Raw genomic sequence first — 42653 nt, forward strand, 5'->3', positions numbered from 1 at the left:
CGCTTCTTGGGCATTGTGGTCCTCCTGTGAGCCTCAAGACATACTTCAGGGTGGACCAGTTCAATGGGGGCGGATCAGCCACGACCCTGCTGCTGGCGGGCCTTGCGCTTTCGCTCACCTTCCTCGGCAGCGCCCCCACCGGCACCGTGGGCGTGCGTGCTCTCGACGTGGTGATCGTGAGCCTGTCCAGCCTCACGATCTTCCTGCTGCCGCTGATCGCGCTGCTGATCTCGCACGATGCTATCGTGGGCGAGATGGAGCGCGGCACTATGTTGCTACTTTTGAGCTACCCGGTGGCGCGCTGGCAGGTGCTGCTCGGCAAGTTCGTCGGCCACCTGTCGATCCTGGCCTTCGCGACCCTGCTGGGCTACGGCGCAGCCGCCGGTGCCCTGGCCGCAACGGGCGCGGAGATCGACGCGGAGAGCTGGCGGGCGTTCTCTTCCATGATCGGCTCGTCGATCCTGCTCGGCGCCGCGTTCATCGCCGTCGGGTATCTGGTCAGCGCGCTGGTGCGGGAGCGCGGTACGGCGGGCGGCATCGCCATCGGCGTCTGGCTGCTCTTCGTTCTGATCTACGATATGGCCTTGCTCGGGATGCTCGTGGTCGATCAGGGGCAGATCCTCTCGGGCGGGGTCCTCAATGCCCTCCTCCTGCTCAATCCGGCCGACGCCTATCGCCTGTTCAACCTGACGGGATCCGCCGGCGTCAGCGCCTTCTCCGGCATGGCCGGGGTGGCGCAGACCGCGACCCTGAACCCTTCCACCCTCCTTGCCGCGCTCGCCGCCTGGGCTCTCGTTCCGCTCGGCCTCGCAGCGCTTGCCTTCTCCAGGAGAGAACTATGAGAAAGACAATTCTCCTCGCGGCCTTTTCCGGTGCGCTCGCGCTCACTGGATGCAACGACCAGAAGACCGCCGAGGCCCCACCGCCGCCGGTGGAACTGACGGCAGCAGCCATCGGTCATTACTGCGGCATGAACGTGCTGGAGCACACGGGCCCGAAGGGGCAGATCATCCTGGCCAGCCGCAAGGAGCCGGTGTGGTTCTCGTCGGCGCGGGACGCGATCTCCTTCACCATGCTGCCGGAGGAGCCGAAGGACATCAGCGCGATCTACGTGTCGGACATGGCAAAGGCCCCGGACTGGGACAAGCCCGGCACGGGCAACTGGGTCGATGCGCGCAAGGCCTTCTTCGTGGTCGGCAGCCGGATGAAGGGCGGCATGGGCGCCGACGAGGCGGTGCCTTTCTCCGACAAAGAAGCGGCTGAGAAATTCGCGACCGAGAACGGCGGGCGCGTGATGGCCTTCGCGGACGTCCCCAAGGACTACGTCCTGGGCGCGACGGCCGAGACGACGAGTTCCGTCGAGGAGGGGCATGCCGGTCATGCTGACCACGACACTCCAGCCGCGCCAAAAGGTAGCCACGCCCACCACTAGGGAGGCCCCCATGTCCCCTCACCTCTCCCGCCGACGCCTCATCGGGGTCACGGCTGCCGCAGCAGGTCTCAGCCTTATGCCATTCGCCCTTGGGGCAAGGGCCGAGGCCCACCTCGTGACCTGGCGTGGTCAGGCGATGGGTGCGGTGGCAACCCTGCAAGTGCATCATCATGACCGCACCGTCGCCGAGCGCCTGGTCGAACGCTCGCTTGCGGAGGTTCGCCGCCTTGAGGCCGTGTTCAGCCTCTACCGGGAGGACTCGACGCTCTCCACTCTCAACCGCCAGGGCTTCCTGGTCGCGCCACCTGCGGAGTTCGTGCAACTCCTGTCGGAGTGCCGCCGCTGCTGGGAACTGACCGGCGGCGCGTTCGATCCGACCGTGCAGGCCCTGTGGGCGCTCTATCGGGACCACTTTTCCAGCCCCAACGCTGACCCGCAGGGGCCGCCTGCCTCCGCGGTCGGGGCAGTCCTGGAGCGTGTGGGCTTCGGCCAAGTAAGGTTCGACGCGAACCGGATCGCCCTGCCCCGGCGCGGCATGGGCCTGACCCTGAACGGCATTGCCCAGGGCTACGTCACCGACCGGGTCGTGGACATCCTGCGTGCCGGGGGCATCGAGAGCAGTCTCGTCGACATGGGCGAGCCGCGGGCCATCGGGCCACGCCCGTCGGGCGAGCCATGGCGTATTGGCATGGCAGATCCCGACCACCCGGACCAAGTCCGTGATACGGTCCACGCCATCGACCAGGCGGTCGCCACCTCCGGCAGCTATGGCTTCCGCTTCGATCCCGAAGGCCGCTTCAACCACCTGCTCGACCCGAGCACGGGGACATCAGCCCATCGATACCGAAGCGTCACGACCATCATGCCAACGGCAGCGGCGGCGGACGCGCTGTCGACCGCGTTCAGCCTGCTCCCGCCTGAGGACATCCGGCAGGCGGTCCAGCGGCTTGGAAAGGGGCGGGTCCACCTGCTCACGGCATCGGGAGAAACCATCATGCTCCACGCCTGAGCCCCGCGACGGTGCCAGGAACTGTACCAAGTGCGGATCATTGACCCACCATCCAACGGCAGGAGATTGACGATGACGGCACATCTTGGAGCAACCGCGCTCTGCGCCCTGCTCTTGGCCCTTCCGGCAACGGCCCAGCAGGAACAGCCACGTTCGATGACGCCCTCTCGGGCCGAGCAGAACCCGACGAGCAGCCCGATGGCCGATCCGCACAAAGACGGCGGTCGTCCCGAGAGCCACGGCGGCACGGTGCATGCGCCCCAGGTCAATGCCGCCGCTCCCTTGCCGGCCGAAATGAAGCCAACCGCCGAAAGCCTTGCCAGGAATGCGATCACGGCCCAGCAATACGGCAATCTCGCCTCGAAGCGCCACACGAGCGGTGCGGTGCACGATCTCGGCGACAAGATGATTCTCACCAACAGCCGGATCAACCGGGCCCTGACCGCCGCGGCCCCTGACCTGAGGGACGTCCAAATCCCGGAGAAGGAGCGTGGCACCTTCGACAGCTTGGCCCGCGACGCCGACGAGACGCAGTTCGGCGTCAATGTCGCCCAGTGGGTTGTGCAGTCATATCCGCAGGCGATCAGCGACCTGGAGAAGCTGGGTCAGCAGGGCCAGTTCAGCGAGTTGGCGAACGCAGCTGTGCCCGAGATGAAGTCTCAGCTTTCGGAAGCGCAACGGATACTCCAGTCTGCCAGCGCGGCACCGAATGGGCAGCCCGCCTCTACAGGCACCATTACGGAACCGAAGAAGAAGTCCGACTGATCGGCTAAAGGGGCTAGCGGACCGGCTCGATTACTTGAGTTAGTCCGCTAGGTCCGCACATCTTCTCCCGACTGCCCGACAACCTGCAAGGAGCCCTCCATGCGCAAAACTCTGATCGTATCCGTTTTCCTGGCCTTGGGCCCTACGCTCGCCCAAGCACAAGATGCGGCCAACGGCGAGAAAGTATTCGCCCAGTGTCGTGCCTGTCACCAAGTCGGCCCGACTGCCAAGAACGCGGTCGGCCCCGTGCTCAATGGTCTCTTTGGGCGCAACGCGGGAACGGTCGAGGGCTATAACTACTCCCCTGCCAACAAGAACTCAGGCATCACCTGGGACGAGGCAGTATTTGCCGAATACATCAAGGATCCCAAGGCCAAGGTGCCAGGCACGAAGATGGTCTATGCGGGCCTCAAGGACGAGCAGCGCATCAAGGACCTGATCGCCTACCTCAAGCAGTTCGATGCCGCGGGACAGAAGTCCGCAGGGCTTTCAGGGGTCCAGCAGCTCGCCGCCCGGTAAGATCCCCAACGGCAGGTATGGAGGCTCCAGGCGAACGGGAGCGAGCCATATCCCGTTTCTCGCCCGGCTTCTGCATACTCCCCCGATCACCCCGCCAAGTGCAGCCATCCCGGTTGCGTTCCACAGCATCCAGGAGAGACATCCAATGACCGATTCTTGGCTTTCTTCGCTGGTCACAGCGACACCCCAGGAGGGGTTCGACCTCGCCGTCAAGCTCTCACGGGTGGGCGTCAAGCTAACCCAACCTTCCGATCAGGTCCGGGACAAGCTGCGGGCGGCTTATGAGCAGGACTCCGCTCAACTCATCGCGATCTCTCAGGTAATCGCCATCCACTTTCAGACGATAGCCGCGGCAAACAACCATTGGCGGTCGTGAGGGGCAGCGATGTCCTTGCGGCGCATGCCGACAAGTCTCCTGCGCGGGCGGCGTCAACGGTAGTCTGGCCGGCCTGGGCAAAGAGGTGAAGCTCGCCTGCTGACGGCTGGAGGAGACATGCATACCATCGCCTTGCAGCCGTGCTGAACCTTTCGGGGTTCCGCCCTGTCCTGCCTTGGATGCGCACTAGCGCCGCGCGGCCCGCCGGGGCTTGGACTCCGGCGATGTCTCTTGGTACAGGAACCGGGCCACGGCCTCGACATCGGCGATGACCAACCGGCGCCGGGAGCGCCGGATCTGCCGCTGCGTCTCCCAGGCGCGCAGCGTCCGGCTCACAGTGGGCAGGGTGCTGCCGATGAGGTCCGCTAAGTCCTGGCGGCCAACCGGGAACGGGATCTCGACGCCATCGTCGGTCCGACGGCCGAAGGTGTCGACGAGCTTGAGGATCGCGCGCGCCAGACGGTGCTCGACCGGCTCGTTCGAGAGGTCCCGCAGCCGGTCCTCCATCTCGCGCAGGCGTGTCTCCAGATCGTGGATGACATTGAACGCCACGCGCGGCTGCCGGTCGATGAAGGTCCTGAGCAGCTCCGAGGGCCACTGCAGCTCCACGCCGTCCATGACCGACACGGCATCCACGGGATAGAACTTGTCCAGCAGGGCGGGGCTGCCGAAGACCTCGCCGGGCCTGACATACTTGACGATGATCCGAGCGCCCTTGGGTGTGGTCTGCATCAACTTGGCGGCACCGGAGGCGAGCACGTGTACCGAGCGGGCGGGCTGCCCGGCCGTGAAGAGCACCTCGTCGGCATGCACCGTCCGCCGCTGCGCCTGCCGCAGTAGGTCGGCGGCGACCTCCGGCGCAAGCCCGGCCAGAAGGCCTATGGTCTCCACACCATCACGCATGGGCTCGTCCCGGTCTCCGGCATCTGTTGGTCCATCGCTGGACCAACGCGCGGGTCCGGGCTCGGGTCGTTCGGTCAGGAGCATCGCTCAACCCGCAAAGCCAACGAGGTGAATCCGCCGGCCGGGTACGTCGCCCGCACCGGAGGCCTGTCCGGCATGAGCGCGAACGCACGCGTGCGGGCCAGGAGTTCCTCCATGACCACTCGCAGCTCCAGCCGGGCCAGCTCCGCTCCCGGGCAGACATGGATGCCGGCGCCGTAGAGCAGGTTGAGCGCCGGGTCACGGTCGAGCCGGAACGCGTCCGGATCGCCGAAGACGGCCTCGTCGCGGTTGGCCGAGGCCCAGATCAGGCTGATGCGCGCCCCCGCCTCTAGCCGGCGGCCCCCGATCTCCACCGCCCGGGTCGTCATCCGGCGGTTGGCGATCAGCGGGGCATGGATGCGCAGGATCTCGTCAATCGCAGCAGGCAGCAGCGGCACGTCCTCTCGGAGGCGCCACTGCAGGTCGGGACGGGTGGCCAGGTAGTGCGCCAGGATCCCGACGCTGGCCGCGATGGTGCCCAGCTCGCCCACCGTCCAGTTACGCACGATGCTGACGATCTCTTCGGCGGTCAGCGGCCGATCCCAAATCCGCTCAGCAAGCAGGCGGGTGGTGACGTCATCGGGCGCGGCATCCCCGGCTGTGCGGCGCGCGTCCAGCAGATCCCGGACAAAGCCGTCGAACTCCAGCGCCACGGCCGCGGTGGCGGCCCGGTCGCCGGAGAGCGTCGCCTCATGGTTGCGGCGGATCCATTGCCGCAGCGGTTCATGCAGCTCCGCCGGCCAGCCCATGAAGGCGCATTGGATCCGCAGAGCGAGGTCGTGGGCGAAGTCGCCCATCAGCTCGACCTCGCCGCTGGTCGGCAGGCGGTCCACCAAGTCGGCGGCAATGCCCCGGCAGGCTGGCTCGAATGCCCGCACCCGCTCCGGCGCGAAATACGGCTCGATGAGCGCCCGGTACGCAGTGTGCTCAGGCGGATCCATGCCGTTGGGCACGGAGGGGTGGAGGGAGACGGCGTTGCTGAAGGTGTCGTGGTCCTCCAGCACCCGCAGCACGTCCGCGTGCCCGAACACGGACCAGTGCAGATAATCGCTGCGGGCGACCGGACAGTGGCCGCGCATGCGGTCGTAGGCGGCGATCTGGTCATCAAAAACGGCCGGGGACCGTGGATCCCAGTCAAGCTGTGGGCTGTTGCTCATGAATATATCTGATGCCAGGAAGGGTGTGGGTGCTGTTTGCCGCTGAAGCGGGTGCTTGTCCTGGCCGCGTCACGCCCGGTGCAAAGTACCCGCGATGGGCGGTTCGGACCCGCCCCGAAGGCGCTGCCGCACCGCCATGAGGCCGATAGCAATCGGAAGCCCGATCATGGCCCCGAGGAGCGCCAGGCCCGCGGCAAGGGCCATCAGGGCCATCCCGGCCAGCAGCGCCAGGGCGGCGAGTCCCTGACCGAGAGCGCGCAGAAGGGAACGGTGGAACGAAGCGATCATCGGCAGGCTCCGAAGCGGACAATGCACGCTTGTCGCACCGCCGGTGGCGCGCTGCTTTGCTCCACGACAAACAAGCGTGCGTTTACGTGTGGTGCCGGGCGAGCGGTGGTCACTCGCCGAAATGGCCAGCCACCCGCGGAGCCGCCTTTAGTTCTGGAAGCCCTCGGCCAAGGATGGCCGGCGCAACGGCGGCGAGAGCCAGCAGGAGAAGGATCGCGGCCACGAAGAACGGGGCGCCCCAGGCGAGGGACGGACCGGGGTGGGACGCCCCCATGGCGAAGCTCGTGGTGAACAGAACCGGACCGACAAGGCCGCTCACCCCGCGCAGGCTGTTGAGGGCGCCCTGCAGCCGCCCCTGCTCCGAGGCCGCGATCCGCTGGGTCATCTCGCTTTGGGCCGCGGGGCCGAACAGGCCCCACAGCGCCGTCACGGGGATGGCCAGCCAGATCCAGCCCCCGCTCGGGGCAAGGCCGAAGAGCAGGGAGCCGGCGGCGCCACAGGCGAGGCCCGCCACCATGGTCGGCCGCTCGCCCAGTCGCGGCACGACACGGCGCACGAGCCCGCCCTGCACCACGGCTGAGGCGATGCCGACAGCCGCCAGCGAGAGGCCGATGGTGACCTGGTCCCACCCGTAGCGGTGGCCGGCATAGAGTACGAACACCGCCGGGAAGACCTCGTGCGCCAGGTTGGAAAGGAACAGCACTGCGGAAACCCGGAACACCTCCGTGTTCGAGCGCAGCAGCCGCAGGGCGGCCACGGGATTCGCCTTGCTCCAGGTGAACGGCGTGCGCCGCTCCTGTGGCAGCGACTCCGGCAGGACAAAGACGCCGTACAGCGCGTTAGCCAGACACAGCCCCGCCGCGATCCAGAACGGAAGCCGCAGGTCTACGGCACCGAGCATGCCGCCAAGGGCCGGCCCGGCGATGAAGCCAAAGGCGAAGGCCGCGCCGATCACGCCGAATCCGGCCGCGCGGCGGTCTGCGTCGGTGATGTCGGCGACATAGGCGAAGGCGGCGGTGAAGCTCGACGAGGCCAGGCCGCCAACGGCGCGCCCGACCAGGAGCCAGCCCACGCCGGGAGCGACGGCCATGAGCAGGTAGTCGAAACCGAGCGCCAGGTTGGACAGCAGGATGACGGGACGGCGCCCGACCGCGTCGGACAGCGCCCCCAGGACCGGTGCGCCAAAGAACTGCATCACGGCCCAGGTTAGGCCGAACAGTCCGTACACCTGCGCAGCGCTGACGGCCTCGCCGCCAAGGAAGTCCTGCACCAGGCGCGGCAGGACCGGGATGATGATGCCGAACGCCAACAGGTCGAGGGCGACCGTGATCACCAGAAAAGGCAAGGTTGCGCGGCGGGGACGACGAAATCGCATGGGCAGATGTTTCATCAGGTGTCCGAGGATGGCGGGTTCACAGGGAAATAGCGCGCTAGGGCGATCCGGTCCCGCCCGGATCCTCTCCCTGCCAACGGCCCTGGCTCTTCAAGGCGTCCACCACCTCGCGCGGCATGTAGTTCTCGTCATGCTTGGCGAGCACGGTGTCGGCCTTGAAGGTCCCGGCCGGATCGAGCATGCCCTCGGCGACGACACCCTGCCCCTCGCGGAACAGGTCGGGCAGAAGGCCTCGATACTGCACGCCCACCGCTCCGTTGGCATCCTCGATCCTGAAGGCGATGACCTGATCCCTGCCCCGTTGGACCGAGGCCTCCTGCACCAGGCCGCCGAGGCGGAAGCGGACGCCGGGCGCAACGCCCTTGGCCTGAACCTCTGTCGGCGTGTGGAAGAACACGATGGTGTCGCGCATGGCGAAGGAAACGAGGCCGAGCGCGGCGGCAATCGTGGCCAATCCAGTCCCGATCAGGGTAAGGCGCCTTTGCTTGCGGGTCATGCGTCAGGTCTCCAGGCTTGCAGTCACGCCCTTCTGTAGCACCGGCGCGGCGACCTGAATTTGACCGAGCGCAAGCACCTTGCCCTCAAAGGCTTTGGAGAGGCGGAGAGGCCATGCCATTCAGCCGCAGCCGACGGGCCCGGGCCGCATCCGTCATGCCCGGCTGGGCCGTGGGCGCGTGACCAAGTAGAGCGCGACACCGCCCATGATGAGAGCCAGGATCAGGTGCAGGGGCCTGCTGTCCGTGGACCACAGGATCGTTGCGTAGGAGAGACCAAGCGCGCCGACGGCCGCCGCCTTCGCGGGAAGCGGGATGGCTCCCTCGTCGCGCCAGTTCAGGAGCAGGGATCCGAACCTCGGGTGGCGGCAAAGCCGCTCGGCCCGCTCCGGATCGGAGCGGGCAAAGCACCAGACGGCGAGCAGCAGGAACGGCGTCGTGGGCAGGAGCGGCAGGACCAGGCCGAGCACGGCCAGCGTGATGCTCCCATACCCGAGACAGTGATGAAGCTTGCGCACAGGATCTAAAGCGGCTGCATCAGGAGACGACGTGGCACCGTTCCGCCTGCAGGGCCTTGATGGTTTCGGTGTTGGGGCAGTAGCGCTGCACCACGGGCGCCCACCCGCGGTCGAGATCGCGCCGGCAGCGCCGGGCAACCAAGCAGCCGGCACAGACGATGCTCATGTCGCGCATGACGTCCGGATGCGTGCGCCCGATCCTCTCGGGGACGAGGCCGCCGGCGCGCAGGAGCCGCGGCAATTCCCCGCCACCACCGGCGCCGCGCGCGGTCAGGCGGGTCAATAGGTCCGGGGAAAGCCCGACGTCCCGGGCCAGCGCCCCAAGCTCATCCGCATCAAGAGAGGTCAGTTCGTGGCCAGCCTTTCGGTTGGACCGCCAGCGTATGATCGTGGTCATCAAACCCATGGGAGCCTCCATGCTGTTCGACGATGCTGCCACAGGCTAGCGCCACGACTTTGCTCTGGAACAAACTCGGCAGCATTAGTTTCAGCAGAGCGGCTGAAATCCCGGCACCCTCTGGATCAGCGTCGAACGGTGGAAACGAAGGCGGCGCGGGGAACCGGTTGCCCAGCAATCGTGTGACAATGGGCGTGTGGTGTGACAAGACCAGAGACAACGACATCAACTGGTTTTCGACTCCATCCGTGCAGCCGATCTCTACGGAGTCTGGAACCGCTCTCTCGCGTTCCTCCACTGGCCCCTGCGTGAGCCGACCTCGACAAAGATCGCGCAGCATGAAAACGCACAAATCCAGCCAAGCCGCGCAGCAAGCAGGATCTCTTGGCTGCTCCCGTCCAGCGTGATGGCAAAAAGCCGCAAGACCACTGCTGCTGCAATCCAAGCATAAGCAAGGCTGGCCAGCAGTGCTGGCCGGAACGGTATCTTGGCACGTTTGCGTGTGACGCTGGTCATAACGGCTACTGCCGTCATTCCGAGACCGCCAACAGACCATACGTGGATGACCGCGGCATCAGGCAATGGGTAACCCGTCACCAGGGATACAGCCAGGCCCAGGAACCCGGCATTCAGACAGGCAACTCCCGCAAGAACTGCGATTACCCCTGCCACCGGATGGACCTTCCAGGGTCGGAGCAGGATCAGGCGGATAATCCCTAGTAACCCTGCGATGCACGCCGGAATCGAGGATGGCAAGCCCACCGACCACAGCGTGACCGCAGCGATGGCAGAAAGTCGGTGGCTCAGCAAGAGGCCTGCAACGGTCGACTTTGGAGGCTCCAATCCCTCGCGTTGGAAGGCTGCACCCATGAGGGCTGCCGCAATCCTGCCCCCCACCTCCAGGCAGAGCAGTACAACGGCAGAAAGGCAGATTCTGGTGAACGCAGGGTTCCAGCCCGGTACGCATGCCAGCACGAATCCGGCAACAGCGTGGATGCCGATCAAGGCGGTGATGTACGTGGTGCTGGCGGCTCTCGAACCTCTTGAGTGATGCATAACGATTGCCACTGCCGAGCAGGCGCCAATGGCGTGGAGCAGAAGACTGGCTTCCGGGGCGAAAAACCCAAAGATGAAGGCTGCTGCGTGGCAGGCGAGCAGGACTTCAAGGCTTCCACGAGGTGCAATGGTGCGCTTGGTCCAGCGCGGAAGCGCCACAGACAAGAAGCCGATCAGAAGGATCGGAACGAAGATCACCAACAACTCTCGAAGATGCCAGCTTGGATCACCGGCACCTGCTGCCATGGCCCTGATGGCTGACATGCATGCAAGCACAAAGGCGGCTCGAGACGTTTGGCCGCCCCACACTTCCGGTCCTTCTTTTTCGCTCTCGCGTCCCACAGATCCCTCGCTGGAGATTCTTGTCAACCAACTGCCTCAAATGGTGGCTTCTCAGGACTCGGGCTCAGGGAACGGTGGGTTCACCCGGAGGGTTAATGGATCCGTTCAGGTTTCCAGACCTTCCGCATGTTGATCACGCCCCGTAGCGTTTCGAAGGGGAGGCCATTAAACAGCAGCGGCTGCCGTGTGGTGCGCACCGGCGGTGCCACTGAAGAACCCATTGGAGAAGGATGCTTCTGCGCAGATCAGGTCGAGAGCATGTTGACCCTCCGCAGGATCGAGCATTCCATCGGCGACGCCGCGGAACGCGCCGGCAACAGCGATCATGTCGCAGGTCTGCGGCGAGAGGCGACAGGCAGCGACGCCCATCGCCGCCAGATCCGGAAGACTCCCGATTAGATTGGCGTAGGTCGAGGAGAGCGTCTGAACGCCGTTTACGGACAGGAACGCCTGCCCGTCCAGGGTGTCGGTCGGCAGCCCGTCAGGATCCTTGCCGCAGACGAACTGGCAATTGTCCTTCGTGAGCTTGTGAAGGCGGGCGTGATAGCAGCGGGCGGAGATTGCGAGCGGCACGCGTCCGAATGACCAGACCTCCAGTTGAACATCGGAGCACGCCTTCGCCAGGGCTGCTATGGAGCTTGCAGGCAGTTCGGGAGGCAGGCAGACGCGCCGCGCGCCGTTGCCCGCCAGCCAGGCCAGGGTCGATTCGTTGTAGACGTTGACGTAGGGCCCGACCGCGTGCGGACGGCCGACCAGATGGGCAAGGGCAGTGACGTCATTGGCCTCGACGAGGAGGTCCGCCTCTCGCGCGAGGGAGGCTGTCTGCCGGCGTTCCCGTTCCAGGGTGATCAGAGCCTGCGAGCTCAGCAGCACCTCCTTGCCCGCCGCGGCGAGGCGCTCCACCACCTCCGGCACCAGGTCTTGGAAGAACGGAAGCCGCTTCGAGCACACAACCTCACCGACACAGACGATGTCGACCGGAGCCTCGTCGGCAATGCGGAAATAGAAGTCGCGCCAGACGGAAGGCTCCCAGTTGTACAGGACCGGCCCGAGTGTCAGCTTCATGTCGTTCTCCTTGCCGGGTCATCGCCAGGTCTTGCGATAGGCGCCCAACGTGTTGCTCTGCCCTTCGCTTAGCGGCCGGAGCATGCCGGCCGGGATGGGGCGCCCCTCGTCCAGCGCAGACAAGGCCTCACGGAAGGAGCGCACCACGTTCTCAATGTAGGCGCGGCTGCGCTGCCGCCCCTCGATCTTCAGCGCCGTCACGCCCGCGTCCCGCAGGCCCGGCAGGAGCGTCGCGGCATCGAGGCTGACCGGGTCCTCAAAGATGTAGCCAGTCGACAAATCTGTCCTGAAGCGTCCCTTGCACAGGGTAGGGTACGCCGCCGGCTCGCCACTCCCGAACTTGTTGATGGTGAAGCCGCCGAGACGGGACGTGATCGTGCCGTGCTGCTCCTCATAGGCGACATGGCTGGCCGGCGAGCAGACGCCGTTCATGTTCGGCGACAGGCCGGTCGCGTAGGATGAGAGGGAGCAGCGTCCCTCCGCCATCACGCACAAGCCTCCGAATACGAAGACCTCGACCTCGCAGGCCGTGCCGCGCGTGATCGCAGCAATCTCCGGCACGCTCAGCACGCGCGGCAGCACAACCCGCTTGGCATTGAACCGCTCCACATAGAAGCGGATCGCGTCGACGTTGGCCGCCGCCGCTTGGACAGAGACATGCAGGCGTGTGCCAGGATAGTGCTCCGCCGTGTAAGCCATCAATCCAATGTCACAGAGGATGAGCGCAGCGGCGCCGGCTTTGACGGCATCATCGACAGCCTGATGCCAGAGGCCGATGGCTCCAGCGCGGGGAAACGTATTGATCGCCACTAGCACCTTCGCGCCGCGCCGATGCGCATAGGTCACCCCTTCCGCGAGTTCCTCCGGGCTGAAGTTCAGCCCAGGAAAGTTTCGGGCATTGGTCTCGTTGCGGAAGCCGCAATAGACGGCATCCGCTCCAGCATCGACGGCTGTGCGCAACGAGGACGGCGTGCCGGCCGGGCAAATCAGTTCCATGACGAAGCCTCACCTGATCCCGAAGCCGTGCTGCCAGGACGGTCGGCGGTGCTCCGGTTTCGCTGATGCCGCATCAGGGCTTCGCCGAATTGGCCCAGTGGGCCGAGCACGGCCGCTCCCTCCCTCAGGACGTCGACGCCGGCATCGTCGACGGCATTCCGGAGCGCCAGCACGGCCTCGATGTTTCCCTCAACCGCGATGGTCCGGGAGAAGAACAGCGCGTCGCCGTCAAAGGAGCCGTCGGCCATGCCGATCAGGGCACGAAGCGGGCCGGCGATCCTGGCATCGAGTCGCTCCGGCAGGGAGCGCACAACAACGATCCGCGGGGCGTGCGGCGCCGTGTGCAGTACGAAGGCGAACGGCAGATCGGATGGGGCGAGGCCGTAGCGTTTTCCTGCATGCGCACCGAGGCGGTCAAAGATGCGCGGGTGGTGGCGCACGATCCGGCGCAGCACAGCCGATAGGAACAGCTGGAGTGGCCCTAAGGGAAGAGGCCGCAGGGCAGCGGAAACAAAGGCCGGGAAGGCCGCGGTAGAGGTGTGCGATGGCGTCATGGAAGCATCCTTGAAGCCGCCCTACCACGAGCTGCCAAGCTTGTGTTTGCGCTGGAACAAAGACAGGCGCACTCCCCTGCTTGAATGACGTGGCTCCCGCATTGAGGATATCCATGCCGCGCCGTGACCTGCCCTTCTTCTCCGACCTTTGGGACTTCGTCGCCTTCCTTGAGGCAAGAGGCCAGCTCGTGCGGATTCGGGAACCTGTCTCGGTGGCGCACGAGATCACCGAGATCCACCGGCGGGTGCTTCAGGAAGGTGGTCCGGCCCTTCTGTTTGAGCAGCCGTTGCAGCCGGATGGACAGGTAGCGGACATGCCAATCCTGGTGAACCTGTTTGGAACCGTCGAGCGTGTCGCTTGGGGCCTCGGCGTGCAACCCAATGGCCTGCGGGAGCTTGGCGAAGCGCTGGCCGAACTGCGCGAGCCCCGTCCGCCGCAGAGCCTGACAGATGCCTGGAGCAAGCTCCCCCTGGCACGGGCGGCCCTTTCCATGCGCCCTAAGGCGACCGGCGCCGGAGGGCGGACCGTGCTGTTGGGAGATGCCGTCGATCTGGGACGGCTTCCCGTCCAGATCTGCTGGCCAGGCGAGCCGGCGCCGCTCATCACGTGGCCGCTGGTGGTCACGTGCCCGCCGGATAGCACAAGCGTGGACGACTACAATGTCGGCGTCTACCGCATGCAGGTGCTCGGGCGTGACCGGGCCATCATGCGCTGGCTCGCGCACCGCGGCGGAGCCCGCCATCATCACTGCTGGAAAGCCCTTGGCAAGCCAATGCCAGTGGCGGTCGTGATCGGCGCAGACCCGTCCACCATCCTCTCGGCTGTCCTGCCTCTCCCGGAGACCCTGTCCGAGCTGCGCTTCTCGGGCCTCCTGAGGGGTCAGCGCCCCAAGCTTATGCCGTGCGCAAGCGTGCCCCTCGTCGTGCCTGCGGAGGCGGAGATCGTCATCGAAGGATTCGTGTCCGCCGACGAAACCGCACCCGAAGGCCCCTTCGGCGATCACACCGGCTACTACAACGCCGTCGAGCCCTTTCCGGTCATGCACGTGACGGCGATCACCATGCGCCCGAACCCGATCTATCTTTCGACCTTCACCGGGCGCGCGCCGGACGAGCCGTCGCGCATCGGCGAGGCGCTCAACGAGCTGTTCGTTCCGCTTCTGAAGCGCCAGTTTCCGGAGGTTCGGGATGTCTGGCTGCCGCCGGAGGCCTGCTCGTACCGGATTGCGGTTGTGTCCATCGCAAAGCGCTACGCGGGGCAAGCCCGCCGTGTGATGCTGGGTCTGTGGTCGCTTCTTCCGCAGTTCACCTATACGAAGCTCCTCATCCTGGTGAACGAGGACATCGACGTGCGCTCCTGGGACGACGTGATGTGGGCCGTCGCGACCCGCTCGGACCCTTCCCGCGATCTCGTCACGATCAGCGACACGCCCATCGATTATTTGGACTTTGCGTCGCCTCGCGCTGGTCTGGGCGGCAAGCTCGGCATTGATGCCACAAACAAGATCGGATCCGAGACTGACCGCGAATGGGGGGTGGTTCTCCAGATGGATCCCACCGTCGAGGCCCGGCTCGACACGATCTGGAGCAAACTCGGGCTTGATCGAGCCCCCTTGAGGAGCGTCGCATGAGAACAATGCCCCGGGTCGTGATCGGCATCAGCGGCGCATCGGGCGCCATACTCGGGATCCGGATCGTCGATCTCCTCGCAGCGGCAGGCTGCGAGACCCATCTGGTCGTCTCCCACAGTGGAGAACGCACGATAGGCCATGAAGTCGGCCCTGATGCGCTCCGTCGGGTCGAGGCGCTCGTCTCCTTTCGCCATTCCATCGATGACGTCGGCGCGACCATTGCGAGCGGCTCATTCCGAACAGCGGGCATGATCGTGGCGCCCTGCTCAATGCGGACCCTGTCGGCGATTGCGAGCAGTTCGGCAGACAACCTTCTTGCACGTGCGGCGGACGTTCACCTGAAGGAACGCCGCCAGCTTGTCCTGCTGACGCGCGAGACCCCGCTGCACCTTGGCCACATCCGCATGATGGCTGCGGCAACCGAGATTGGAGCCATCATCGCGCCCCCGGTTCCCGCCTACTACCGCAGGCCCCAGTCGGTCATGGACATCATTGAACATACGGCGCGCCGCGCCATCGACCTGCTCAACCTGAACATCGACGCTCTGGCCGAGCCGTGGGGCGGGCTTGGGTGATATCCCGCTGAGGCGAGCTCAACCTAGTCCGGCGGGAGACCGGCTCGGACCACCACATCCGAACCGCTTCCAGACGTGCCAGGCAGACGTCGATCTCCCCGGCCGGAACGGGCCTGCTGAAGAAATAGCTCTGGGCCTCGTCGCGGCCTCGCGCCTGCAGGCGATTCAACTGCAGGCGATTCAACTGCCGGCGGGTCTCCACGCCCTCTTCGGTAACCGCCATCCTCAAAGACAGACTGAGATCAACTCGGCCCTCTGCCAGCCCGGATCGAGGGCAGGCGTGCTCCGCCGTGGGCCACAGGTCGGGCTTTGTTGTTGTGCTCGCGGACGGGCAATTGTGGCCCGACCTGTGGAAGTGTCTACACCCCTTTTGGCGCAAACATTGGCACACAACCTTCATCGGGTGAGGCAACAAGCTACGGTCTGGAGGATGACGTCTGGCTGTCTGTTCTTGTATGAATCGTATGCGCCCTCATTCCATCCCTTAGGGCAAAACTGGAATTTTCTGATGCCGAGCTTGGATAAATCCCTGGTGGCCGGTCTGCCCATGTTCGCAGGCTTCCCGGCGAGCGATCTCGATGAGATCCTGCGGGAGGCACAGCCCATCCGCTATCCGAAAGGGACGGCCGTGTTCCAGCAGGATGAGGAGGCGCAGTCCTTCTTCATTCTTCTTCATGGGCATCTGCGCGTCATCAAGGTGACCTCCGACGGGCAGCAGGTTGTGGTCCGGTTTGTGACGCCCGGTGAGATCTTCGGGATCGCCATGGCCATGGGCCGCGCAACCTATCCCGCAACGGCCCTGGCCATCGTGGACAGCATCGCGCTGGTCTGGCCGGCGGTTGTCTGGCCACGCCTCGTCGCAAAGCACCCGTCGCTTGCGGTCAACACGCTGCAGACGATGGGGGGCCGGCTGCAGGACGCGCACACACGTGTCGTCGAGATTTCGACGGAGCAGGTCGAAAAACGCGTCGCGCATGCGCTGCTGCGTCTTGCCCGTCAAGCGGGCCGGCAGGTCGAGCAAGGTGTTCAGATCGATTTCCCGATCTCACGGCAAGACATCGCCGAGATGACGGGAACAACGCTCCACACGGTGAGCCGCATCCTGAGCAGTTGGGAGGAGCAGGGTCTCGTCACGGGCGGACGCCAGCGCATCACGGTCCGCGATCCCCACAAGCTCTTCCTGCTGGCGGAGAGCTGACGGTTCGGGAAACACCTCACCCCGTGACGGAATGCGGCGCCCCGTCACGGAACCGCAGGCCAGCGGGCCGTGACAAGCTCAGGCTCCACCGTTGACGCGGAAGCCGACTCCTTGGTGGCAACCGCGCGCAGATCCGCCAGGAACTTCGCACGGTCGACCCCATGCTCCCGGCACGCATCGTCAACCGTGTGGAAGCAGGCAATCGGGCAGCCGACGCAACGCATCTTGTGATTCAGAAAGACCCGGATCGTGGCAGGGCACTGTCGCATGACATCGTCGACGAGCTGGGTGACTTCAACAGGCATGACGGCCTCCAAAGTGATGATGCAATTGAGATGCCTCAACTTACCGAGTTCCCTTCGCCGTTCTTTGCGCGACGACAAGGAGACGAATGATGAGGCCCAACAATCGTTGTTTTGTTTGCTGCAGGGCAAAGATGACGGGGCTTCAATCGGCCAAGGTCCTGCCGTCGATGCGAGCGGAAGAGGAGAGCCGATGAGCGACAATTCCAAGCGGCAGCACGCCCTGGATCCTGATGTCCTGGATTGTCTGACGGATGTTCTGGATCCGGAGATCGGCCTTAGCGTCGTGGATCTTGGCTTGGTCTATCAGACTCGCCGGACGCCCGAGGCCGTCGAGGTCGCGCTCACCCTCACCACCCGCGCCTGTCCCTTGGGCGAAATGATCATGGAGGAGGCGCGCGAGCGTCTGGCGCATCGGTTTCAGGACGCTCCCCGCATTGACGTTCGTCTGGTCTGGGATCCTGTCTGGACTCCCGACTTCATCACCGCCCGCGGCCAGGAGCTTCTCGGCCGCGCACCAAGGACCATAGCCTGATGTGCAGCTGCAACGTCACTGAAACCGTCATCGACGTCCGCCAGATCATGCCGCGGATGCGCCATCCCCTGATCTTCAACACCTTCGATCAGCTTGCCCCCGGCGAGGCCTTCCTGCTGGTCAACGACCACGATCCCCGGCCTCTGTTCTACCAGTTCAATGTCGAGCGGCCGGGCGAGTTCGGCTGGGATTACCAGGAGGAGGGTCCCGAGCTCTGGCGGGTCCGCATCAGCCGCGCCGCCTGAGGGAGCCCGGCGACTGACATAGGCGGGGCCGCGGCGGCTCCGCCCCCATCTTTGCAAGGTGCCGTTGTCGCCAGTTGGCACCTGCACAACCTCCCCTCCGTTGCCCGCGCATCCATCGGACGGCATTCACGATGATTGAGTTCTATGGCGCATTGGCGGTTTTCGTGGCGGCCCACGTCATTCCGGCGAGCCCAGGTTTGCGCGCGCGGTTGATCGACGCGATGGGGCGATCAACCTATCTGATCGCGTACTCAATCCTGTCTCTCGTCCTTCTGGGCTGGCTGATCGTGGCCGCCCAGCGCGCTGACACCGTGTGGCTCTGGGATCCGGCCCCGTGGCAGTGGCACGTCCCGTTCATCGCCATGCCGGTCGCGGCGTTCCTGTTCGTCGCTGGCCTCATGGCAGCCAATCCCCTCTCAATTTCCCTTCGCAGCGGCGCGGAGCCTGGGCCGGTCACGGCCGTCACGCGGCACCCAGTCCTATGGGCCTTCCTGATCTGGGCGGTGGCCCACATCCCACCGAATGGTACCGTGGTCGCGCTCCTGCTGTTCAGTGCGATGGTTCTGTTCTCCCTGCTCGGGTTCGTCCTGCTCGACGTCAAGGCACGCAAGCGCCTTGGTCCGGAGCGCTGGCGGGAGCTGGCGGCCGGAACCTCCATCCTCCCCTTCGCGGCGGTCCTCTCGGGGCGAGCCCGGTGGCACGCGCTGCGCTCTCTAATCCTGCCAGCGCTGATCGCTGCCGCTGTCTATATCTGGTTCGTGCTGCAGGGTCATGCGCTTCTGATCGGCGCGGATCCCCTCGCCGGCCTTGCGGCCATGGGATAGCCCTGCCAGACGGCGGGAGCGGGTCCCGGCTGGCCGCCGCGGGGACTTTACTGCGTGAGGAACAGGACGGCCGCGATCACGACCGACATGGTCACCGCCGTGATCGTCCCGGTCGGGCGCAGCACCCCCATCCGGTACAGCATGACGGCGAAGATGACGATCAGCGGCGTCGCCATCACCAAACCAACCTGGGCATCGCTCATGTGACGGATCTCCTGAATTCGTGTGGCCTCTCTATGGCCGAGAATGCGGGAGAGTTGTTTGTGCCATCGCAACGAAGAATGCGACAGCGAGCGGTAGGAGGCGTCATCGGCCAACTTGTTATCGTGGACAAGCAATGAATCTTGCGCAAGAAGATCGCTCCTGGGGCGCCCTCTCGGACCTGCCCGGACACCCGATGATGTGGGTGCTCATCCTGACCGAAGTCGTGACCTTCGGGCTGCTCTTCCTGACGTTCGCCATCGCAGGAGCCGTTCACCATGATCTCTTCGCGGCGGGCCAGGTGCAACTCGACCCAACTCTTGGTGGCATCAACACCCTTGTCCTGATCACCAGCGGCTGGCTCGCTGCCCTGGCGGTCGAGGCTCGGTCCGTCGGCCGCCGCGGTGCGGCGCGGCTCCTTCTCGGAGGGGCCATGGCGTTGGGCATCGTCTTCATCGCCATTAAAATCACCGAGTACATTACGAAAGCCCAAGCAGGCATCGGCCTGGAGACTGACACCTTCTTCACGCTCTACTTCCTGCTGACCGGCTTCCACCTCCTTCATGTGCTGCTGGGCATCGTCATCCTCGTCGCCGTCACATTTTCGGACAGCCTGGAGAACCTGAAGACCGGCACCGCCTTCTGGCACATGGTCGATCTGGTCTGGGTCGTCATGTACCCGCTTATTTACCTGATTGGATAGCTCGATGACACAGACCGCCGCGCGCCAGGTCACTCGCGCCTGGGGCCTCCTTGTCCTGCTCACCCTTCTCAGCCTCGGCGCAGGCGGTTCCGGCTGGACTGGACTGGCGGCAAACGCGCTGATCCTGACTGCCGCCTTCGCCAAGGGGCGCTGGATGCTGATGGACTTCCTCAAGCTCCGTCGCGTGCCGGCCGGTTGGCAGACCCTGTTTCTCTGCTGGCTTGGGCTGGTCACTGTCATCCCGTGGGCCGCCACCGCTCTGTCCTTGCTGCGCGGATAAACGACCTTTCGTTACGGGGCTTGCTCCAGAGCAAAGAGCGGCGCTGCTGCTCCTGTCATCAGGGACGGGAGCGCACCATCCGGTGCCTGATGCAACCCAAGGCCCATCGGCATGTCCAGCACCGATCACTCGGCCATCCGTTCGCGGAGTCCGCCACCATTGGCATGCGCCTGCGGCGTGAGCCGCACCTGTTCTCCACTGCCACAACAGAAAGGATCGTGTGATGGCTGAAGTCCTCACCAAATCGGCGGCGAGAAACGTGTTCTACGGGGGCTCGTTCTTCTTCTTCGCTATCTTCGTTGGCCTGACCGCCCACAGTCACTATTACATGAACACCACGTCGACCGATGTGTCGACGCTGAATGCCTCCGTCGCCCGCGGCAAGCACGTGTGGGAGAGGAACTCCTGCATCAACTGCCACTCCATCCTCGGCGAGGGAGCCTACTTCGCCCCCGAGCTCGGCAACGTCTGGGTTCGCTACGGCGGCAAGGAAGACCCTGCGGGAGCCCGCGAGACGCTCAAGGCCTGGATGGCCGCACAGCCGACCGGCATCGAAGGACGGCGGCAGATGCCGCAGTTCAACCTGACCGACCAGGAACTCAACGACCTCGCTGATTTCTTGGAATGGACCAGCCGCATCAAGACCCAGAACTGGCCGCCGAACAACGCCGGCTAAGGGGGCCGATATCATGAAATACCAAACGCAAAAGGTGGCCCTGCTCTACTTCTATGGAGCCCTGGCCCTGTTCATCGCCCAGGTCCTGTTCGGCGTTCTCGCCGGCACGATCTATGTCCTGCCCAATACGCTCTCCGAACTGCTGCCGTTCAACGTCGTCAGGATGATCCACACCAACGCGCTGATTGTGTGGCTGCTGATCGGCTTCATGGGAGCAACCTACTACCTGGTTCCGGAAGAAACCGAGACCGAGCTCTTCAGCCCGCTTCTCGCGAAGATCCAGTTCTGGATGTTTTTTGGCGCAGCCGGCGTCGCGGTGGTCGGGTACATGTTCAAGATCCACGAAGGCCGCGAGTTCCTGGAGCAGCCCTTCGTCATCAAGGTCGGCATCGTCGTCGTGTGCCTGATGTTCCTGTTCAACATCACCATGACGGCTCTTAAAGGGCGCAAGACCGTCGTCACCAACATCCTGCTCTTCGGGTTGTGGGGCGTGGCGATCTTCTTCCTGTTCGCCTTTTACAACCCGATCAACCTTGCGGTCGACAAGATGTACTGGTGGTACATCGTGCATCTCTGGGTCGAGGGCGTGTGGGAGCTGATCATGGCCTCCGTGCTCGCCTTCCTGATGATCAAGCTCAACGGCATCGACCGCGAGGTGGTGGAGAAGTGGCTCTATGTCATCGTTGGCATGGCCCTGTTCTCCGGCATCCTTGGCACGGGCCACCACTTCTACTGGATCGGCGCGCCCGGCTACTGGCAGTGGATCGGCTCGCTGTTCTCCACCCTTGAAGTCGCGCCCTTCTTCACCATGGTCGTGTTCACCTTCCAGATGACCTGGAAGGCGGGCCGCAAGCACCCGAACCGCGCGGCCCTGCTGTGGTCGATCGGCTGCTCGGTGATGGCCTTCTTCGGCGCGGGCGTGTGGGGCTTCCTGCACACCCTGTCGTCGGTGAACTACTACACCCATGGCACGCAGGTGACCGCTGCTCACGGGCACCTCGCCTTCTTCGGCGCCTATGTGATGCTCAACCTCGCCGTCATGGCCTACGCCATGCCGCAGATCCTCGGTCGCGCTCCCTACAACCAGATGCTCAGCATCGTCAGCTTCTGGATCATGTGCACGGCCATGTCGGTGATGACCTTCGCGCTCACCTTCGCGGGCGTCATCCAGGTCCACCTGCAACGCGTGCTCGGGCAGTCGTACATGGACGTCCAGGACCAGCTCGCCCTGTTCTACTGGATTCGCCTCGGCTCGGGCGTGTTCGTGCTGATCTCGGCGCTGATGTTCGTCTACGCGGTGTTCGTCCCCGGACGCGAGAAGTCCCCGCGGCTGGTGCAGGGCCTGCAGCCCGCCGAATGAGCATAGACGGGGCGGCCCCGAACGGCCGCCCCGTCCTCCCCATTGCACCCAAAGGATTTGACCGATGAAGCCCCTCCTGCAAGCGGTTCCCGAACCTGTGGTCGAACTGCCCTACTACGTTCCGGCCGGAAATGAGTGCTCCCTGTTCGAGCTCGCCTGGAGCAAGCGCCTGCCGCTGCTCCTGAAGGGTCCGACCGGCTGCGGCAAGACCCGCTTCGTCGCCCACATGGCATCAAAGCTCGGGCTGCCGCTTCATACCGTCTCCTGCCATGACGATCTCACCGCCGCCGACCTTACCGGCCGCTACCTGCTCAAGGGCGGCGACACGGTGTGGGCGGACGGCCCCCTCACCCGCGCCGTGCGCGAGGGCGGCATCTGCTATCTCGATGAGATCGTGGAGGCGCGCAAGGACGTGACCGTGGTGCTGCACCCGCTCACCGACGACCGCCGCATCCTGCCGCTCGACCGTACGGGCGAGGAGCTGCAGGCGCCGGACTCCTTCATGCTGGTCGTGTCCTACAACCCGGGCTACCAGACCCTGCTCAAGTCTCTGAAGCCCTCGACGCGCCAACGCTTCGTGGCCATCGAATTCGACTTCCTGCCCTTCGACCACGAGATCGCCGTCGTCGCCTCGGAAAGCGGCCTGTCCGCGGAGCGGGTGCGTCCCCTTCTGCTGCTGGCCCGCCGCCTGCGCACGCTCAAAGGGCAGGATCTGGAGGAAGGTGTGTCCACACGCCTGTTGGTCTACTGCGGGTCCCTCATTGCGGCGGGTGTCCCGGCGGAAGAAGCCGTGCTCGCCACCATGATCGAGCCGTTGACTGACGACCTCGACGTCAAGCAAGCCCTGACCGAGGTAGCCTGCGCTACGCTCGCCTGATCCGGAGACACGCCATGCTCGACTTCCTGGAACTTGAGGAAACCGTCGGCCAGTTCTGGCACCGGCTTGTCGGCCGCGCGGCGACCTACCCACGCTACCCCGAGCTTGGCGTCTCCCTTGATGAGGTCCGCGGATATCTCGCCGTATTCTTCCGCGGCCTTGGCGGCGAGCCCGGGGTGCAGCTGGCCGGCACCGCCGCGCGCGCCTCGTCCCACCGCCTGAACTTTCTTCAGCGGCTCGGGGTCACCGAGGAGCGGCTGGAGCAGCCCGGACGGGACGCGGCCACCCTGTTCCTGCCGCCGCGGATCGAGCTGTTCCCATCAAGCGTGCTCAACCGCTCGCTCTACCTGTGGCTGGCGGCCTATTTTGCCCATGTGCCGACAAGCGCGATCACCGAAGCCGATCCGCTGCGCCGAGATCTTCTGGTGCTCCGGCGGGTGCAGGCGACGGTCGCCGCGGTCCTGGCGGAGTGCCCCGGGCTGACACAACAGTACAAGGAGCTCTGCACCGCCATGCGCGAGGCGCGGCCGCGGCGCCCCCTGCCGGCCGCGGAAAGCAGGATCGAGCAGATCGTGCTCTCGCTCCTTGGGGATGACGGTGCAACGCCGCCTGCCCTTTTGGACACGGTGGCCGGCGACGCGGCTCTGCCGCGCCAAGCCCCTGCCGGCTATCAGCCCTTCCTGCCTGTCCCGCTCTGGGGCGACACCTGGGCCCGCGAAGCCGGAGCAGCCAGCCGCAACAGCGACGAGCCTGCCGGTCCAAGCGACCTCGCGGCGTCTGATACACGCAAGCGCTTTGCCGCGCGGCGTGAAGCGGATCAGGCCCAGCGCAGCGACCCGTTCATCCTGAACCGCTTCGAGAAGATCCTGGCGATGGCGGAGATGGTCAATGTCAACCGGCCCTCTGACGATGATGAGGACGAGAACGCCGAAAAGGCTCTGGACGGGATGGAGGAGATCCCGCTCTCCAAGCACAAGGGCAAGCCGGCGACCAAGCTCAAGTTCGACCTCGACCTGCCGCCCGAGGCCGTCGATACGACGAGCCTGACGGCCGATCTGGCCTATCCGGAATGGGACTACACCCGCAAAGCCTATCTGCCGAACCACTGCCGCGTGTTGGCAGCCCCTGCCTCCGAACAGGGCGAGGCCTGGGAGGCGGATGACGAGGCCCGCCGGATGATCCGGCGCGTGCGCCGCCAGTTCGAGGCGCTCAGGCCAAAGCACGAGATCCTGCGGGCGCAGCCGGACGGCGAAGAGCTCGACATCGATGCGCTGGTGCGCGCCCGCAGCGATCTGCTGTCCGGCGGCTCTGGCACGGAGCGTGTCCACCTCACCAGCAAGCGCCAGGCTCATGATCTCGCCGTGACGCTGTTGGTCGATGTGTCGCTCTCCACCGATGCCTGGATTGACAACAGGCGCGTGCTCGACGTGGAGAAGGAGGCACTGATGGTGCTGGCGCATGGAATGGCTGCCTGCGGCGACTCGCACTCCATCCTGACCTTCACCTCGCGGCGGCGCTCCTGGGTGCGGGTGGAGACCGTGAAGGACTTCGACGAGCCCATGAGCCAGAATGTGGCACGACGCATCTCGGCGCTGAAGCCCGGCTACTACACCCGCATCGGGGCAGGTATCCGCCACGCCACGGCGAAACTCGCGGAGCGTCCAAACCGGCAGAAGCTGCTGCTGGTGCTCACCGACGGCAAGCCGAACGACATCGATTCTTATGAGGGCCGCTTCGGCATCGAGGACACGCGCAAGGCCGTCATGGAGGCGCGCCGCGCCGGCGTCACCGTGTTCGGCGTGACGGTGGACCGTGAGGCGCAGTCCTATTTCCCGACTCTCTTCGGGCGTGGCGGCTATGCCATTGTCGGCCAGGTGGCGAAGCTCCCCTCCGCCCTGCCGTCGATCTACCGGCACCTGGTCCAGTAGAATGGTCCAGTAGAAAGCGGAAGCACCAGCGAACCTAGCCTCAGCCGCGATCGCCGTCTCCAGCAGCGCGGCTGGGCAGATGCAGGGCTTTCGGGCCAATGTTGAGGCCGATCTGCAGGCTGTCGGCGATGCGGTGTGCGCGGTCGATGAAGAATTGCGCAACATCAGGCTCGCAGACCTCACGAGCCGTTGCCTCGAATAGGGCAAGCCAGCGCTCAAAGTGCCCCTCCAACAGGGCCATGCCCCTGTGGGCCACCTGCGGTTTGCCCTGATACCGCCCTGTCCGCAGGGCGATGGACGACCAGAAGTCGACCATGATCGCCAGATGCTCGCTCCAGCGGTGTGACAGGGCCTGGCGAAAAATCGGCCCTAATTCCTCATCCTGCAGAACCCGGTCGTAGAAGGTCTCGACCAAATGCCGGATCATGTCCTCTGTCACGCCCTTTGCCGGCTCGATCAGGGGAATCGCGGTCGTTGAACTCATGCCAAAAGACCCCTCACGAATTCCCCTTTGCTTAGACGCAAAAAGATGTATTTTCAATGCATGTTTGAGGAGTTCTAATGAGGCTGACGTCGCACACCGACTTTGCGCTGCGCCTGCTGATGAGCCTCGCGGTCGTGGAGGAGCGTCTTGTCACCATCGAGGAGCTTGCCACGCGGCACGGGCTGTCGCGCAACCACCTGATGAAGGTGGCGCAGACCCTGGTCAGCCTCGGCTACGTGACGGGCGTGCGCGGACGGACCGGTGGCCTGAAGCTCGCCCGGCCTGCCGCCAGCATCCGCATGGGAGAGGTCGTTCGCGCCCTGGAGGACGACACCGCCTTGGTGGAGTGCCTGGGCGATGGTCCAACCACCTGCATCCTGAGCGGCGCCTGCTTGCTCACCCACACGATGGGTCGAGCGAGGGAAGCCTTCTTCGCCTCGCTCGACGAGGTGACGCTGGCTGACCTCGTTGCCCCGCGCATCCTGCTGCGCCAGCGCCTTGGGGTGAGTGAAAGAACTCAACACGGCATCGCCGCCATTGCTTGAGATCAACGTTCAAAACGGAAGGAGACAACAGTCATGCCGATGAAAACCCTTTTGACCACTCTGCTCCTTGTCGCGGCCGGGCCCGCCTCCGCCGAGTGCGTCTACAGAAATGCCTATAACCATCTGACCAACGAATACGTCACCGTTCCGGTCTCCTGCCCTCCCGTGAAGGCAAGCCAGACGCCCAAGTACCGCAGCTGGCATGAGTGCCCGGTTCACGAAGAGCGGAATGCCAAGACCGGGGACGTCTATCAGGTGCGGTCCTGCGCATGACGAACCCGTCAGTGGCGGCTTGAGGGTCGTCACCGACAGGAACGAAACAAACGAGCCCACAGGAGCCGGGCCGAGGTTCGGCTCCTGTGGGCTCGTTGCTGCCATCACACCGCGCGGCTGTGGGTTCTGCCCGACTGGCCGAGGTAGGCATCGAATACAGACGCCACGCTCCGCACCAGGAAGCAGGTGTCATCATTCAGCGACAGCACGTTGCCATCGAGCCGGATGACACCGTCGCCCTCCAGCATCTTCAGCCGCGGGATCGCCTGCAGGATGGTCTCAGGCGCCACGCCGTGCCGGCCGCACACCTCCGCCACATCGACCTTGACGTCGCACATCACCCGCTCGATTAGATCGGCCCTCAGGCGGTCGTCTGCCGTGAGGGAATACCCCTTCGCCGTCGCTAGCTCCCCGCGCGCTATGCGCTCGGCATAGCGCCCCAGCACCACCTCGTTCTGGGCATAGCCCTGCGTCAGCCGTCCGATGGCAGAGGCGCCGAAGCCAATCAGAACGTCGCTGGGATCGGTCGTGTAGCCCTGGAAGTTGCGATGCAGGACGCCATCGACTTGCGCCTTCACCATCGTGTCCTCAGGCAAGGCATAGTGGTCGAGCCCGATTCGGCGGTAACCGGCTTCAACGAGCGCCTCGGCGATGACCTCCGCCTGCTCGTAGCGGGCGGCGCCGTCGGGCAATGCGGCCTCGTCGATCCTGCGCTGATGTTTCTTGAACGTCGGGATGTGCGCATAGCCGAAGACGGAAAAGCGCTCGGGGCGCAATTCAATGCTCTTGCGCACGGTCTCGACACAGGATTCCACCGTCTGGTGCGGAAGGCCATAGATCAGGTCGAAGTTGATGCCGCGCACGCCGGCCTCCCGCAAGCCGTTCGTGGCCCGTGCCGTTTGCTCGACGCTCTGGATGCGGTTGATAGCGCGCTGCACCACCGGGTCGAAGCTCTGCACGCCAAGGCTCGCGCGGGTGACGCCCGCCTCACCCAGAGTCTTCGTCATCGTCTTGGTCAGGGTGCGTGGGTCGATCTCCACCGCGACCTCGGTTTCCTCATCAAGGGAGAATTCCTGCCGCATCAAGGCCATGAGGTCGAGCAACTCGGAGGGCTCCATAATGGTTGGGGTTCCGCCACCGAAATGTACGTGCCGCACGGTCAGAGGGCCACTCAGGCGATCCGTCACGAGTTCGATCTCACGCCGCAGGACAGCGAGATAATCCACGATCGGCGCATCGCGCTGGGTAATGGTCGTGTGGCACCCGCAGTACCAGCACATGGAGCGGCAAAACGGCACGTGGAGATAGAGCGAGGTGCTCGTCCCGGCCGGCAGGGACGCCAGCCAGTTCCCATAGGCCTCGTGCCCGATGGTGTCGGAGAACTGCGGTGCCGTCGGATAGCTCGTGTAGCGGGGAAGCCGCTCCTCGCCGTAGCGCGCTCTCAGGTCGTCTTTCATGGTGCAAACCCTCACATCGACGGCCCATCCTCCGGGAGGCTGTCCGCCCTTCATGCAAAGGGGCGTACAGGAAATCTCACCGGGGTTCCTTGCGCTTGCTCAATATGATCCGGCGGCTTTCCCACCGCAGCGCACACATCATTTGATCTGCATCAAATCGTTGGGGATGCTCGCCAAAAATAATGTGCCTTCGAATGTATTCGCCGAAATATTTGCGCTGCAGCAAATAAGGCTGGGAAGCTGAGGAGTACAAAGTCTTCATCCGATGACGGACCAGAACGATCCGCCAGGCGGTCCCATAGAGGAGATGAAGATGAAGGCCCTGAAGATCCCGGGACGCCGGCCGCTGCTTGCGACCGCTGCTGTTTTAGCCCTTGCCACCGCGGCGTGGCTCGGCGCCCCGCTCGCAGCCAACGCAGGCGACAAGGTGGCGGCTGCCACGACGCACGCCCACGTTGCGACCGAGGCAGCCCCGGTGAGCGTGGTGCGCCTGCCTTCCGATCTTCCTGGTCCCATCGGCAAGCGTGGCCCGCAGCGGGTCAAGGTCGACTTCGAGACCACCGAAGTGACAGGTCATCTCGATGACGGCACCACCTACCACTACTGGACCTTCAACAACAAGGTTCCCGGTCCCTTCGTCCGGGTGCGGGTCGGCGACACGGTCGAGGTCAAGCTGAAGAACGCCGAAGACAGTGCCATGATGCACAATGTCGACTTCCATGCGGTCACTGGCCCCGGCGGTGGCGCCAAGGCCACGGAGGCGGCTCCGGGCGAGACCCGCGGCTTCGAGTTCAAGGCGCTCAACCCCGGTCTGTATGTTTATCATTGCGCCACTCCCATGGTGGCCCAGCACATTGCCAACGGCATGTACGGCCTGATCCTGGTGGAGCCGGAGGAAGGTCTGCCGAAGGTCGATCATGAGTTCTACGTGATGCAGGGTGAGCTCTACACCGAGCAAGCCCACGGCACGAAGGGGCACTTAGGGGAAAGCTATGAGAAGCTGATCAGCGAACGTCCCGAGTACTTCATCTTCAACGGCAGCGCGGACGCCCTGAAGAAGAACCCGTTGAAGGCGAAGGTCGGCGAGACCGTCCGTATTTACTTCGGCGTAGGTGGGCCGAACTACACCTCGTCCTTCCACGTGATCGGCGAGATCTTCGACAAGGCTTACCCATTGGCTTCGCTCAGCTCGCCGATGAAGGATGTGCAGACCATTACTACTCCGCCCGGTGGCGCCAGCGTGGTGGACTTCAAGGTTGAGGTTCCCGGCAACTACATCCTCGTCGACCATGCCCTGAGCCGCGTCGAGCGCGGTCTGGCCGGCATCCTGCAGGTTGAGGGGCCCGAGAACCCCACGGTCTTCAAGGACTACAACCCGCAGAAGTCGGCCCAGTCGACCGGCGGTCATTGACCGGAACGGCTTCAAACGACGGAAAGTCCGGGCCCGGCCCGGACTTTTTGCATCTCGGGTTTTTGCGCCAGGGCAACGAAGCCAGGGCCGTCCTCTGTCTTCATGAGGGAACAAGCAAACACCGCCTCCACCGAACCTAACCGAGACTGTTGATGAAACCTGTCCTGCGCGAGATCGCCGGCGCTTCCGGCCCGGCCACCCCATGCGAACCCTCCCCGCTGCTGACGCGCGTGCGCGCTGTCATGGACACCCTTGACCTGGACTGCCGCTGCCGCGGTAAGCTTGACGCAGCCCTGGAGCGGTTCGAGGCCTTGGAGAGCCGGCGCCAGCTCCGCGGCCTGATCCTCGATGCCCGCCACCAGGCGGAACGCATCGGGGCGCTGCTCGAACTCGTCGGCGAGTTGGACACCGTGTCGACCGACGAGGCGGACCTAAGCGTTTTCCACGAAATCGCACTGCTGTTCGAGGACATCAGGGCCGCGGCGATGCGCGGGGCCGAAGACATGGTCCGTGCGGCAGGACTTGACCTGGGTGGCGGCCAAGCGGGCTGACCTGCAACCCATGCGCCGATTGCGCCTGTCAGAGAGAGTTCACCGGCCCGGCCTGCGCAGAGCCTCTGGCAGCGGCTGGTCGCCATAATCGATGCTGGAGCGCTGCAGGATGCACCCGGCCGCGTCGACCACAAGGCGCAGCCGCCGTCCGGCATGGAAGAACGTGAGCCGGAAACGGCCCTCGTCCTCGCCGATGCCGCGCTCGCAGCGACTGGTGATCGCCCCGCTGCGGAGCAGCTCCGGCACGTGCGACGGCTCCAGGCCCAGTCCCTCACCGAGCACCGAGGCATCAACCTGGATCGTGCCGTCCTGGATCTCAATCTCGGGCATGAGAGTTCCCTTCATTGATGCTGCCGGACATGGGCCACCGTCTCGTCAGGTCGCCGACGCGGAGGCTGTGCCCGGTACGGGCGTCAGCAGGACCACATCCGGATCGTCGGCGTGGTCGAGCAGCAGCTGCCGGACGCGGTCCTGCCACAGCCGGCGGAACTCCTGGGCCTCCGCCGGGGAGGCCTCTCCGCCAAGAACCCGTTGGAAGAGCGGTCTGGCATCAGCATGAAGCGGCACGGCGGCGGCGTTCAGGCTCGCGATGACGCGTTCGCTTGTATCACGACGGGTGAACTGAATCTCCCCGCAGATATCGCTCCCGAAGGCGAGCCGGTCACGGCGCTCGAACCGTCCTGCGATCCCCTTGAACCCGCCCTCGCCCGCCGCTCCGGTCAGGAGGGTGGCCGCCGAAGCCATCACGCCGGCTACACCCTCGGAGGCGCCCTGGCTCAGCGTGACGTCGATCTCGCCCCGCACCGGAATCCCGTTCCCGTACAGGCACCTGAGCGCCCGCAACGTCATCAGATAGGCGCCGGCCAGGGTCGGGCAGGAATGCCCGGCCAGTTTGACGGCATCGAGATAGCTGTACTCGACCAGTCCGTCCTCGGTGGCTCCGAGAAAGGCGCTCAACGGATCGTACAGCGTGAGGCGAGGCGCCTCGTCGAAGAAGCTTGGATAATTCATCGGGACCACCTGATCAGTTGAGCCTTGTCGTTACCGCAGTCCTGCGGCCTACTCGTTGCTCTGGCTCAACCAGGCTGACTATTGCCGGCTCCCGAACTTCGCCCACTCACCGGCGTTGGGGAAGATCATCGCAGACGGCTAGCCCGTCGGCGCCTCTCGGAGAACGCGGCCATGGTCGGTTCCGTTCGCTCTCACCTTGTTTGGGTTCTCATCGGGCTTCTCGGCGCATTCGCCCTGGCGCTAATCGCCGTCGAGCGCGGCGAGCACGTCAACGCGCTCTGGATCGTGGTAGCGGCCATCGCCACCTACCTGATCACCTGCCGCTACTACTCGCTCTTCATCGCCAGACGTGTCATGCAGCTCGACCCGGAGTGCGAGACCCCGGCGGTCCGGCACAACGACGGGCTCGATTACGTGCCCACCAACCGCTACGTGCTGTTCGGTCGTCACTTCGCCGCCATCATCGGCGCCGGCCCCCTCGTCAGTCTCGTGCTCGCGGCCCAGATGGGATACCACCGTCAGATCGCCTTTAGATCGAGATTTCCTCGATGCTCCGCGGCTCCTTTGCAGAGCGGCCATTCTCCTTGCGGCGTGCATTGCCCCGGACCTCATATGCCTTCAGCCGGGCACGCATGATGGAACCAAGCGGGCGGTGAGCGGACAGGCTGTGCGAGGGGCAGAAGAGCAGATCTTCATCCAAAGCCCGGCGTGCGGCATCGAAGGCCTCCTGCGGCGGCAGGACTAGGCGGGCGACCGGCCAGTACGGACTCTCGTCCTCGGGCCACTCGGCATTGGCATTTTCCACCGGCATGCGCTCCAGGTTGGTGCAGAGCTGGATGCCAACCTCATACTCCGCCGGATTGTCGCGAAAGTATTCCACGACCGCCGTGCGCAGGCCGTCCTCATCGGCGGGTGTGAAGCCGGCTTGCCGCAACTCATGCAGGCGGGGCATGGTGGGCCTGACCCGCAGCTTGGCGATGTAGTCGCCATAACGGAACGGGCATTGGCTGTAATAGGCCTCCGCCAAGGGATGGTTGAACGGATGGCCGTAGAAATCGAGGTTGGCGCTGTCCAGTCCGACGGCGTTGAGCGCCGCATTGGCCGCGCGTGATGAGGCCGAGACGGCTTGCTTCACCCCTTCCGGCAGCGGCATCGCCATCTCGGTCGCGGTGATCTGGGCCAGGAACACCTTGGCGGTGGGTGCAATGAAGACCTTGCCGGTGTCGAGCACCCAGTCCTGGGTCACCTCACGCTGATGGCCGGGCAGCATCTCGCCTTCGACACCGATGATCTTGAGGGACATGCCACGTGGTGTGGACACCCGGCGGTCGTCCAGGAACTCGCCAGGCACATGGGAAAGGCGCACCACGACCGGGTAGGTCCGCAGCTCGGCAAACAGCCCCTGGCGCAACTCGGGAGGCAGATCCTCCAGAACCCGCAGTTCCCCCTTGAGGATGCCATGCGCTTTTGCATGGGACGTGCGCACGGAGCGTCCATAGCGCTCCCGTGTGATCCGGCCGCCGCCAGCCATCGCCTCGATGATCCTGTCGAAGGTCTCCTGCTCGTCCGGCTCGACATCCTCCACATCGTCGCGGTAGCGGACGAGGGAGGGCTTTGCCTTGGGCTGGCCTGAGGCAAAGCCTCTTCCAGCGGGCAGCCGCGCGTCGCGAATGCCAGAGGGTTCACTGACAATCCGGCAGAGGGCGTCAGTCACAAGCCCATAGGCCAAATGAGCGACAAGTCCGCGGGCATGGGCGGTCCAGGGATAATCCTGCGGACGGCCGGACAGGCCCAGAGCGGCGTTCATCCCCTCGTCCTTGATCAGGAACATGCCCAGCCCGAAGAGGCTGCCCCTGCCTGCATCGAGGTAGGCGACGCGCCCGCGCAGGGCACCATACAGCGCCCCGGGCACCATCCCCAGCCCGTAATGCACGATGAGACCAGCTGTATCGCGCTGGCGCCGGGTCAGGACAAGTCCAGCCTGGTCTGCCGTTTCCGCGGCCAGAACTTGGGCCGGATCCATGCCGCCGGGGCGAGCCTGCTGGGTCTGCTGGCGTGTCCGCCTGTTGTCGAGGCCGCGCCGGAAGTTGAACCAGTCGATGCGGTCCATTACCCAGACAGCCGCCACTCCTGCGGCCGCGCCCGCCAAGGCATCTAGAACGATGTCTGCGGACGAATGCCGCGAATGCCGGCCGGAGCGCCTCCCGGTCCCTGCCGCAGATCCGGTGGAAGTTGCGTTGGTTCTGTCGCGTGCGGGCTGTGGCATGGCAAATCCTTACCGTAACAGTGCGGGTGTTGCCGAGGGCCACCCGTGGGCCTTGCGCTTTAACGTCCAATCGAAAGACGCCTCGACCGTTCCAGCTTCGCTATTCGGAGGGATGGTCACTCGCGTTGCATGTGGTGCCGGAACCTGTGCTGCGGCCGGCAATTGACGATGCAGGCGGCCTCAGGACAGACGGTTCTGGATCAATGCCACATCCGCCACTTTGGAGGAGAGACACCAACGGTCGTTCTCCTGACAAAGAGGCATTCTCTCTGACGGTGAGATTTGCGATGCCGATGCGCGTTCACGAAGTCCATCCCGCCCTTGCCCATTTCCCGGTGGCCCTGCTGCCCACCGCCGTGGCGGCCGATCTGATCGGGCGGCTCACCGACAACGACTCGCTGATGGAGATGGGGCGCCAGCTGATGCCGGTAGCGGCGGCCAGTGTCGCCGCTACCGGCATCGCAGGCTTTGCCGCGCAGGAGGCGGTCAGGACCAACGATGCCTCCCATGATATCTTGGTCACCCATCGCACGCTCAACATCGGCCTGCTGGCACTGTCAGTGGGTTTGGCAGTGATCCGTGCCCGCAGCCGGCGGCCCAGCGCTGGCTACCTGTTGGCAGGCCTCGCCGGGGCCGCCCTTGTGACGTACTCGGGCTATCTTGGCGGCCGAATGGTTTACACGCATGGCGTCGGCGTGACCCCTGCCGATGGGATCGAGCCGGAGCGGACGCCCGAGATGCCTCACGACGGGTTTGGGAGGGCCGCACGCACGTCTGCGTCCAACGTCGGCTATGCGCTCAGACACACCGCCCAGGAGATGGCGCAAGGGGAGATCGTCCCGAGATTTCAGGAGCATGCGCCCGCCTACCGGGAGCCAGCCGTAGGCTAGGCTCTGTCCCAAGTGGCAGCAGGCCGACCAGACCTGGGCCCGAGGTGCCGCCAGTGAAATGATCATGCCCCACGGTTCGATGTGACTGGGGGCAGAACCAAGGTTGCCGAATGGATCTGACCCGACTTGCTGCCGACGCGATCCTTACGGCCGCCGCCGACGCGGTGGTGGCAACCGACCGGGATGGGATCATCCAGGTGTGGAACCCTGGCGCGGAGCGTATCTTCGGCCACCGCGCCGACGAGGCGTTGGGCCAATCACTCGACCTCATCATCCCGGACCGCCTGCGCCCGCGCCATTGGGAGGGCTTCCACCGCGTCATGGCTACCGGCGAGAGCCATTACGGCGCAGGCGATCTGCTGTCGGTGCCGGGCATCCGCAAGGACGGGCAACGCATCTCACTGGAGTTCACCATCGTGCCGCTCAAGGATGAGCAGGGACAAATGCAGGGCCTCGCCGCGGTGATGCGGGACGTGACCAGCCGGTTCGAGGAAATCAGAGCCCTGAAGCAGAAGCTGGCGGAAGCAAGCGTACCACCGAGCCCCCACTGAAATCGCATGGCAAACCCGTTCTACACCATCGGGCACTCCACCCGAACCATTCCGGAGTTCGTGGACCTCCTCCGCGAGGCGAAGGTCGGTCTTGTGGTGGATGTCCGAACGGTTCCGCGCTCCGGACGAATCCGCAGTTCAACCGGGATGCCCTGCCCGACAGCCTTGCCGACTACCAGATCGGGTACGAGCACATTGCCGAGCTCGGCGGATTGCGCGGCAGGCAGCGTCTGGCAGAGCCATCCCCCCAACGGCTTCTAGGAGAACACGAGTTTCCGGAACTATGCCGACAACGCCCTGACGAGCCGGTTCCGCGCGGGGTTCGACCGCCTGACCGGCCTCGGCGGCCGGAGCGTCACGGCGATCATGTGCGCCGAGGCGGTGTTGCGGCGCTGCCACCGCCGGATCATCGCCGACTACCTGCTCGCCTCTGAGCACCTCGTGTTTCACATCCTCGGCCCCGGCAAGATCGGGCCGGCGGCGCTCACGCCCAGGGCCCGGCCGTCCACCGGCCGGATCACCTATCCCGCCTCGGAATGAAACCGGGCAACCTCAGCTGACGCCGGTGTAACGGCCGGGCCTGTGGTTCGTCGCGAGCACAAGGTTGAGCACGGAGGTTCCGAGCAGCGACAACACGAACCTGTCCGGCGCGAGGACAAACAGGGACGAAAGAAGGATCAACGCGTCGAGGGCCAACTGGACGTATCCAGCCCTCAGGTTGTGGCGCTCCTGCAGGTACAGCGCCAGGATGTTGATGCCGCCCAAACTTGCCCGGTGGCGGAAGAGGATTAGAAGTCCGATCCCGGTGAGTGCTCCGCCGGCGACCGCGGCAAAGATCGGGTCGAGATGGCCCATGCTGACCGAAGAGGCCGTCAGCTTTGAGAGCAGGGAAACCAGGAGGACGGCCAGAAAGGTCCTCACTGCGAGCTTCCAGCCCATTCTTTTGACGGCGAGGTAGTAGAACGGAAGATTGACGGTGAAGAAGGCAGCTCCAAACCCGAACCCGGTTGTCTGCCCCAGAAGAAGGGCGAGGCCCGCCGTGCCTCCGGTCAGCAGGCCGGCGGTGCTCAAGAAAGTAACCCCGAGCGCCACCATCAAGGTGCCCGTCAGGATGGCGGCCACATCCTCGTGAGGGCGATGCATGCTCGCCATGACCAGATCCGTCACGGTGTTCCCCTTGTTTCTGACCTCTTGCCCGGTGGGTTTCAGGACGTATCCGGCTTTCCGCCAAGTCTCTTTGACGAGAAGCAAGGACCGACACGATTGTCTGCTCCGTCGGGCGCATTTCAGGTCAGCGGCGCCGGACGCCGGGAACTCGGCACGGGACGGCGGGTTCCCCCTTTAGCCAAGCTTACGCTGCTGGATTGGGCGGGAATATGGAACGTGTGAGCTAACACAAGGAGCAGGATGCGAGTGACGAGCGAACGTTACGCCATAGGCCTGGCGCGCGCCTTCGGCGGGGCGATCATCTTCGGCATCCCGCTGCTGATGACCATGGAGATGTGGTCGCTCGGCTTCTCGATGGGCCGCGGCCGTCTGCTCCTGCTCATGGTCTTCACCCTCGTGCTGCTCATCGGCCTCTCCTACTTCTCCGGCTTCGAGAAGACCTTCAGTCTCAAAGAGGACGCCATGGACGCATTCGCCGCCCTCGGGGTCGGCGTGATCACGTCCGCGGTGCTGCTGGTGGTGCTTGCGGTGATCACCTTCGACATGAGCTGGGGCGACATCGTCGGACGGGTGGCGCTGCAGAGTGTGCCGGCGAGCATCGGCGCAATGCTCGGACGCAAGCAGCTCGGGGATGAGCAGGACATGGATGCGGAGGAGGAGCGCAAGCGCGAGGCGGGCTATGCGGGCGAGCTCTTCCTCATGCTGGCAGGCGCGCTGTTCCTGGCCTTCAACATGGCCCCGACGGAGGAGATGATCCTGATCGCCTTTCAGATGACGCCGTGGCACGCCTTGGCCCTGGGCGTGTTGTCTATGCTGCTCCTGCACGTTTTCGTCTACAGCATCGGGTTCTCCGGTCAGGAGGGCCGGCCCGAGGGCGGGACATTCCTGTCGACCTTCCTGCACTTCACCCTGACCGGCTACGGCGTCGCCCTGCTGGTGAGCCTCTACGTGCTCTGGAGCTTCGGACGGACTGACGGGGTCTCTGTGGCCGAGATGGCGAATATGCTGGTGGTGCTGGGCTTCCCAGCATCGCTCGGCGCCGCAACGGCGCGGCTGGTGGTGTGAGACTGTGGTGAACCGGGAACACAAGGCAGGCGAGATCCAGACAGCGAAGGCAGAGCAACAGGTGCCATGGCTCGAATGGGCCGCCTCCGGCATCGGGCTGTTCCTCGTTCTCGGCATCTTCGGCGTCATTGGATGGCAAGTATTCAACGGTGCCACCACGCCGCCCGAGATCATCGTCGAGGTCGACACAGTGGCGCCGGTGGAGGGTGGCTATCGGGTTCTCTTCCTGGCGCGCAACACCGCCGGCGAGGCCGCCGCGCAGGTGGAGATCGAAGGAACAGTGTCCAAGGCAGGCGCGGATACCGAAACCAGCCGGGTGGTCCTCGACTATATACCCGGGCATTCCGAGCGGCAGGGCGGGCTGTTCTTTACCTATGAACCGCGCTCCGGCTCCCTCGCTGTGCGCGCCACAGGCTTCACCACGCCCTGACCGGACGTCATCAAGGCCGCAATCGGCAGGAGACGCGATGATCAGGTGGGACTACGACATGCATGAGATCCTGGCGGACGGGGTCGTTCACGCGCTGGGGGTTGTTGGCGGTCTCGTCGCCGTGATCGCCCTATTGATCCTCGCCGCGCCCACGGTCGGCGCCTGGGAGCTGACATCAGTGGCGAACTATGGCGTCGGCCTGCTGGCGGTGCTCGTCATCTCCGCTGTCTACAATCTGTGGCCGGTCTCCCCAGTCAAATGGATCCTGCGGCGGTTCGACCCGCGGCCTGCTGGTCCTGGGCGGCATCCTCTACACGGCGGGCGTGGTCTTTCACCTATGGGAGGGACTGCGCTTCCACAAAGCGATCTGGCACGCCTTCGTGCTTGTCGCCGCCGCCTGTCATTACGGGCAGTGCTGGACTGCATGGTGATGGCGCGGGGCTGATTTCCAATGGTGCCTGAGGCGGCGCGACGTGACGCGTACCCGCGCCTCTCAATCGGGGCCGGCACGCCTTGCGCCTCACCAGAGCACATGAGCGGCTGCGGCAGTCATCGAAAGATTGTGCTAGCGCAAGGAAAACCGCCTCGTTCCACGGCACTCTCCGGCGGCATGAAGCGGAGTTCCTCACGATGACACCTGCCACCCAGCACCAGTCCCTGATCCAACCAGCGGCAAGCAATGCCGTCATCGAGAACCTGGCCCGCCGGGCCTATGAGGCTTGCCACCCGGACGACTCCTTTGACGCTCTGAAGCGGCGCGCAGGCTTTATCCGGCCGGATGCCGGACTGCTCCGCGCCTGGATGGCAGCGGCCCGAAGCGGACGGCTTGGCCCTCCCGAAGAGGTCTCCGCCGCCCAGGCTGCGGACAGGCCGGACGCGCTGGCCGCATGACAGGGCACACACATCCCTCGGACTGAGCCCCATCAGGAACCATCAGGCAAGCCGGGGATCCCGGCTCACGCCCGGTGACGCACACCCACCTCGGCATACAGGGCTGCGCATCCTACCGCCTCTCCCACGGTGACATCCCGGAGTGGCCAAGGTGGGCCGGATCAGGCTGAGGCATTGATAGAAGCTGCCATTTAGAAGAAGTCCAAACTGGGGTTTCCCATGATCGTCTGCTCGTGCAATGTCTTCTCGGATGGTGAGGTGCGCTCCTGCCTCAACCCCGGCCCGGCCTGCCCCCGCACGCCTGCCCAGGTATACCGCGATCTCGGCTGCGGCCCTCAATGCGGGCGCTGCGCCACCACGATCCGCTCGATCATGGATCAGGAACTAGCCCAGAACCACGCCTGCACGGCCGACTGCGCAACGGACTGCCCGATGACCCGGCGGGCCAACTCGAACGAACCGCCGAAGCTTGAGAGATGGCGGCGGCGCGCTACCATCATTGGCTCCGCACGGAGGCAGGGCCATGAAGGGTGATCCCAAGGCAATCGGGTATCTCAATCGCGGCCTGCACAGCGAGCTGACGGCGGTCAACCAGTACTGGCTGCATTACCGTCTACTCGACGATTGGGGCTACAAGGAACTTGCGAAGACCTGGCGCAAGGAATCCATCGAGGAGATGCACCACGCGGACCGCTTCATCGAGCGCATCATTTTCCTCGAAGGCTTTGCCAACCTGCAGGTGCTCGACCCCCTGCGCATCGGCCAGAACATCCAGGAGATCCTCGAATCCGACCTCGCGGCGGAATACGAGGCCCGCAACCTCTACGGCGAGGCGGCCGCTTATTGCGACAGCATCGGCGACCGGGTGTCGAAGAACCTCTTTGAGGAGCTGATGACGGACGAGGAGGGCCATATCGACTTCCTCGAAACCCAGCTCAACCTCGTCGAGCAGATCGGCATCGAGCTCTATGCCCAGAAGCATATCGGCGGCCTGGGGAAGGACGAGGCCGATGGCTGAGCCGGCGCCGGACCTCCGCACTGCGGCCCATCCCGGTCTCGGCTGCCCCTTGGCGCAGGTGCGGGTCAGACTCCGCAGGGCGGGGCTGCGCCCGACCCGGCAGCGTATCTGTCTCGGATGGCTCCTCTTCGGCAGAGGCTACCGTCATTTAACGGCCGAGACACTGTTTGCCGAGGCCCAGAAGGCGCGGGTGCCAGTCTCCCTTGCAACGGTCTACAACACTCTGAAGCAGTTCACGGATGCGGGGCTCGTGCGGCAGATCGCGGCCGAGGGCCGCAAGACCTACTTCGACACCGACTTGACGGATCATCACCATTTCCTGATTGAGGGGGACGAGGAGATCATCGACATTCCCTCCGCGACCATGAGCGTGACCGGGTTGCCCCCTGCCCCCGAGGGATATGAGATCGAACGGGTTGACGTGATCGTGCGGCTCCGCAGATGAGCTCGCGGCACCGCTCCGGGCTCAGTGGCCATGGGGCTGACACGCCAGCAGTGCCGCCCCAAGCCTGAGGCGGGAAGACCGCAGACTTCCGGGCTGGAAAGCCTACTTCTACGCTCAATGAACCCTGCCACGGCGCGGGCGCTTTGGAATGACCAGCAGACCGTCTATATAGAGCACTGCCGCAGCCATTTGGAGCACGTCTTGCAGCACACTGCCGGAGACGGCGGGCGTCGTTTGGCGCCCCCGGTGACCGCCGATCTCCTGATCGATGCCATCGGTGACATCGCCCTTGTCGTCCTCGACCTGGACGGCCGCATCATGAGCTTCAACGCCGGCGCCGAACAGATCAGCGGCTGGCGTGAGAACGAAGTTCTGGGGCGCCATTTCTCGATGTTCTTCCTGCCGGAGGAGGTGGCGGACGGCAAGCCTGCACGAGTGCTCGCCATTGCGCAGGAGACCGGCCGGTACTGCGAGGAGGGCATCCGCCTGCGCAGGGATGGCTCGCGCTATGTCGCCCATGTCACGGTGGCCCCGCTGCGGGACGAGGCCGGCACGGTGCAGGGCTATGCCAGGGTCGTCCGGGACATCACCGAGCGGGTTGCCGCCGAGCAAGCGCTGAAAGCTCGTGAGGCGCATCTGCGCTCGATCCTGGAGACCGTGCCGGACGCCATGATAGTCATTGACGAGCAGGCCGGGATCCAATCCTTCAGCGCCGCGGCCGTGCGCCAGTTCGGCTACGAGCCGGGCGAGGTCATCGGGCGGAATGTCAGCATCCTGATGCCGGAGCCCTACCGCACCCAGCACGACGGCTACATGCACCGATACCTCTCGACCGGACAACGCCGCATCATCGGCATCGGCCGTGTGGTCGTGGGCTTGCGCAAGGACGGCTCGACATTCCCCATGGAGCTGGCCGTTGGTGAGATGCGTTCCGAGGGCATTCGGTACTTCACCGGCTTCATCCGGGACCTGACCGAGCGCCAGCAGACAGAATCGCGGCTGCAGGAGCTTCAGTCCGAGCTCGTGCACATGTCACGATTCACAGCTTTGGGCGAGATGGCCTCCACCTTGGCGCACGAGATCAACCAGCCGCTCACAGCCATCACCAACTACCTGAAAGGTTGTCGCCGCATTCTGCAGCGCATGGAAGGGGACCAGGTGCCGATGCTGCGGGACGCCATCAACGAGGCGGCCGACCAAGCCCTGCGCGCCGGTCAGGTGATCCGCCACCTGCGCGAGTTCGTGGCCCGAGGGGAGACCGAGCGCCACATTGAGCACCTGCCGAAGCTTATCGAGGAGGCGAGCGCCCTGGCGCTGATCGGCGCCAAGGAGAAGGGCGTGCGTGTGGATTTCCGGCTCGATCCCAACGCACAGTTTGTGCTGGCCGACCGCATTCAAATCCAGCAGGTGCTGCTTAACTTGATCCGCAACGCCATTGAGGCCATGGAGGGGCTCCCCCGACGTGAGCTCGGCATCGAGACGGAGACGCAGCCAAGAGATGGCCTGGTCGAGATCCTCGTGCGCGACACGGGCACCGGCATCGCCCCCGAGGTCGCGGCCCAGCTCTTCCAACCCTTCGTGACCACCAAGGAACATGGCATGGGAGTTGGGCTTTCCATCTGCCGCACGATCATCGAGTCGCACGGCGGCAAGATCACGGTTGAGTCGGAGCCGGGCCACGGGACGACGTTCAGGTTCAGCCTGCGCACGGTGGATCAGGAGGAAATGGCTCATGCCTAACGAAACGATTGTCCATGTGGTCGATGACGACCTCGCGGTGCGGCAGTCGTTGTCGTTTCTGTTGGCCTCGGAGGGCCTGCCCGTGCGCCTGCACGAATCCGCGTCAGCCTTCCTGGAGACGGTAGCGGCCCCGTCCGGCTGCATCGTGACGGACGTGCGCATGCCAGGCATGGACGGCATCGAGTTCCTGCGCCATCTCAGGGGACAGGGCTTCGGCATCCCGGTGATCGTGATGACGGGCCACGCCGACGTGCCGATGGCGGTGGAGGCCATGAAGGAGGGAGCGCTCGACTTCATCGAGAAGCCGTTTGACGACGACCTCTTCCTGGCCGCCGTCCGCTCAGCCCTGCAGGTTCGGGAGCGGCTCGCCGAGCGCGATGCGCAGGCGGCCGAGCTCCAGGCCCGTCTTGACGGTCTCTCGGAGCGTGAGCGCCAGGTCCTGGAGGGCCTCGTGGCCGGCAAAGCCAATAAGGTGATCGGCTACGATCTCGACATCAGCCCTCGGACGGTGGAGATCTACCGGGCCAACGTCATGACCAAGATGCAGGCCGGCAGCCTGTCGGAGCTGGTGCGCATGGCGCTGCAGGCCGGCGTCGATTCAGGCATTCAGGCGCCCGCTCCTTAAGGGAAATTCCTGAATGATCCGCCAGGCGCCCGTTGAGGCAGATCAATCCTGAATTTTGCAGGACGCGGTATGCCAAGGACAATGCAGCACCGAGACCCCATCCTGCCGACAACCTCAGGACCCATCATTCTCGTCATTGAGGACGACGAGGCCGTTCGGCAGTCGCTGAAGTTCGCCCTGGAGCAGGAGGGGCTGGAGGTGCACGTCTACGAGAGCGGCGAGCGGCTTCTGGCGGACCCCGCCCTTCCCCGAAGCGGGTGCCTGGTCGTGGACTACGCCATGCCCGGGATGGATGGAATCACCCTGCTGAAGCGCCTGCGGCAGAGGCATGTTGATCTGCCGGCGCTCCTGGTCACCGCCAGATCCTCCCCGGCCGTGCGGGAGCGGGCCCTCCGCTCGGGGTTCCGCCAAGTGCTGGAAAAGCCCCTGGAGGACAATTCGCTGCTTGAAGGGATCCAGCGCGCGCTGGTGATTTCGGTATAGGCGCATCAGGAGCGGACAGGCGCTTTGGTGAGCTTGGTTGGCGACGACCATTCCGGTCCACCGACTTTGTCGATCCACTCAACGAGGTATCCCCAGAAGCAGGATGTTCGCCATCTAGAAGTTGCCTGCCGGCGCAGGGCAGGAGGTGGCGGCGGTTCGCAAGATGGAAGGAAGAGCAGCATGGCGTTGAACCACGTGAAGTCCGGTGACGTCGTCAACCTGCAGCCGCTCGGGGAGAGGCTGGCGGGGGCGAAAACAACCGCCTTGGTGAAGACAGACGCGTTCGAGGCGATCCGGCTGGTGATCCCGACGGGCCGAGACATCGCGCCCCATGAAGTTCCGGGCCCGATCACCCTGCAATGCCTGGAAGGGCGCGTTCTGCTGGGCCTCCCCGACACCAGCGTGGAGATGTCCGCAGGCCAGTGGATCTACCTCGACGGCGGCATCAGGCATTCCCTCAAGGGGCTTGAGAACTCGTCCCTGCTGCTCACGATCCTGTTCGGCCGGTGAGGCAGGACACCCTTGAGCCTTGCACCCTGGGATGCGCCGCTGCTTGGGCTGTCGACGGGTGCGAGGTCCCACTACCCGACCTGTGTCTGGATGCGAGACCTCCTTGGCGTGAGCGACGACCTGGAGGGCTTGAGGCAAAGCGTGTGGATCGGGTGGCTTG

At 64.9% G+C, this 42653-nt stretch carries 54 protein-coding genes and 2 pseudogenes; 37 read left to right on the forward strand and 19 right to left on the reverse strand.

The features are described 5' to 3' along the window. Positions 1–26 precede the first annotated feature (26 nt). The 6 genes from ILT44_RS21590 (at position 27) to ILT44_RS21615 (ending at position 4101) form a co-directional block, all read left to right on the forward strand. The gene (locus tag ILT44_RS21590) at positions 27–842 is read left to right on the forward strand and encodes an ABC transporter permease (RefSeq protein WP_307826616.1); all 816 of its coding nucleotides are present in this window, start codon (positions 27–29) and stop codon (positions 840–842) included. Beyond that, on the forward strand, positions 839–1432 hold the full coding sequence (locus ILT44_RS21595; RefSeq protein ID WP_204241686.1) for a nitrous oxide reductase accessory protein NosL: 594 nt from the start codon (positions 839–841) through the stop codon (positions 1430–1432). The genes ILT44_RS21590 and ILT44_RS21595 overlap by 4 nt, the downstream gene beginning before the upstream one ends. Positions 1433–1442: 10 nt before the next feature. After that, positions 1443–2441, forward strand: a complete 999-nt coding sequence (locus tag ILT44_RS21600; protein WP_204241687.1) for an FAD:protein FMN transferase — start codon at positions 1443–1445, stop codon at positions 2439–2441. Between the two features lie 72 nt (positions 2442–2513). Next, on the forward strand, positions 2514–3206 hold the full coding sequence (locus tag ILT44_RS21605) for a DUF4142 domain-containing protein (RefSeq protein ID WP_204241688.1): 693 nt from the start codon (positions 2514–2516) through the stop codon (positions 3204–3206). A 99-nt stretch (positions 3207–3305) separates the two neighbouring features. Beyond that, entirely contained in the window at positions 3306–3725 is a 420-nt protein-coding gene (locus tag ILT44_RS21610) for a c-type cytochrome (protein ID WP_201861236.1), read from the forward strand. Between the two features lie 145 nt (positions 3726–3870). Continuing rightward, entirely contained in the window at positions 3871–4101 is a 231-nt protein-coding gene (locus tag ILT44_RS21615; RefSeq protein WP_204241689.1) for a hexameric tyrosine-coordinated heme protein, read from the forward strand. A gap of 186 nt (positions 4102–4287) precedes the next feature. Here the strand turns inward: ILT44_RS21615 and ILT44_RS21620 are convergent, their stop codons facing one another. The 11 genes from ILT44_RS21620 to ubiT form a co-directional block, all read right to left on the reverse strand. Next, positions 4288–5004: a Crp/Fnr family transcriptional regulator gene (locus tag ILT44_RS21620; protein WP_204241690.1), complete on the reverse strand. Its 717-nt coding sequence runs from the start codon at positions 5002–5004 to the stop codon at positions 4288–4290. Positions 5005–5078: 74 nt separating this feature from the next. Continuing rightward, positions 5079–6242: a cytochrome P450 gene (locus ILT44_RS21625; protein ID WP_204241691.1), complete on the reverse strand. Its 1164-nt coding sequence runs from the start codon at positions 6240–6242 to the stop codon at positions 5079–5081. Positions 6243–6311: 69 nt separating this feature from the next. Further along, positions 6312–6530: a hypothetical protein gene (locus tag ILT44_RS21630; protein ID WP_204241692.1), complete on the reverse strand. Its 219-nt coding sequence runs from the start codon at positions 6528–6530 to the stop codon at positions 6312–6314. Between the two features lie 109 nt (positions 6531–6639). After that, positions 6640–7905 carry a TCR/Tet family MFS transporter gene (locus ILT44_RS21635; protein WP_204241693.1) on the reverse strand — a complete coding sequence of 422 codons (1266 nt, stop codon included), beginning with the start codon at positions 7903–7905 and terminating at the stop codon, positions 6640–6642. Positions 7906–7960: 55 nt separating this feature from the next. Beyond that, positions 7961–8419 carry a cytochrome c maturation protein CcmE gene (ccmE, locus tag ILT44_RS21640; protein ID WP_204241694.1) on the reverse strand — a complete coding sequence of 153 codons (459 nt, stop codon included), beginning with the start codon at positions 8417–8419 and terminating at the stop codon, positions 7961–7963. Positions 8420–8572: 153 nt separating this feature from the next. Beyond that, positions 8573–8935 (reverse strand): YbaN family protein, encoded by a 363-nt coding sequence (locus ILT44_RS31515; protein ID WP_204241695.1) that lies wholly within the window; start codon positions 8933–8935, stop codon positions 8573–8575. Positions 8936–8954: 19 nt separating this feature from the next. Beyond that, positions 8955–9332, reverse strand: a complete 378-nt coding sequence (locus ILT44_RS21650; protein ID WP_204241696.1) for a hypothetical protein — start codon at positions 9330–9332, stop codon at positions 8955–8957. 261 nt (positions 9333–9593) lie between these two features. Further along, positions 9594–10730 carry an NnrS family protein gene (locus ILT44_RS21655; RefSeq protein WP_204241697.1) on the reverse strand — a complete coding sequence of 379 codons (1137 nt, stop codon included), beginning with the start codon at positions 10728–10730 and terminating at the stop codon, positions 9594–9596. A 165-nt stretch (positions 10731–10895) separates the two neighbouring features. Next, complete coding sequence (gene ubiV, locus ILT44_RS21660) at positions 10896–11795, reverse strand: ubiquinone anaerobic biosynthesis protein UbiV (RefSeq protein WP_204241698.1); 900 nt, start codon at positions 11793–11795, stop codon at positions 10896–10898. 18 nt (positions 11796–11813) lie between these two features. After that, the gene (gene ubiU / locus ILT44_RS21665) at positions 11814–12791 is read right to left on the reverse strand and encodes a ubiquinone anaerobic biosynthesis protein UbiU (protein WP_204241699.1); all 978 of its coding nucleotides are present in this window, start codon (positions 12789–12791) and stop codon (positions 11814–11816) included. After that, the gene (ubiT, locus tag ILT44_RS21670; RefSeq protein ID WP_201861248.1) at positions 12782–13345 is read right to left on the reverse strand and encodes a ubiquinone anaerobic biosynthesis accessory factor UbiT; all 564 of its coding nucleotides are present in this window, start codon (positions 13343–13345) and stop codon (positions 12782–12784) included. Before ubiT ends, ubiU begins: the two co-directional genes overlap by 10 nt. Before the next feature lie 113 nt (positions 13346–13458). Here ubiT and ILT44_RS21675 point away from each other — a divergent pair, with 113 nt between their 5' ends. From ILT44_RS21675 to ILT44_RS21685, 3 genes are all read left to right on the forward strand, one after another. Continuing rightward, positions 13459–14976: a UbiD family decarboxylase gene (locus ILT44_RS21675; RefSeq protein WP_201861249.1), complete on the forward strand. Its 1518-nt coding sequence runs from the start codon at positions 13459–13461 to the stop codon at positions 14974–14976. Further along, positions 14973–15551: a UbiX family flavin prenyltransferase gene (locus tag ILT44_RS21680; RefSeq protein ID WP_239468433.1), complete on the forward strand. Its 579-nt coding sequence runs from the start codon at positions 14973–14975 to the stop codon at positions 15549–15551. The genes ILT44_RS21675 and ILT44_RS21680 overlap by 4 nt, the downstream gene beginning before the upstream one ends. A gap of 508 nt (positions 15552–16059) precedes the next feature. Then, positions 16060–16749 (forward strand): Crp/Fnr family transcriptional regulator, encoded by a 690-nt coding sequence (locus tag ILT44_RS21685; RefSeq protein WP_204241700.1) that lies wholly within the window; start codon positions 16060–16062, stop codon positions 16747–16749. Between the two features lie 44 nt (positions 16750–16793). On the opposite strand, the gene ILT44_RS21690 is transcribed toward ILT44_RS21685, so the two are convergent. Further along, entirely contained in the window at positions 16794–17054 is a 261-nt protein-coding gene (locus ILT44_RS21690) for a DUF1858 domain-containing protein (protein ID WP_201861252.1), read from the reverse strand. 190 nt (positions 17055–17244) lie between these two features. Between ILT44_RS21690 and ILT44_RS21695 the strand changes: the two genes are divergently transcribed. The 3 genes from ILT44_RS21695 (at position 17245) to ILT44_RS21705 (ending at position 18655) form a co-directional block, all read left to right on the forward strand. Then, positions 17245–17586 (forward strand): metal-sulfur cluster assembly factor, encoded by a 342-nt coding sequence (locus ILT44_RS21695; protein ID WP_201861253.1) that lies wholly within the window; start codon positions 17245–17247, stop codon positions 17584–17586. Then, complete coding sequence (locus ILT44_RS21700) at positions 17586–17831, forward strand: DUF2249 domain-containing protein (protein ID WP_204241701.1); 246 nt, start codon at positions 17586–17588, stop codon at positions 17829–17831. Before ILT44_RS21695 ends, ILT44_RS21700 begins: the two co-directional genes overlap by 1 nt. Positions 17832–17962: 131 nt before the next feature. Then, the gene (locus ILT44_RS21705) at positions 17963–18655 is read left to right on the forward strand and encodes an NnrU family protein (protein ID WP_204241702.1); all 693 of its coding nucleotides are present in this window, start codon (positions 17963–17965) and stop codon (positions 18653–18655) included. Between the two features lie 47 nt (positions 18656–18702). Here ILT44_RS21705 and ILT44_RS21710 read toward each other — a convergent pair whose 3' ends face one another. After that, the gene (locus ILT44_RS21710; RefSeq protein ID WP_204241703.1) at positions 18703–18858 is read right to left on the reverse strand and encodes a hypothetical protein; all 156 of its coding nucleotides are present in this window, start codon (positions 18856–18858) and stop codon (positions 18703–18705) included. 134 nt (positions 18859–18992) lie between these two features. Here ILT44_RS21710 and ILT44_RS21715 point away from each other — a divergent pair, with 134 nt between their 5' ends. The 6 genes from ILT44_RS21715 (at position 18993) to ILT44_RS21740 (ending at position 24680) form a co-directional block, all read left to right on the forward strand. Beyond that, on the forward strand, positions 18993–19559 hold the full coding sequence (locus ILT44_RS21715) for a cytochrome c oxidase subunit 3 family protein (RefSeq protein WP_204241704.1): 567 nt from the start codon (positions 18993–18995) through the stop codon (positions 19557–19559). A gap of 4 nt (positions 19560–19563) precedes the next feature. Beyond that, positions 19564–19839, forward strand: coding sequence for a cytochrome C oxidase subunit IV family protein (locus ILT44_RS21720; protein ID WP_201861257.1), 276 nt, complete (start codon positions 19564–19566; stop codon positions 19837–19839). Positions 19840–20062: 223 nt separating this feature from the next. Further along, positions 20063–20515, forward strand: coding sequence for a c-type cytochrome (locus ILT44_RS21725; RefSeq protein WP_204241705.1), 453 nt, complete (start codon positions 20063–20065; stop codon positions 20513–20515). Positions 20516–20528: 13 nt separating this feature from the next. Next, entirely contained in the window at positions 20529–21875 is a 1347-nt protein-coding gene (locus ILT44_RS21730) for a cbb3-type cytochrome c oxidase subunit I (RefSeq protein WP_204241706.1), read from the forward strand. A 64-nt stretch (positions 21876–21939) separates the two neighbouring features. After that, a complete protein-coding gene (locus ILT44_RS21735; RefSeq protein WP_239468434.1) occupies positions 21940–22752 on the forward strand; it encodes a CbbQ/NirQ/NorQ/GpvN family protein in 813 nt (270 codons plus the stop codon). Positions 22753–22766: 14 nt separating this feature from the next. Continuing rightward, the gene (locus tag ILT44_RS21740) at positions 22767–24680 is read left to right on the forward strand and encodes a nitric oxide reductase activation protein NorD (protein WP_204241707.1); all 1914 of its coding nucleotides are present in this window, start codon (positions 22767–22769) and stop codon (positions 24678–24680) included. Between the two features lie 40 nt (positions 24681–24720). On the opposite strand, the gene ILT44_RS21745 is transcribed toward ILT44_RS21740, so the two are convergent. Further along, the gene (locus ILT44_RS21745) at positions 24721–25164 is read right to left on the reverse strand and encodes a group III truncated hemoglobin (protein WP_201861262.1); all 444 of its coding nucleotides are present in this window, start codon (positions 25162–25164) and stop codon (positions 24721–24723) included. Positions 25165–25241: 77 nt separating this feature from the next. Between ILT44_RS21745 and ILT44_RS21750 the strand changes: the two genes are divergently transcribed. Together ILT44_RS21750 and ILT44_RS21755 are read left to right on the forward strand one after the other, a co-directional pair. Beyond that, positions 25242–25709, forward strand: a complete 468-nt coding sequence (locus ILT44_RS21750; RefSeq protein ID WP_201861263.1) for an RrF2 family transcriptional regulator — start codon at positions 25242–25244, stop codon at positions 25707–25709. A gap of 39 nt (positions 25710–25748) precedes the next feature. After that, positions 25749–25982, forward strand: coding sequence for a hypothetical protein (locus ILT44_RS21755; protein WP_204241708.1), 234 nt, complete (start codon positions 25749–25751; stop codon positions 25980–25982). A 104-nt stretch (positions 25983–26086) separates the two neighbouring features. On the opposite strand, the gene hemN is transcribed toward ILT44_RS21755, so the two are convergent. Next, a complete protein-coding gene (hemN, locus tag ILT44_RS21760) occupies positions 26087–27439 on the reverse strand; it encodes an oxygen-independent coproporphyrinogen III oxidase (RefSeq protein WP_204241709.1) in 1353 nt (450 codons plus the stop codon). Between the two features lie 313 nt (positions 27440–27752). Between hemN and nirK the strand changes: the two genes are divergently transcribed. Continuing rightward, positions 27753–28850: a copper-containing nitrite reductase gene (gene nirK / locus ILT44_RS21765; protein ID WP_204241710.1), complete on the forward strand. Its 1098-nt coding sequence runs from the start codon at positions 27753–27755 to the stop codon at positions 28848–28850. Positions 28851–29002: 152 nt separating this feature from the next. Then, positions 29003–29401 carry a hypothetical protein gene (locus ILT44_RS21770; protein ID WP_204241711.1) on the forward strand — a complete coding sequence of 133 codons (399 nt, stop codon included), beginning with the start codon at positions 29003–29005 and terminating at the stop codon, positions 29399–29401. A 39-nt stretch (positions 29402–29440) separates the two neighbouring features. On the opposite strand, the gene ILT44_RS21775 is transcribed toward ILT44_RS21770, so the two are convergent. Then, a complete protein-coding gene (locus ILT44_RS21775) occupies positions 29441–29731 on the reverse strand; it encodes a DUF6522 family protein (protein WP_201861268.1) in 291 nt (96 codons plus the stop codon). Between the two features lie 45 nt (positions 29732–29776). Next, positions 29777–30412: a hypothetical protein gene (locus tag ILT44_RS21780; protein WP_204241712.1), complete on the reverse strand. Its 636-nt coding sequence runs from the start codon at positions 30410–30412 to the stop codon at positions 29777–29779. A 171-nt stretch (positions 30413–30583) separates the two neighbouring features. On the opposite strand from ILT44_RS21780, the pseudogene ILT44_RS21785 reads away from it, so the two are divergent. Continuing rightward, positions 30584–30925: pseudogene (locus ILT44_RS21785) on the forward strand (carbon starvation CstA family protein); the annotation flags it as partial. Between the two features lie 16 nt (positions 30926–30941). Here ILT44_RS21785 and ILT44_RS21790 read toward each other — a convergent pair. Continuing rightward, positions 30942–32678 (reverse strand): catalase family protein, encoded by a 1737-nt coding sequence (locus tag ILT44_RS21790; protein WP_204241714.1) that lies wholly within the window; start codon positions 32676–32678, stop codon positions 30942–30944. 287 nt (positions 32679–32965) lie between these two features. Between ILT44_RS21790 and ILT44_RS21795 the strand changes: the two genes are divergently transcribed. From ILT44_RS21795 to ILT44_RS31060, 3 genes and pseudogenes are all read left to right on the forward strand, one after another. After that, positions 32966–33568 (forward strand): DUF2231 domain-containing protein, encoded by a 603-nt coding sequence (locus tag ILT44_RS21795; RefSeq protein ID WP_204241715.1) that lies wholly within the window; start codon positions 32966–32968, stop codon positions 33566–33568. Between the two features lie 110 nt (positions 33569–33678). Next, the gene (locus ILT44_RS21800) at positions 33679–34119 is read left to right on the forward strand and encodes a PAS domain-containing protein (protein ID WP_204241716.1); all 441 of its coding nucleotides are present in this window, start codon (positions 33679–33681) and stop codon (positions 34117–34119) included. Positions 34120–34125: 6 nt separating this feature from the next. Further along, positions 34126–34659 (forward strand): annotated as a pseudogene (locus ILT44_RS31060) (DUF488 domain-containing protein). A 12-nt stretch (positions 34660–34671) separates the two neighbouring features. On the opposite strand, the gene ILT44_RS21815 reads toward ILT44_RS31060, so the two are convergent. Next, positions 34672–35286 carry a YitT family protein gene (locus tag ILT44_RS21815; protein ID WP_204241718.1) on the reverse strand — a complete coding sequence of 205 codons (615 nt, stop codon included), beginning with the start codon at positions 35284–35286 and terminating at the stop codon, positions 34672–34674. Positions 35287–35526: 240 nt separating this feature from the next. Between ILT44_RS21815 and ILT44_RS21820 the strand changes: the two genes are divergently transcribed. From ILT44_RS21820 to ILT44_RS21870, 11 genes are all read left to right on the forward strand, one after another. Next, entirely contained in the window at positions 35527–36351 is an 825-nt protein-coding gene (locus tag ILT44_RS21820; RefSeq protein ID WP_239468435.1) for a TIGR02587 family membrane protein, read from the forward strand. 7 nt (positions 36352–36358) lie between these two features. Beyond that, a complete protein-coding gene (locus ILT44_RS21825; protein ID WP_201861275.1) occupies positions 36359–36781 on the forward strand; it encodes a hypothetical protein in 423 nt (140 codons plus the stop codon). 37 nt (positions 36782–36818) lie between these two features. After that, positions 36819–37226 carry a hypothetical protein gene (locus ILT44_RS21830; protein WP_204241720.1) on the forward strand — a complete coding sequence of 136 codons (408 nt, stop codon included), beginning with the start codon at positions 36819–36821 and terminating at the stop codon, positions 37224–37226. Between the two features lie 185 nt (positions 37227–37411). Next, complete coding sequence (locus ILT44_RS21835; protein ID WP_204241721.1) at positions 37412–37672, forward strand: hypothetical protein; 261 nt, start codon at positions 37412–37414, stop codon at positions 37670–37672. 219 nt (positions 37673–37891) lie between these two features. Beyond that, the gene (locus ILT44_RS21840; protein WP_204241722.1) at positions 37892–38206 is read left to right on the forward strand and encodes a (2Fe-2S)-binding protein; all 315 of its coding nucleotides are present in this window, start codon (positions 37892–37894) and stop codon (positions 38204–38206) included. Beyond that, positions 38196–38690: a bacterioferritin gene (bfr, locus tag ILT44_RS21845; protein WP_204241723.1), complete on the forward strand. Its 495-nt coding sequence runs from the start codon at positions 38196–38198 to the stop codon at positions 38688–38690. The genes ILT44_RS21840 and bfr overlap by 11 nt, the downstream gene beginning before the upstream one ends. Then, positions 38683–39135, forward strand: a complete 453-nt coding sequence (irr, locus tag ILT44_RS21850; protein WP_204241724.1) for a Fur family transcriptional regulator Irr — start codon at positions 38683–38685, stop codon at positions 39133–39135. The genes bfr and irr overlap by 8 nt, the downstream gene beginning before the upstream one ends. A gap of 201 nt (positions 39136–39336) precedes the next feature. Then, a complete protein-coding gene (locus ILT44_RS21855) occupies positions 39337–40875 on the forward strand; it encodes a PAS domain-containing sensor histidine kinase (RefSeq protein WP_239468436.1) in 1539 nt (512 codons plus the stop codon). Then, positions 40868–41500 carry a response regulator FixJ gene (gene fixJ, locus ILT44_RS21860; protein ID WP_204241725.1) on the forward strand — a complete coding sequence of 211 codons (633 nt, stop codon included), beginning with the start codon at positions 40868–40870 and terminating at the stop codon, positions 41498–41500. The genes ILT44_RS21855 and fixJ overlap by 8 nt, the downstream gene beginning before the upstream one ends. A 69-nt stretch (positions 41501–41569) precedes the next feature. After that, a complete protein-coding gene (locus ILT44_RS21865) occupies positions 41570–41983 on the forward strand; it encodes a response regulator transcription factor (RefSeq protein ID WP_204241726.1) in 414 nt (137 codons plus the stop codon). 180 nt (positions 41984–42163) lie between these two features. After that, the gene (locus ILT44_RS21870) at positions 42164–42493 is read left to right on the forward strand and encodes a cupin domain-containing protein (RefSeq protein WP_204241727.1); all 330 of its coding nucleotides are present in this window, start codon (positions 42164–42166) and stop codon (positions 42491–42493) included. Positions 42494–42653: the final 160 nt, after the last annotated feature.

This window comes from Microvirga arvi, from assembly GCF_016892765.1.
In the GTDB taxonomy this organism is placed as follows: Bacteria; Pseudomonadota; Alphaproteobacteria; order Rhizobiales; family Beijerinckiaceae; genus Microvirga; species Microvirga arvi.

Bases quoted from the DNA above. Each gene is read 5' to 3' on its own strand.
- ILT44_RS21595 (WP_204241686.1), top strand. From the start codon at position 839: ATGAGAAAGACAATTCTCCTCGCGGCCTTTTCCGGTGCGCTCGCGCTC.
- ILT44_RS21600 (WP_204241687.1), top strand. From the start codon at position 1,443: ATGTCCCCTCACCTCTCCCGCCGACGCCTCATCGGGGTCACGGCTGCC.
- ILT44_RS21605 (WP_204241688.1), top strand. From the start codon at position 2,514: ATGACGGCACATCTTGGAGCAACCGCGCTCTGCGCCCTGCTCTTGGCC.
- ILT44_RS21610 (WP_201861236.1), top strand. From the start codon at position 3,306: ATGCGCAAAACTCTGATCGTATCCGTTTTCCTGGCCTTGGGCCCTACG.
- ILT44_RS21615 (WP_204241689.1), top strand. From the start codon at position 3,871: ATGACCGATTCTTGGCTTTCTTCGCTGGTCACAGCGACACCCCAGGAG.
- ILT44_RS21620 (WP_204241690.1), bottom strand. From the start codon at position 5,004: ATGCGTGATGGTGTGGAGACCATAGGCCTTCTGGCCGGGCTTGCGCCG.
- ILT44_RS21625 (WP_204241691.1), bottom strand. From the start codon at position 6,242: ATGAGCAACAGCCCACAGCTTGACTGGGATCCACGGTCCCCGGCCGTT.
- ILT44_RS21630 (WP_204241692.1), bottom strand. From the start codon at position 6,530: ATGATCGCTTCGTTCCACCGTTCCCTTCTGCGCGCTCTCGGTCAGGGA.
- ILT44_RS21635 (WP_204241693.1), bottom strand. From the start codon at position 7,905: ATGCGATTTCGTCGTCCCCGCCGCGCAACCTTGCCTTTTCTGGTGATC.
- ccmE (WP_204241694.1), bottom strand. From the start codon at position 8,419: ATGACCCGCAAGCAAAGGCGCCTTACCCTGATCGGGACTGGATTGGCC.
- ILT44_RS21650 (WP_204241696.1), bottom strand. From the start codon at position 9,332: ATGACCACGATCATACGCTGGCGGTCCAACCGAAAGGCTGGCCACGAA.
- ubiV (WP_204241698.1), bottom strand. From the start codon at position 11,795: ATGAAGCTGACACTCGGGCCGGTCCTGTACAACTGGGAGCCTTCCGTC.
- ubiU (WP_204241699.1), bottom strand. From the start codon at position 12,791: ATGGAACTGATTTGCCCGGCCGGCACGCCGTCCTCGTTGCGCACAGCC.
- ubiT (WP_201861248.1), bottom strand. From the start codon at position 13,345: ATGACGCCATCGCACACCTCTACCGCGGCCTTCCCGGCCTTTGTTTCC.
- ILT44_RS21675 (WP_201861249.1), top strand. From the start codon at position 13,459: ATGCCGCGCCGTGACCTGCCCTTCTTCTCCGACCTTTGGGACTTCGTC.
- ILT44_RS21680 (WP_239468433.1), top strand. From the start codon at position 14,973: ATGAGAACAATGCCCCGGGTCGTGATCGGCATCAGCGGCGCATCGGGC.
- ILT44_RS21685 (WP_204241700.1), top strand. From the start codon at position 16,060: ATGCCGAGCTTGGATAAATCCCTGGTGGCCGGTCTGCCCATGTTCGCA.
- ILT44_RS21690 (WP_201861252.1), bottom strand. From the start codon at position 17,054: ATGCCTGTTGAAGTCACCCAGCTCGTCGACGATGTCATGCGACAGTGC.
- ILT44_RS21695 (WP_201861253.1), top strand. From the start codon at position 17,245: ATGAGCGACAATTCCAAGCGGCAGCACGCCCTGGATCCTGATGTCCTG.
- ILT44_RS21700 (WP_204241701.1), top strand. From the start codon at position 17,586: ATGTGCAGCTGCAACGTCACTGAAACCGTCATCGACGTCCGCCAGATC.
- ILT44_RS21705 (WP_204241702.1), top strand. From the start codon at position 17,963: ATGATTGAGTTCTATGGCGCATTGGCGGTTTTCGTGGCGGCCCACGTC.
- ILT44_RS21710 (WP_204241703.1), bottom strand. From the start codon at position 18,858: ATGAGCGATGCCCAGGTTGGTTTGGTGATGGCGACGCCGCTGATCGTC.
- ILT44_RS21715 (WP_204241704.1), top strand. From the start codon at position 18,993: ATGAATCTTGCGCAAGAAGATCGCTCCTGGGGCGCCCTCTCGGACCTG.
- ILT44_RS21720 (WP_201861257.1), top strand. From the start codon at position 19,564: ATGACACAGACCGCCGCGCGCCAGGTCACTCGCGCCTGGGGCCTCCTT.
- ILT44_RS21725 (WP_204241705.1), top strand. From the start codon at position 20,063: ATGGCTGAAGTCCTCACCAAATCGGCGGCGAGAAACGTGTTCTACGGG.
- ILT44_RS21730 (WP_204241706.1), top strand. From the start codon at position 20,529: ATGAAATACCAAACGCAAAAGGTGGCCCTGCTCTACTTCTATGGAGCC.
- ILT44_RS21735 (WP_239468434.1), top strand. From the start codon at position 21,940: ATGAAGCCCCTCCTGCAAGCGGTTCCCGAACCTGTGGTCGAACTGCCC.
- ILT44_RS21740 (WP_204241707.1), top strand. From the start codon at position 22,767: ATGCTCGACTTCCTGGAACTTGAGGAAACCGTCGGCCAGTTCTGGCAC.
- ILT44_RS21745 (WP_201861262.1), bottom strand. From the start codon at position 25,164: ATGAGTTCAACGACCGCGATTCCCCTGATCGAGCCGGCAAAGGGCGTG.
- ILT44_RS21750 (WP_201861263.1), top strand. From the start codon at position 25,242: ATGAGGCTGACGTCGCACACCGACTTTGCGCTGCGCCTGCTGATGAGC.
- ILT44_RS21755 (WP_204241708.1), top strand. From the start codon at position 25,749: ATGAAAACCCTTTTGACCACTCTGCTCCTTGTCGCGGCCGGGCCCGCC.
- hemN (WP_204241709.1), bottom strand. From the start codon at position 27,439: ATGAAAGACGACCTGAGAGCGCGCTACGGCGAGGAGCGGCTTCCCCGC.
- nirK (WP_204241710.1), top strand. From the start codon at position 27,753: ATGAAGGCCCTGAAGATCCCGGGACGCCGGCCGCTGCTTGCGACCGCT.
- ILT44_RS21770 (WP_204241711.1), top strand. From the start codon at position 29,003: ATGAAACCTGTCCTGCGCGAGATCGCCGGCGCTTCCGGCCCGGCCACC.
- ILT44_RS21775 (WP_201861268.1), bottom strand. From the start codon at position 29,731: ATGCCCGAGATTGAGATCCAGGACGGCACGATCCAGGTTGATGCCTCG.
- ILT44_RS21780 (WP_204241712.1), bottom strand. From the start codon at position 30,412: ATGAATTATCCAAGCTTCTTCGACGAGGCGCCTCGCCTCACGCTGTAC.
- ILT44_RS21790 (WP_204241714.1), bottom strand. From the start codon at position 32,678: ATGCCACAGCCCGCACGCGACAGAACCAACGCAACTTCCACCGGATCT.
- ILT44_RS21795 (WP_204241715.1), top strand. From the start codon at position 32,966: ATGCCGATGCGCGTTCACGAAGTCCATCCCGCCCTTGCCCATTTCCCG.
- ILT44_RS21800 (WP_204241716.1), top strand. From the start codon at position 33,679: ATGGATCTGACCCGACTTGCTGCCGACGCGATCCTTACGGCCGCCGCC.
- ILT44_RS21820 (WP_239468435.1), top strand. From the start codon at position 35,527: ATGCGAGTGACGAGCGAACGTTACGCCATAGGCCTGGCGCGCGCCTTC.
- ILT44_RS21830 (WP_204241720.1), top strand. From the start codon at position 36,819: ATGATCAGGTGGGACTACGACATGCATGAGATCCTGGCGGACGGGGTC.
- ILT44_RS21835 (WP_204241721.1), top strand. From the start codon at position 37,412: ATGACACCTGCCACCCAGCACCAGTCCCTGATCCAACCAGCGGCAAGC.
- ILT44_RS21840 (WP_204241722.1), top strand. From the start codon at position 37,892: ATGATCGTCTGCTCGTGCAATGTCTTCTCGGATGGTGAGGTGCGCTCC.
- bfr (WP_204241723.1), top strand. From the start codon at position 38,196: ATGAAGGGTGATCCCAAGGCAATCGGGTATCTCAATCGCGGCCTGCAC.
- irr (WP_204241724.1), top strand. From the start codon at position 38,683: ATGGCTGAGCCGGCGCCGGACCTCCGCACTGCGGCCCATCCCGGTCTC.
- fixJ (WP_204241725.1), top strand. From the start codon at position 40,868: ATGCCTAACGAAACGATTGTCCATGTGGTCGATGACGACCTCGCGGTG.
- ILT44_RS21865 (WP_204241726.1), top strand. From the start codon at position 41,570: ATGCCAAGGACAATGCAGCACCGAGACCCCATCCTGCCGACAACCTCA.
- ILT44_RS21870 (WP_204241727.1), top strand. From the start codon at position 42,164: ATGGCGTTGAACCACGTGAAGTCCGGTGACGTCGTCAACCTGCAGCCG.